We start from the raw sequence: 57,671 nt of genomic DNA on the forward strand, positions 1-57,671 counted from the left end.
GCTGGTGAACCCGTAAGCCTTCCTCAATAATTTGCAAAACGTTGAGTCGTGGGTTGAGTGAGGAGTTTGGATCCTGAAATACCACCTGAATGCGATGACGAATAGGTAACAGCTGGCGGCGATTTAAATTTTGCAGTGGCTGACCGTCAAAGACGATGCTGCCATGAGAATTAATCAGTCGCAGCAGCGCCAGTCCCGTCGTGCTTTTCCCGGAACCGGACTCGCCCACTAAACCCAGTGTTTCACCCGCCCGTAGCGTAAAACTGATGTTTTTCACCACCACATTATGATCCACAATGCGCTTCAAAATCCCTTTGCGGATGGGGAAGGCAACCTGAAGCTGTTCAACATCTAGCAACGTTGAGGCGGGTTCTGGCAATGGCACCGGGTCGCCAGATGGTTCACTGTTGAGTAGCTTTTGTGTGTAAGGATGAGTGGGTGAGGCAAATAGCGTAGCGGCGTTATTTTTCTCGACACAGCGACCGTTTTGCATTACCGCCACGCGGTGGGCCAGTTTTCTGACAATGCTGAGGTTATGAGTAATAAACAGCATACCCATATTCAGCTCGCCTTGCAGTTCGCGCAACAGCTGTAAAATCTGCGCCTGGACAGAGACGTCCAGCGCGGTGGTTGGTTCATCGGCAATTAATAATTCCGGTCGCGTTAACAGCGCCATCGCAATCATCACCCGCTGGCGTTCGCCGCCGGAGAGCTGATGCGGATAATCTGTCAGCCGTTTTGCCGCCTGGCGGATACCGACGCGATCAAGGCAGTTAAGAATTTCGCCACGAGCCGCTTCCCGACGCATCCCGCGGTGGAGTGAAAGTACTTCATAAAGCTGTTTTTCCAGGGTATGTAATGGATTTAACGACACCATCGGCTCCTGAAAAATCATGGCGATCTTATTACCGCGTACACCGCGCAACGTTTGATCGCTGGCATGAAGCAGCGATTCGCCATGAAAACGAATATCGCCGGAGAGATATTCAACCGGCGGGCAAGGGAGCAGGCGTAAAATTGACAGCGCGGTAACGCTCTTACCTGAACCAGACTCACCTACCAGCGCCAGCGTTTCGCCAGCCGCAATCTGTAGTGAAACATCATTGACTACTGTACGTACGGTTTGCTGATGGCGAAAACCCACCGACAAATTTTCAATCGCTAACAGAGTTTGCGTCATGCTACACCGCCTTATTAGGATCAAATGCGTCGCGGACGGCTTCACCAATAAAGATCAACAAAGACAACAATATCGCCACCGATAAGAAGGCGGTGATCCCAAGCCACGGGGCCTGAAGGTTATTTTTCCCTTGTAACAGCAGTTCACCGAGTGACGGTGAACCGAGCGGCAGACCGAAGCCGAGGAAATCGAGTGAGGTCAGGGTGGTTATCGAACTACATAAAATAAACGGTAAAAAAGTGAGGGTAGCGACCATGGCATTTGGCAACATATGACGCAGGATGATACTGCGATCGCTGACGCCAAGCGCCTGCGCCGCGCGGATGTAGTCGAAATTACGGGTACGTAAAAACTCCGCCCGCACCACACCGACCAGACTCATCCAGCCAAACAAGACGGTAATTGCCAACAGCCACCAGAAGTTAGGCTGTACGACGCTGGAAAGTAAAATAATCAAAAACAGCGTCGGCATCCCCGACCATACTTCAATAAAACGTTGCCCCCAGAGATCGACTTTACCACCGTAATAGCCTTGTAGCGCCCCCGCCAGCACGCCCATCACGCTGGAGCAGAGGGTCAGCATCAGGCCAAACAGAACTGAGATCCGCGTGCCATAGAGAATGCGTGCCAGCACATCGCCGCCATTGGCATCCGTTCCCAGCCAGTTTTGCCGGGAGGGTGGAGAAGGGAAGGGCTTATCGGTAGCAAAGTTGATACTGGTAGCACCAAAGCGAATCGGTGCCCACAGTACCCAGCCGTTATTTTCCAGCCGTTGTTTCAGCCACGGGTCCTGATAATCAGCCTGACTTGCCAGCGGGCCGCCAAAATCGCTTTCGCTGTAGTTTTTCAACAACGGGAAATACCAACTGCCGTCATAACGCACCAGCAACGGTTTATCGTTGGCGATAAGTTCAGAACACAAACTCAAACCAAACAAGACGAGGAAAATCCATAACGACCAGTAGCCGCGACGGTTATGGCGAAAACGCGCCCAACGGGCCTGATTGACGGGGCTGAGTCGCGACATTAACGTCCCTCAAAATCTATACGCGGATCGACCAGCGTATAGCTGATATCACTGACAATATTCAGCAGCAGGCCAATCAGGGTGAAAATATACAAGGTACCAAACATTACAGGATAATCGCGCGAGACGGTCGCTTCGTAGCCCAGTAAGCCAAGACCATTGAGTGAAAACATCACCTCAATCAGCAGCGAGCCGGTAAAAAACATGCTGATAAACGTCGCCGGAAAACCGGCAATCACCAGCAGCATGGCGTTGCGGAACACATGTTTCCAGAGAATATTTTTTTCACTTACCCCTTTCGCACGTGCCGTCACCACGTATTGCTTACGCACTTCATCAAGGAATGAGTTTTTTGTCAGCATGGTCAGAGCCGCAAAGCCGCCAATCACTGTCGCCAGCACCGGCAGCGTGATATGCCACAGATAATCGGTGATTTTCTGATACCACGGCAGCGAATCAAAGTTAGCGGAAACCAGGCCGCGCAGAGGGAACAGATCGAAATAGCTGCCGCCCGCGAAGAAGACAATCAGCAGGATGGCAAACAAAAAGGCCGGAATGGCGTAGCCGATGATGATAAATGCACTACTCCAGACGTCAAAACGGCTCCCATTATAAACAGCTTTGCGAATGCCTAACGGAATCGACACCAGATAGATAATCAGCGTGCTCCACAATCCGAGGGTGATGGAGACCGGCAGACTGTCTTTAATCAGCGTCAGCACCGAGGCGCTGCGAAAAAGGCTGTCGCCAAAATCAAAACGGATGTAGTCCCAGAGCATTTTGAAGTAACGTTCGTGGATCGGCTTATTGAAACCGTAGCGATGAGTGATCTCGGCGATCACTTCTGGATCTAATCCGCGTCCGCCACGGTAATTACTGTCGCTGATATTGCCGACGCCCGTTTGCGCATGGCTGGCGCGAACACCTTCACCGCCTGCGCCGGGTAATACTCCGGCATTACCAAACTCAATGGCGGCGATGGCCTGGTCGACCGGACCGCCAGGCGCAATTTGCACGATGAAAAAGTTGATAGTGATAATCGCCCATAACGTTGGGATCACCAGCAACAGACGGCGAATCAGATAAGCGCCCATCTACTCTCCCTGTTGTCTGGCTGACGGCAGTTTCGTCGCTTTATTAACGTCATACCACCAGGTATCAATACCCAGGCTGTAAACAGGGCGTACAGCGGGTTGGGAGAATTTATCCCACCAGGCGAGACGGTCTTCCGCCATGTACCACATTGGCAGCATGTAATAATTCCACGTTAATACGCGATCCAGTGCTCGTCCCAACGGCAGTAATTTTTCTTTATTTCCCTGCGCGGCAATAATTTGGTTGATCAGCGAGTCGATAACCGGGCTTTGCACGCCGGGGGCATTATAAGTGGAATTGATATATTCCGATGACCAGGAAATTTGTAAATCGGAACTGGGCCACGGCATCGCCCGCCATACGCGCGGCATCATGTCATAGTCGCGACTGCGCATGCGGTTGGTGATTTGCGAGTTATCCACCTTGCGAATGTCCATGTTGATACCCAGCCGTTGCAGGCTGTGCTGGAACGGCAATACCCACTGACTATTGCTGCTTGCGGGAAGCAATAATTCAAAGCTGAGTGGCTGACCCGTTGTGACATTAACGCGTTGCTGACCCTTCAGCACCCAGCCTGCTTCGTTGAGAAGTTTGTCGGCTTTTAACAGGTTGTCACGATCGTAGCCATCGCCTTTGGATACCGGCGGCTGGTAGATTTGCGTGAAGACTTCTGGCGGTAGATCTTTTTTCATTGGTGCCAGAAGCACCAGTTCCGCGGCGTCGGGGTAATTTCTGGCCGCATATTCGGTATTCTGAAAATAACTGTTCGTGCGACTCCAGGCATTGTAAAACAACGCCTTGTTCATCCATTCAAAGTCAAAGGCGAGAGTGATCGCTTCCCGGACCCGGCGATCGCTGAATATCGGACGTTGGATATTAAACGCCAGCCAGCGCGTATCCTGGGCTGATTCGTTCTTTTGCTCATCTTTGATGATGTATTTTTTATCGAAATTTTTACCGCTATAGCGCGTGGCCCAGTTTTTGGCGTCGTTTTCCATACGCAAATCAAAGGCACCGGCTTTAAACGCTTCAAAGGCGACATTATCATCGAGGTAATAATCGTAGCGAATGGTGTCGAAATTCCAGCGTCCACGGTTTACCGGTAAGTTTGCTGCCCAGTAATCTTTCACGCGGGAATAGACAATATTTTGCCCCATTTTCCAGGACGTAATGCGGTACGGACCACTGGCAAGCGGAGGCGTGGCGAGCGGGTCGCTAAGTTTGTGATCTTTCCAGTACTTTTCTGGAAATACCGGCAGCGAAAACAGACTCAGCATATCTTCTTTGCCGGGTTTAGCTAACTCAATGCGCACGGTTAACGGCGCAATGGCTTTGACGGTGGTGCCTTTGTAGACCAGACGAAATTGCGGCACGCCTTCGGTCATAAATTTTTGAAAAGTAAACTCTACATCGCGGGCAGTAATGGGCGAACCATCATGAAAACGGGCGCGCGGATTAATAGCGACCTCCACCCAGGAATAATCGTCAGCATAGCGTGCGCTTTCAGCAATCAGCGGGTAATAACTGCCTGGTTCGTCATCGGAAGTCGTAAATAGCGTGTCGTACAGCTGCTCGGTGCGTGCGCCCGGGTTGCCGCGTAGTGCATAGCGGTTGAAATTATCGAAGGTGCCGAGGGCAGACAACGTTATTTGCCCACCTTTTGGCGCGGCGGGGTTCACATAATCAAAATGGTTGAAATTAAATGCGTACCGGGGTTCGCCCAGTACGGCAAAGGCATAGCTTTCCTTGATAGCCTGCGCCTGCGCACCAAAGGTGAACAGAGCGATAAACAGCAGCAGTATGCGCACAATCATCTGCAACGGATTTCCTTTTACTCATCATTAGCCGCAATCCGGCATGCTTTCACTATGAATAATAAGGGACGTAAGCACACCTTACCACTGCGGCGTATACGGTTTCTTCAGCCAGCGAACAAAATCGTCCAGCGGTAACGGGCGACTAATCCAGTAGCCTTGCATGAAATTAACGCCGCGTTCGCTTAGCCATCGTGCCTGTTCTGGCGTTTCGACCCCTTCAGCAACTGTCAGCATATTGAGACGTTTCGCCAGCGTCAGCACCGCGTCAAGTACGGGTGAAGTGATCGTTTCCGTACCGATGGCGTTGATAAATCCACGATCAATTTTCAGATAATCGAGCGTAAAACGCTCAAGATAGATAAGCGCGCTGTGCCCGGTGCCGAAGTCATCAATAGCAATTTCTACGCCGACCGAATGCAGCCAGGCGAAGAGTTGTGTGGCTTCTCGCTCTTTCAGCATATCGCGCTCGGTAATTTCCAGCACAATCTGGAAATGGTGTGCGGGCAGGGAAGTGAGCAGTTTCTGGATATCCGCTTTAAAGCTTTCGCTGTGCAAGTGGGCTGGCGCAATGTTAATGCCAAATTTGACGCCTACCGGCAGTACTTTTTCTAATTCTGCGGCATCGCGGGCAATCAACTCAAACAGGTGCTGAGTCAGTGGCACAATCATCTTTTGCGCTTCGGCAAAGTTAATGAAGGCATCCGGGGGGATTTCACCTGCTACTGGATGTCGCCAGCGTAGCAGTACTTCCAGGCCCGTTACCCGCAAAGCTTGTGTATCAACCACCGGTTGATACACCACGTAAAATTGTTCGCGCTTGATGGCGGTCATGATTTCTCTGCCTGGGCGCATACGCACACTCATCAGGTAATAGCAGAGAAGTCCAACGAAAGTTCCACTCATGCCACCCAGTAAAAATGCGTACCACACATCGTTCCATGTCCAGTCATCTGCATAAAGCCGAACGGTCAAAGGAATGCCCGCAATTTTAGTTTCACGGACCGGCATGTCGGTTAATTCATTAACGTTCATCAAACGTGAAGAAAAGGTAGATAGCGCAGTATTACCAATAATGAGGGCTAGGCCATCGTAATCTTCCTGCCGTGAACTATAAAAGAGTGAAGGCGTCAGGTTGAGATTCAGAGCGGCAAACACGCCGCTATTTTTCAGCAAAGGGTTGCGATACCAGATGACGATTGCGGGTTTGTTCGGCACCATCGGCGTGCCGGGTAAGATCGCCATATCGACGTTTTTATTAATGTCGAGCGCCGGAATCAATTCATTGAGTGGAATGTCCATCTCACCGGTCGCAGATGAACAGAATGTTTTTTTATCTTTTACCAGCACAAACGTACGAACATTCATGCTAAACGCCGCGCGGGCGGTCAGTTCGGGGTTAGCCTGCTGGCAGGTATCTAAGGTCAGCGGCTGGAGCCGATCAGTAGTGGATTTAAGGTCGGCAAAATAGGTATCGAGATACTTTTGTACGTCGGTAATCAGTGTGTCGTATTTGGCTTCGTGCTTATGCCAGGCCACTAAAAACTGAAGGCAGCTCACCAGTATCGCAATCATCACGCCTGCAACAATGCAGGTAAGCAGGAGCTTACGTCCAGAATTGGGAGCGCGTATAAACATGATTCCGTTAATTTCCTGAAATTACGACAACATTTAAAAGATAACAATGACCGGACTATAGCCTGGATCAAGACGCGGAAACATCATTTTCTCTGATGAATGAAAACAAAAAAGCACTGCCTAAGCAGTGCTTTCAGTTAACTCGTCAGGATAGCCAAGGGATTGCATCCAAACGGTTTATTAGCTGCGGCTGAGAACCCGGCGTGCTTCGTTGTAACGCTTCTTCCAGTATGGTTCATTCATGCTGGAAATAATAACACCACTGCTGGTGGAAGCATGGACAAACTGGTTGTTGCCGATATAAATACCGACATGGCGTCCCGTTGAACCGGCACGGAACAGAACTAAATCACCCGTACGCAAATTACTGCGGGAAACAGATTTACCCATTTCCTGCTGTTCATAAGTCGAACGCGGAAGTTCTAAGCCAAATTGCTCACGGAATGTACGCTGTACGAAACCAGAACAATCGATACCTTTTTTAGTGCTGCCGCCCAGACGATAGCGTACGCCTTTCCAGTCAGCATACTGATCCATAATTCGCGATTTTACGTCGACATTACGAACCAGGTTTTCAAATTCATCCTGAGAAGCTTGCAGTGATGATGTTTCACTACCCACTGCACGTGTCTCAGGATGCATATTCTTTGCGGTGTTATTTGCACTACATGCAGAAAGCAGAACCGCTACTGCAATCGCGGGGATCCCGCGCAAGATATATCTCAAAATCGGTTGAGATTTGACCATGTTGTTTGTTTTCCCTTGAAGTCCTTAACGACAAATATCGTTATAAAAAAATGCCAAGCGACACGAGACTAATTACCTGGGCATGTTGAAACAATTCCTTAAGGCCAAATCTGTGGACTAACGCACAAAATTATATGCTGTGAGGATAATCTACCGCCGAGGCAAAACGAGTTCGAGATTACCCGATTGGTGCGGTCTTGGCGAGCGGTTTTACATGATTTTTTATAAGAAAAAGTGATACAGAAAGTTAATCAGCGGGATTGGTCAATTAAAGTACGATTGAGTGAAACGCATGCAATCCATTCATTTACTTAGAGAATGATTTTTGCGCTCGATGGATGAAAGCAGGAGGCGCATCATCAGGATTATCCTCACTATAAAAATAAACCTGATGATGTTAATTACTGTGAGTTATTTGTTTTGGAAATGTTTGTTTTTTCCAGGAAGTGATTTGTCAAAAAAGGTGATTAATCGATCACTTAATGGCGTCAGCAACACCCAGGGCAAACCGATCAATATCACGGTCATGGAACCGACGATGATGTCAGTAAACCAGTGTGCGCCAATCATTACTCTGGGAAACGCAAAAACCACAAAAATAATAAGGGCGATAAGGCCTGCAACTTTGCCGAAATAACGCCACATGAATGCCGAAAAAATAAGCAGCATCATACCGTGATCGCCGGGAAAGCTATCTCGTGAGGCATCTTTCGTGGGAACAGAGAGCAGTTCGCTGACGCGGTTAATATTGGTAAAAGTCAACGTTGGGCTGGCCCGTTTTACAGGAATTAATGCCTGACCCAGCTGGTTTAATACCACTGCAGTTAATAGCATGACCAGACCAATAATCACGATACGTCGTCTGCCTGGGGCGTTTTCTTTCAGCCAGAAACTCAGCATCAACATTCCCATCGCCAGCAGTGAACAACCGTCGAAAGCGCGATTGTTGGTCAATGCAACCAGCCACAAAAAGGCCTTACTTTCGACCAGTTTCTGATTAAAGAAATAAAAAATATCCGCATCAATCGGCAACCAGAATCCATGATTAATGGGAATATACCAGGAAAGAAACAGCGCGAGGCCGACAATATTCAACAACACTATTTGCGGCAAATTTTTAATCATATTTTCTCTAATTATCTTACTGAAAAACGCAGGCAACCTTACGCGGTAGTCGCTAAACGAAGCTTCAACAGCGCGCTCTGCAAGGCATTCCAGTCAGCTTCGCTGCTGGAAATCAGCTCAATACGACTGTCCGGTGGCGCAACGTTTTGCGTTTCAATGTGCAGGTCATCGCCCTGACGGTTGATTCGCACCAGCCCTTCGGGAATACGCAGCACGCCTTTGACGCGTTCCACCGGTGCAAGTCGCGCCCATTCCAGAATACCAATGGTGTCGAATACCGTATCAGCGTCGAATATCCAGCCACAGGCCTGATGCCCTTGTCCGCTGTTCAGACTGCGACGCCAGCGTTGATGCTCTGGCAGGCTTAACGCTGCTAACCCTTTTTTCACGCTATGCTGATGAGAATGCGCGGCGCTGGCGGGCAACTCGGCTAAATTGCGACGCGGCAAATCCAGAAGATGACCGTCAATTTTTCCATGCTCGCTGTGAATTAATTGCCGATCGCCACCATTTTGCTGCCACCAGCGCTCTAGCGCTTGCTCACTTTCGGGCGTCGCACGGTCGGATTTATTGGCGACAATAATGTCTGCGGCAGCCAGTTGGTCACGGAAGTTTTCATTGCTGGCGCTTTTTTCGTCCAGCAACAGGCGTGGATCGAGAATGCACAACGTGGCGCGCAGATCTATCCACGGTTCATAGACGGGTGCGGTTAAGAGATCGAGGAGCTGTTTCGGATGGCCCAGCCCGGTCGGCTCTATCAACAAGCGGTCTGGTTTTCCCTGACGCAGTAAGGTATTCAACCCTACCTGCATGGGTAAACCATTAACGCAGCACATGCAACCGCCGGGGATCTCTTTCAGCAGTGCGCCGCTATCGGCGAGCAAAGCACCATCAATTCCGACTTCCCCAAATTCATTAACCAGTACCGCCCATTTTTCGTTGGGATCTTTATGGGCTAACAGATGAAGAATCGACGTAGTTTTCCCGCTGCCGAGAAAACCGGTGATGAGGTTGGTTCTGGTCACAACGGCTCCGCAATACTCTGGTAAGTTAACTGAGCGTTAATCCTGGCTAAAAAAGGCAGAAAAGAGAAGGGGAGAGCGGACGAAGGCGAGCTTCATCCGCTTTAACCGCAGAAATCGTTAAATTTTGAGGGTGTTTAATAGCGCCTGATGCGCGCCGAATTGTGCGATTTGTTGCCAGGCTTGTTCGATGGCCTGCACAAAATGCGGGTTATCTGGCAGATCATCACCGAAAATTTCACGCAGGGAAAGCAGGGCGGTTACGCGTTGTTCACTGCTGCTGCCCGCAACAAGTTCACGAATTTTATCGCTAAGCGGATCGCGAACATCAATGGCATTTCCGGCATCATCAACGCCGCTGACGTAACGCATCCAGCCTGCAACGCCTAATGCCAGCAACGACCAGTCCGTTTCGCGCCCCAGATGTATGCGAATACCTGCCAGCATGCGTTGCGGTAATTTCTGGCTGCCATCCATCGCGATTTGCCAGGTCTTATGTTTCAGTGCCGGATTAGCAAAACGTGCAATTAACTTATCCGCATATTGTGTTAAATCGACATCTTTAATCCGCAGTGTCGGCGCTTGCTCATCCAGCATTAATGTTCTGGCGGCATGGCGAAATGCGCGATCCTGCATGCAATCACTGATGTGCGCGAATCCTGAGAGGTAACCCAGATAAGCGAGAAAAGAGTGGCTGCCATTAAGCATACGCAGTTTCATCTCTTCCCATGGCAGGACATCATTCACCATTTGTACACCAGCGACTTCCCAGGCAGGACGCCCAGCGACGAAGTTATCTTCCACCACCCACTGGATAAACGGTTCGCAGCTAATCGCGCAGGGATCATTCACCCCCAGATGCTGGCTGATTTCTGCCAGTGATTCGTCGGTTGCTGCCGGAACAATACGGTCGACCATGGTTCCCGGAAAACTGACGTGTTCTTTTATCCACCCGGCGAGTTCTGGTGAACGTTTTTCCGCCATCCCCAGCACCGCGTTTTTCACCACATGGCCATTGTCGGGAATATTGTCGCAGGAGAGTACGGTAAACGGTGCAAGGCCGCGTTCACGGCGTCGTTTCAGTGCTTCGACGAGAATACCCGGCGCGGAGTGAGGTTCTTCAGGATTTTGAAGATCGTGAATAATCCGCGGATTGCTGGTGTCGAGTGCACCGGTGGCCGGGTCAATACAATAGCCTTTTTCGGTAATCGTCAGGGAAACAATTGCCACCTGTGGCTCGCAAAATTTCTCAATAATTGCCGCTAAGGAATCCAGTTTTGCATTCAGGCAGTCGTGAACGGCACCGACAATTATCGCCTGATTGCCGTCCGCACCTTTCTCCAGCACGGTATATAAATGGTTCTGTGCGCGGAGCTGGCTCATCAGTTGATCGCCGCTGAACAAGCTGATCTCACAGATCCCCCAGTCGCCGCCCTGGGCATTCAGCACACGATCGGTCAGTAACGCCTGATGTGCGCGGTGAAAGGCTCCAAAGCCAAAATGAACGATACGTGATTGCAACTGCTGTCGATCGTAGCGTGGAGCGTGTACATGATGCGGGAGCGTAATGGAGGCGATTGTATTCATAGGAGTCACGTCTTAGTAACGATTAATTAACAATGACAGTGTAAAGTTATATGACAACAATTGAAATTGGTCTGGATTGTTAATGCGATGAAGTGTGAGGGCGATCAATCAACGAGTGAAAATTGCGGGCGTAAGGTGTTCAGGAAGCGCAAAATAGAAGATTGGTATAATAAATTAAAAAAGGGACAGCCTGAGCTATCCCTTTTCTGCATGCGGCTGAAGTTAGTCAGCACGACCCATATAACGGCGTTCTTCGATATGGATACGAATTTTTTCGCCCGGGCTTAAGTATTCTGGTACCTGAATCACCAGACCAGTGCTCAATGTCGCCGGTTTGTTACGGGCGCTGGCAGATGCCCCTTTGATGCCTGGTGCAGTTTCAACGATTTCCAGATCAACGGTCTGCGGCAGCTCAAGCGCCAGCAATTGACCGTCCCAGGTCAGCACCTGCATGTCCGGCATGCCGCCCTCAGGCATAAACAGCAACTCTTCTTCAATCTGATCTTTGGTGAAGGTATACGGGGTATAGTCTTCTTTATCCATAAAGACATATTCGTTGCCATCGACATAGGAGAAGTCAACGTAACGGCGGGTCAGCGTCACGGTGTCAACGATATCATCACCTTTGAAACGCTCTTCTACTTTCAGCCCGGTACGGACATCAGAAAAACGCATTTTGTACAGCGTAGCGGCACCGCGGGCAGTGGGCGACTGAATATCAATGTCCTTAACCAGCAGCAGTTTGCCGTTGTAATTCAGTACCATACCTTTTTTAATTTCGTTCGCTCTTGGCATCGAAAAATTCCTGTAGTCGAAAATGTCAAAAATATCGCGACAAAGTACTCGCGACGGGCCTTTCGGGCAAGTGGTATTCGCACTTTTGCTGGTGCAAAAAAGGTGGTACTGTGCGCGCTCATCAATCCGGTGGTTAACCTTAAGAGAACAACGTATGGAATGCCGTCCGGGTTGCGGGGCGTGTTGCACTGCCCCTTCAATTTCCAGCCCTATTCCCGGTATGCCAGATGGCAAGCCCGCCAATACGCCCTGCATTCAGCTTGATGAACAGCAACGCTGTAAAATTTTCACCTCGCCACTGCGACCGAAAGTCTGTGCAGGCTTACAAGCCAGCGCTGAAATGTGCGGCAACTCGCGTCAGCAGGCAATGACCTGGCTTATCGATCTGGAAATGCTGACCGCGCCTTAAACATCTTTAATTCGCAGTAAGCAAAACAGAGTAGCGATAATCATCACCATCGCAAACCAGAACACAGCGTGATAATTCCAGATCTCGGCGACGATGCCCGCCACTGATCCTGCGATGATCCAGCCCACGCGCGACGTGTTGGTATAGAGCGTGGTGGCTGAACCTGCCTGACCGGGCATCAAATCCTGAAAATAGAGCATCCCGATGCCGCCCAGAATGCCAATAAAAATAGCATTTAGCAGCTGCAAGCCCAACAGAATGACAGGTGAATGCGCCATCAGCATTCCTGCGTAAAAACAGACGCCACCCACGGCAGCAACGCGCATTAAGAAGCGCTTACCCAGACGTTTGGCAAAATATCCGGCGATCAACATGGTCGGGATTTCCAGCCCTGCGGCGGTCCCCATCATCACACCGGCCAGTTTCTCGGGAAGATGCAGTTCGTTGATAATAAATAGCGGCATGTTGATGATGTACAGGCTGTTCGAGCCCCACATCAATGTACAAATGACAAACAGCAGCAACGTATCGCGACGGTTACGGCGCGGCGCTTCAACCGTGCCGGTCGCCAGCGGAAGCTCTTTTTGCATCGACGGCAAAAACAGCCACACCATCACGCCGCAAACAATAAACGCTACCGCTGCGCTCAGATACATTACCGTAAAGCTGAAACCCATCGCTAAGGCATAAGCCAGCGGTGGGCCAATGACCCATGCCAGTGAAACCTGAGCGCGTAAAAAAGAGCTGAACATCACCGCCTCACGTCCGGTTTTGTCAGCATGTTCACGGGCAAGGGCAAACATTTGCGGGTTAGCGGTTGAGCCAAAGCTGCTAAGAAAGACGCCAACGAATAGCAAAACAAAGTAGTTGCGATTCCAGGCAAAAAGGGTGCAGGCCAGCACGCCTAACAGGCAGCAAAAGACAATCAGCGATTTGCGATCGCCGCGCTTATCAGAGCGCCCGGCGAGAAACTGACTCACCAGAATCCCAATGACAGCGCTGCCGGTAAAGAAGAATCCCACCATCGCCGGACGGGCATGTACTTCATCAGTAAGAAAAATACTGAGTGTCGGGGTTTGCAGAGCGCCCGCAATACCGGTGAGAAAGGCAACGATTAAAAACGCCGTCGAGGTCAGGTCAAACGATTTCGCGCTGGTGACTGCGGGGGAGTTATGCATGCTGGTCGATCACTGGAAGAGGAAGACGCGGAGTTTACGCTGCTTGTCAGAAAATAAACAGACAGCGAAATCAAAAGCGCCACGAATAATCAAAATGCCATTTCACTGTTGCTGATTGGCTGCTGACGCTGCTGAAATGAAATTGCTGATAACGGATTTTCCCATCAGCAATTAGGAAAAATGACAAAAAATTGTGCAGCACATCAAACTTTTGCTCATAACTTTACGGCTTTCCTTGCGTGCTGAAACAAAAGTATTATGCTTTCTTGAAACGTTTCAGCGCGATCTTGTCTTTAACCCTAAGCCAGGTTGGCGCTTTTTTCTCATAGAAGCTGAATCGTTTCAATTCAGCAAGAGAGGAGAACTATGTTCCAGTTATCCGTACAGGACATCCATCCGGGCGAAAAGGCCGGAGACAAAGAAGAGGCGATTCGCCAGGTCGCTGCGGCGCTGGTGCAGGCCGGTAATGTAGCTGAAGGCTACGTCAATGGCATGCTGGCGCGCGAACAGCAAACCTCAACGTTCCTCGGCAATGGTATTGCTATTCCACACGGCACTACCGACACCCGCGATCAGGTGCTGAAAACCGGCGTTCAGGTATTTCAGTTCCCGGAAGGCGTCACCTGGGGTGACGGCCAGGTAGCGTACGTGGCGATCGGTATTGCTGCCAGCTCGGATGAACATCTGGGCCTGCTACGCCAGCTGACCCACGTACTGAGCGATGATTCCGTTGCTGAACAACTGAAGTCAGCAACAACAGCAGAAGAACTTCGCGCATTGCTGATGGGCGAAAAGCAGAGTGAGCAGCTGAAGCTCGACAACGAAATGCTGACGCTGGATATCGTCGCCAGCGATCTGCTGACTCTTCAGGCGCTGAACGCTGCGCGTCTGAAAGAAGCGGGGGCAGTTGACGCCACTTTCGTCACCAAAGCCATCAATGAACAACCGCTGAACCTCGGGCAGGGTATCTGGCTGAGCGATAGCGCCGAAGGCAATCTGCGTAGCGCGATTGCGGTAAGCCGTGCGGCAAATGCTTTTGATGTGGACGGCGAAACGGCAGCCATGCTGGTGAGTGTGGCGATGAATGACGATCAGCCCATCGCGGTTCTTAAGCGTCTCGCTGATTTGTTGCTCGATAATAAAGCTGACCGCTTGCTGAAAGCGGATGCGGCAACGTTGCTGGCGCTGCTGACCAGCGATGATGCGCCGACCGACGACGTGTTAAGCGCGGAGTTTGTGGTGCGCAATGAACACGGCCTGCATGCTCGTCCAGGTACCATGCTGGTCAATACCATTAAACAATTTAACAGTGATATTACCGTGACAAACCTTGATGGCACCGGCAAACCGGCAAACGGACGTAGTCTGATGAAAGTTGTGGCACTTGGCGTTAAGAAAGGTCATCGCCTACGCTTTACCGCCCAGGGTACAGATGCTGAACAGGCGCTGAAAGCCATTGGCGACGCTATCGCTGCTGGTCTTGGGGAGGGCGCATAATGAGCAGACGTGTTGCTACGATCACCCTTAATCCGGCTTATGACCTTGTTGGTTTCTGCCCGGAAATTGAACGCGGCGAAGTGAACCTGGTGAAAACCACCGGTCTGCATGCGGCGGGTAAAGGCATCAACGTGGCCAAAGTATTAAAAGACCTGGGAATTGATGTCACCGTTGGCGGCTTCCTGGGTAAAGACAATCAGGATGGTTTTCAGCAACTGTTCAGCGAGCTGGGCATTGCCAACCGTTTCCAGGTTGTACAGGGGCGCACCCGAATTAACGTTAAGCTGACGGAAAAAGACGGCGAAGTGACCGACTTCAACTTCTCGGGTTTTGAAGTCACCCCCGCCGACTGGGAACGCTTTGTGACTGATTCTCTGAGCTGGCTCGGTCAGTTCGATATGGTCTGTGTCAGCGGAAGCTTACCGTCAGGCGTCAGCCCGGAAGCGTTCACCGACTGGATGACTCGCCTGCGTAGTCAGTGTCCTTGCATTATCTTTGATAGTAGCCGTGAAGCGTTAGTAGCAGGTTTGAAAGCGGCACCGTGGCTGGTGAAACCTAACCGCCGCGAGCTGGAAATCTGGGCAGGCCGTAAACTGCCTGAAATGAAAGATGTGATTGAAGCTGCGCATGCGCTGCGTGAACAAGGTATCGCGCATGTCGTTATTTCACTGGGTGCCGAAGGCGCGCTTTGGGTTAATGCCTCCGGCGAATGGATCGCCAAACCACCGTCAGTCGATGTCGTAAGCACCGTTGGCGCAGGGGATTCTATGGTTGGTGGCCTGATTTATGGCTTGCTGATGCGTGAATCCAGTGAACACACACTGCGTCTGGCGACAGCTGTTGCAGCCCTGGCGGTAAGTCAAAGCAATGTGGGTATTACCGATCGTCCGCAGTTGGCCGCAATGATGGCGCGCGTCGACTTACAACCTTTTAACTGACAGCAGGAGAGGCATAATGAAAACGCTGCTGATTATTGACGCTAATCTCGGTCAGGCACGCGCCTATATGGCGAAGACCCTGCTGGGCGCGGCGGCGCGAAAAGCAAAACTGGAAATCATCGACAATCCGAACGACGCTGAAATGGCGATTGTTCTCGGTGATTCCATCCCGAACGACAGCGCGCTGAACGGTAAAAATGTCTGGCTGGGCGATATTTCCCGGGCAGTTGCGCACCCTGAGCTGTTCCTGAGTGAAGCCAAAGGCCATGCGAAACCTTACACTGCGCCGGTCGCTGCGACAGCACCGGTTGCTGCCAGCGGTCCGAAACGCGTAGTTGCGGTGACTGCTTGCCCGACTGGCGTAGCACACACCTTTATGGCGGCTGAAGCCATTGAAACCGAAGCGAAAAAACGTGGCTGGTGGGTGAAAGTTGAAACCCGTGGTTCTGTTGGCGCGGGTAATGCAATCACCCCTGAAGAAGTCGCAGCAGCGGATCTGGTGATTGTGGCGGCAGATATCGAAGTAGATCTGGCGAAATTTGCTGGTAAACCGATGTATCGCACCTCTACCGGTCTGGCGCTGAAGAAAACTGCGCAGGAACTGGATAAAGCGGTTGCTGAAGCAACGCCGTATGAACCGGCGGGCAAAACTCAAACAGCGACCACTGAAGGTAAGAAAGAGAGTGCAGGCGCTTACCGTCACTTGCTGACGGGCGTCTCTTACATGCTGCCGATGGTTGTTGCAGGTGGTCTGTGTATCGCGCTTTCTTTTGCTTTTGGTATCGAAGCGTTTAAAGAGCCGGGTACGTTGGCAGCGGCGCTGATGCAGATTGGTGGTGGTTCAGCCTTTGCGCTGATGGTGCCGGTACTGGCAGGTTATATTGCCTTCTCCATTGCCGATCGTCCGGGTCTCACGCCGGGTCTGATTGGCGGTATGCTGGCGGTTAGCACCGGTTCTGGCTTCATTGGTGGTATTATTGCGGGCTTCTTGGCGGGTTACATTGCGAAGTTAATCAGTACGCAACTGAAACTGCCACAGAGTATGGAGGCACTGAAACCGATCCTGATCATTCCGCTAATTTCCAGTCTGGTGGTCGGTCTGGCGATGATCTACCTAATCGGTAAACCGGTTGCTGGCATTCTCGATGGGTTGACTCACTGGCTGCAGACCATGGGGACTGCGAATGCGGTTCTGCTGGGGGCGATCCTCGGTGGCATGATGTGTACTGACATGGGCGGTCCGGTAAACAAAGCAGCGTACGCATTCGGTGTGGGTCTGCTGAGTACTCAAACCTATGGCCCGATGGCGGCGATTATGGCGGCAGGTATGGTGCCACCGCTGGCAATGGGTCTGGCAACAATGGTGGCGCGTCGCAAATTCGACAAAGCGCAGCAGGAAGGTGGCAAAGCCGCTCTGGTACTTGGTCTGTGCTTTATTTCGGAAGGTGCAATTCCGTTTGCTGCTCGTGATCCGATGCGTGTGCTACCGTGCTGTATCGTTGGTGGGGCGCTGACTGGCGCAATCTCAATGGCGATTGGTGCAAAACTGATGGCACCACACGGTGGTCTGTTTGTTCTGCTGATCCCTGGCGCTATTACGCCGGTATTGGGTTACCTGGTAGCAATTATTGCCGGTACGCTGGTGGCGGGTTTGGCCTATGCCTTCCTCAAACGCCCGGAAACACAAATAGTAGAAAAAAACGCATAATTTCTCTTCATCATCGGGGCTGAGACATCTCTGCCCCGATGATGACAAACGCAAAATTGCCTGATGCGCTATGCTTATCAGACCTACATGAACCCTGCAATATATTGAATTTTTGCGCTTTTGTAGGTCGGATAAGGCGTTTACGCCACATCCAGCATGAACAAAGCGCGCATTGTCAACAATCTGAGGGCAGAAACATCTCTGCCCTTTTTCTTGCCTGCCATATTGTGTGTTACACATCACAACTTTCTCTTTTGTTGCTGCATAAATAGACAAATTTTGTGACCGCCTTCATATCTGGCCGATTTCGTTTTTTCTGATCGATTTACATTGCGTTAAACATGCTTATTATGAACATGTGTTTAAATCTGAACACGTGCTCTAATAGTCTTATTGACTGTAATGACTATTTTACCCAATTTCTTCGTTGGCAATTTATTGCCAGGGGGCGTGCTATGCGCGAAAAGGACTACATAGTAATTATTGGCTCGGCGAATATTGATGTGGCTGGGTATTCACATCATCCATTGAATTATGCGGATTCGAATCCCGGAAAAATTAAATTTACCCCAGGTGGCGTGGGAAGGAATATCGCTCATAATCTGGCGTTACTGGGGAAAAATGCCTGGCTTTTAAGTGCAGTAGGTGGTGATTTTTATGGGCAATCATTACTGGCGCAAACTAATCAATCCGGTGTTTATGTCGATAAATGCTTAATTGTTCCGGGTGAGAATACATCCAGCTATTTATCACTGCTCGATAATACAGGAGAAATGCTTGTCGCGATAAATGATATGAGTATTAGTGACTGTATTTCTGCAGAATTTCTTGCCCAGCATCAGGAGTTTATTCGCGGTGCAAAGGTTATTGTCGCGGATTGCAACCTTAGTGAAGAGGCGCTGGTCTGGGTTCTGGAAAATAGCGGGGAAACGCCTGTATTTATTGATCCGGTATCGGCATGGAAATGCGTCAAAATCCGCGATCATCTGAGCAAAATCCATACGTTAAAACCTAACCGTCTTGAAGCCGAAACGTTGAGCGGAATTGCACTTTCCGGACGTGAAGATGTCGCAAAGGTCGCCGCCTGGTTTCATCAACACGGCCTGAACCGCCTGGTGCTTAGCATGGGAGGGGATGGCGTTTACTACAGTGATATCAACGGTGAAAGTGGGTGGTCGGCCCCTATTAAAACGAATGTCATCAATGTTACTGGGGCAGGCGACGCCATGATGGCGGGGCTGGCCTCCTGTTGGGTAGACGGTATGCCGTTTATCGATTCTGTTCGATTTGCGCAGGGATGTTCGTCAATGGCACTTGCCTGTGAATATACCAACAACCCTGAATTATCAATTGCCAATGTTACATCGTTAGTGGAGAACACAGAATGTCTGAATTAACTCTGTCCCCTGAATTATTACAAATATCCGCTGAAGTACAGGATGCTTTAAAAAATAAAAAACCGGTTGTTGCGCTGGAATCGACCATAATTTCTCACGGAATGCCATTCCCACAAAATGCCCAAACCGCAATTGAAGTAGAAGAAACAATTCGTAAACAGGGCGCAGTACCAGCCACTATCGCCATTATTGGCGGTGTGATGAAAGTGGGCTTAAGTAAAGAAGAAATCGAATTGCTGGGCCGTGAAGGACATAACGTGACGAAAGTTAGTCGTCGTGATTTACCTTTTGTCGTTGCTGCAGGGAAAAATGGCGCGACTACCGTTGCATCAACCATGATTATTGCAGCACTGGCTGGGATTAAAGTTTTTGCAACCGGAGGTATTGGTGGTGTGCATCGCGGAGCGGAACATACCTTCGATATTTCTGCCGATTTACAGGAACTGGCAAATACCAATGTCACTGTTGTTTGTGCGGGGGCAAAATCTATTCTCGATTTAGGATTAACAACAGAATATTTAGAAACCTTCGGTGTACCGTTAATTGGTTATCAGACAAAAGCGCTGCCTGCGTTTTTCTGCCGAACCAGCCCATTTGAAGTCAGCATTCGTCTCGACAGTGCCCGCGAAATTGCTCGCGCGATGGCAGTGAAGTGGCAAACCGGTTTGAACGGCGGCCTGGTGGTAGCGAACCCGATCCCGGAACAGTTTGCGATGCCAGAAGAAACCATCAATGCAGCAATTGATCAAGCCGTTGCTGAAGCCGAAGAACAGGGTGTTATTGGGAAAGAGAGTACACCGTTCCTGCTGGCGCGTGTTGCGGAGCTAACCGGCGGTGATAGCCTGAAATCCAATATTCAACTGGTCTTTAATAACGCCATTCTGGCGAGCGAAATTGCCAAAGAATATCAGCGTCTCGTGGGTTAATTTCTGGTGGGCAGAAAGCCGTCGCCCGTACTCATCAAACATACCAAAACCTGGCGCTGACGCCGGGTTTACTGGCATGAAGGGAAAATCATTATGGATATAATGAGAAGTGTTGTGGGGATGGTGGTATTGCTGGCAATTGCCTTTGTGTTGTCGGTAAATAAAAAGAGCATCAGCTTGCGCACGGTTGGGGCTGCGCTGCTGCTGCAAATTGCCATTGGTGGCATCATGCTCTATTTTCCCCCGGGAAAATGGGCAGTAGAGCAGGCGGCATTAGGCGTCCATAAAGTGATGTCCTACAGTGACGCAGGAAGTGCCTTTATTTTTGGTTCGCTGGTCGGTCCCAAAATGGATGTTCTGTTTGACGGTGCGGGCTTTATCTTCGCCTTTCGCGTACTCCCGGCGATTATTTTCGTTACCGCGCTTATCAGCTTGCTGTACTACATTGGCGTAATGGGGCTGCTGATTCGTATTCTTGGCAGTATTTTTCAGAAAGCCCTCAACATCAGCAAAATCGAATCTTTTGTCGCAGTCACCACTATTTTCCTCGGGCAAAATGAGATCCCGGCGATCGTTAAACCTTTTATTGATCGCATGAATCGCAACGAGCTATTTACGGCTATTTGTAGCGGCATGGCGTCTATTGCGGGTTCGATGATGATTGGCTATGCCGGAATGGGCGTGCCGATTGACTATTTGTTAGCCGCTTCGCTGATGGCTATTCCTGGCGGTATCCTGTTTGCACGTATTCTTAGTCCGGCGACGGAACCTTCGCAAGTTACGTTTGAAAATCTGTCGTTTAGCGAAACACCGCCAAAAAGCATTATTGAAGCTGCGGCGAACGGTGCAATGACTGGGCTGAAAATCGCCGCCGGTGTGGCGACGGTGGTAATGGCGTTTGTCGCAATTATTGCGCTGATCAACGGCATTATTGGTGGAGTTGGCGGCTGGTTTGGTTTTGCCAATGTCTCTCTGGAAAGCATTTTCGGCTATGTGCTGGCCCCGTTGGCATGGATTATGGGGGTGGACTGGAGTGATGCAAATCTTGCCGGAAGTTTGATTGGGCAGAAACTGGCGATTAATGAGTTTGTTGCTTATCTCAATTTCTCGCCCTATCTGCAAACGAGCGGCACGCTGGATGTCAAGACCATTGCCATTATCTCGTTCGCCCTCTGTGGGTTTGCAAACTTTGGTTCTATCGGTGTTGTCGTTGGAGCGTTTTCGGCTATTTCGCCAAAACGCGCGCCGGAAATCGCCCAGCTTGGTTTACGGGCGCTGGCGGCGGCGACGCTTTCCAACCTGATGAGCGCGACCATTGCCGGGTTCTTTATTGGTTTAGCTTGAGTTTCATTGCCGGATGTACGCCTTATTAAGCGTTGCATCCGGCAATCGCACTATTGCCAATAATTTTTACTGCATCATCCCGGAGAATTTATTCTCCGGGTCCATCTCCAGCGCCAGTCCTGACAACTGCTTTCTGTTTTTAATGAGATACCCTTTCTTGCTTTTAATTAATAAACCGTCATTAATGAATTGCGCAAGAACATATAAAAGATGTCGATAAGAAACGCCTAAATACTCTGCCGCTTGCGTATGCTTTTCGTGATAAAGATCACCTTCCTGCGAGAGTAATATAAAAGCTGCCAGGCGATTCACTAACGGAAATGATTGATTCTGAGTTAAAGAAACAATATTACGATAATTTTTATGACTTAAGGTGACGCAGAGTTTTCGTAAAAATAGCGTGTCGTTTAATAACAACGGGCGGTAATGCTTCATAGGGAGCGCAAGGCACCAACACTCTTCAATAGCCTGCACTGCACGCGGTTCATGGTCTTTGTCGATTAACTCAATCTCGCCAATAAAACAGGGCGCGGCAAAGAAATCGATCAGCGACACGCGACCATTAGCAAGCGTGACGTAAAGCCTGGCGCGGCCTCGCGTCAGGTAAAACAGCCAGGACGGCTGTTGCCCTTCCTGCACAATGTAGTCACGCGCTAAAAAATGAAACAGCCGCGTATCGGCTGAAACATCCGTTGAAAAGCAATCCTTAAACGCAGATTCACTCATCAATTGCTGCTTAAGATCATTATTGTGGATTTCTTTCACGATGTTTATCCGCTATGAGATTTCTCATATTTAGCATACGTACGCTGTTGTTAAGATTCAATCATCGGCCAGGTCGAATTTTCTTTGCTGTAGAAACAATAACGCAACTGGAAACAGAGGAAATAAACAATGGAAAAGAGAAAAATTATTCTGGATTGTGATCCGGGTCATGATGATGCTATTGCTATAATGATGGCGGCGAAACATCCGGCGATTGATTTATTAGGTATCACCATTGTAGCGGGTAATCAAACCCTCGATAAAACATTAATTAATGGCCTGAATGTTTGCCAGAAACTGGAGATTAATGTTCCGGTTTATGCGGGGATGCCGCAGCCCATTATGCGTCAACAAATTGTTGCCGATAATATTCACGGTGAAACCGGACTGGATGGCCCGGTATTCGAGCCGCTGACCCGCCAGGCAGAAAACACTCATGCGGTGAAATATATCATCGATACCCTTATGGCAAGCGATGGCGATATCACTCTGGTGCCGGTTGGTCCGTTGTCAAACATCGCGGTGGCAATGCGTATGCAACCCGCGATCCTGCCGAAAATCCGTGAAATTGTTCTGATGGGCGGTGCTTATGGTACTGGCAACTTCACCCCATCTGCTGAGTTCAACATCTTTGCTGACCCGGAGGCCGCACGCGTGGTGTTCACCTCCGGCGTTCCATTAGTGATGATGGGCCTCGATCTTACCAACCAGACCGTTTGCACCCCGGACGTGATTGCTCGGATGGAAAGGGCTGGCGGCCCTGCCGGAGAGCTGTTCAGCGACATCATGAACTTCACTCTCAAAACGCAGTTCGAAAACTACGGCCTGGCTGGCGGCCCGGTGCACGACGCCACCTGCATCGGTTATTTGATTAACCCTGATGGCATTAAAACCCAGGAGATGTACGTCGAAGTGGACGTTAACAGTGGCCCTTGCTATGGGCGTACCGTCTGCGACGAGCTGGGTGTTCTTGGCAAGCCCGCCAATACCAAAGTCGGCATCACTATTGATACCGACTGGTTCTGGGGATTAGTCGAAGAGTGCGTACGCGGCTACATAAAAACCCATTAAGTGTTGATAACAAGCCGGGTCAGTATCGCAAGATGCAGGCCCGGCTATTTATGATGGGCAGAGAGCCGTCGCCCAAAATGACATGAAGAGATAATAACTATGGATGTCATGAGAAGTGTTCTGGGAATGGTGGTATTACTGGCTATTGCGTTTTTGCTGTCAGTAACCTGATGAGTGCTACTATTGCAGGATTCTTTATTGGTTTAGCGTAGTGCGCAATTTATGAGCCGGATAAGATGCGGTCAAGCGTCGAATCCGGCAACATTGTTACACCATTGGCACTAATGAAAGCGCGTTATCGGCAGACAGGGTAGGGTTGTTTAAGCTGCCGCTGGCGCGTGAAATTGCCGCGCAGGCTATCGCAAAACGGGCGCTGTCGCGGAAACTGTATCCTTCAAGAAAGCTATATACCAGGCCCGCCATAAAACCATCGTCAGCACCAAAACTGTCTACTGTCGTATGCGCTGGCGCGGTCAGCAAAAATTGTTCTCCATCCTTATCGCTGCAAAATACAGATTCATCTTTCAGATAAACAAAAATGCGTTTAACACCTTGTTGATGCAGCGAATTTACAGCTCTGATGCGATCGTTGTCGTCTTTAATCGGTTGCCCCCACAAAATTTCCAGTTCATTTTGTGTCGGTTTCAGAGTGTGGATCCGGCTGTACCAGTTTTTTACTTTGTTCGCTTTAAATTCGGAAACGGTATCGACAAACATCGGAATTTCATCAGCAATGGTAAAGACCCACTCCAGGGCTTCAGGTGTGAGATTACAATCAGCCAGCACCACACCAGCATGGCGAATCAAGTCCCGTGAAGTATTGAGCAGTTGAGGCGTTAGCTGTTGCAGAATATGTGTGTCATTGATTGCCAGGATAGTTTCTTCCTGCTTATTAGCGATAGCGAGATAAGTTGCAGTGCTGTGTCCATGCAGACGAATGCAGTTTGAAACGTTCACGCCCGCGCGGCGCGTTTCTTCCAGTAATGTCTCGCCGTAAAAATCGTTGCCAATAGCTGAAATTAAATGCACATCCCGACCAAGCAGAGCCAGGTTATGCGCGATATTACGTCCGACGCCGCCTGCGGAACAGTGAACAGAACCTGGATGAGAGGCTGCTTGCGGGTAACGGATATCCGCCATTCCGCGAATATCCATATTGATTGCACCCACAACCACACAGTAATCCTGCTCGGTAAGGATATATCCTTTGCCTTTAATCAAACCCTTGCGCATCAAATCCATAATATGAGCGGCAACACGTGAGCGGCTGATTTGCAGAATATCGGCGATTTCATTCTGTTGAATCAGCGGGTTACGCCGTAAAATTTTAAGAATCTGCTTTTCCCTGTCGTTCATCGATCAGGCCACCGCTTTTTCAGTTTGTTGCGCTTTCAGCCAGGCGATCTCTTCTGCCCAGATATCCGGGTTGATGGTTTCAAGGATCAGCGGAATGCCGTCGAAACGGTCGTCTTGCATGATCCAGCGGAACGCATCATGACCGATATTGCCTTCGCCGAGGCTATGATGACGGTCAACGCGGCTGCCAAAGGTGCTTTTCGCATCGTTGAGGTGCATCCCGCGCAGATACTTAAAGCCTACAATACGGGCAAAATCAGCGAACGTTTTCTCGCATTCGGCAGGAGTACGCAAATCATACCCGGCAGCGAAAGCATGGCAGGTATCAATGCAGACGCCGACGCGGGATTTATCTTCCACGCCGTCGATAATCGCTGCGAGATGTTCGAATTTAAACCCTAAGTTACTGCCCTGACCGGCGGTGTTTTCAATCACCGCGGTGACACCTTGAGTTTTATCCAGCGCAATGTTGATGGATTCGGCAATACGCGCAAGGCAATCCTCTTCTGAAATCTGCATCAGATGGCTGCCAGGGTGGAAGTTGAGCAAAGAAAGCCCCAGCTGTTCGCAACGCTGCATTTCATCTATAAAGGCATCGCGCGATTTTTCCAGAGCTTCAGCAACCGGATGTCCGAGGTTAATCAGATAACTGTCGTGGGGAAGAATTTGCGCCGATGTGTAGTGATATTTTTCACAGGCGGCTTTGAATTCATCGATGGTTTGCGTCGTGAGCGGTGCGGCACGCCACTGACGTTGGTTTTTGGTGAACAAGGCAAACGCGGTTGCGTCGATTTCGGCGGCGCGAATTGCGGCATTTGCCAGACCGCCAGCAGCACTAACGTGCGCTCCAATGTATTTCATGCGAGGACTCCTGTTAAACCCGCTGGAGGAAAACGGTAATGATAGCGGGTTAACAGGAGCAAGATGTAGTGGTTTATGCGATGACGCTTTGAATCACATAGTTAATCGCACCACCACCAACAATCAGCCAGGCAAACAGTACCAGTGCCATCAGCAGAGGTTTCGCCCCGGCTTTTTTCAGCGCGCTGACGTGAGTGGTCAGACCCAGCGCCGCCATCGCCATTGCCAGCAGGAAGGTATCCAGCGTTACCAGCATGTTCACCACGCTCTGCGGTAACAGGTGGAACGAGTTAAAGATGGCAACGACGATGAACAAGATGGCAAACCACGGAATAGTGATTTTGCTTTTCTCGCCGCTGTTCGTCCCAGACAGCTGTTTAACACGCGCCGCCAGCAGGATGAGGAACGGAGCCAGCATCATCACGCGCAGCATTTTGGAAATAACTGCTGCGTTTTCTGCATCCGGGCTGATGGCATGACCTGCCGCCACCACCTGCGCCACTTCGTGCACAGTAGAACCAATGTAGATACCGAAAGTTTCCGGACTAAACCATTGAGACATCAGCGGATATATCGCCGGGTAGAGGAAAATCGCGACGGTCCCGAAGATAACAACGGTTGCAACAGCCACGGTTACTTTACTGGCTTCTGCTTTCACTACCGGCTCAGTCGCCAGTACCGCGGCAGCACCACAGATACTGCTACCGGCACCGATCAACCAGCTGGTGTGCTTATCCAGACCAAACACTTTCTGCCCCAGGAAGCAAGCCAGCAGGAAGGTACTGGACAGCGTCAACACGTCAATGATGATCCCACTGATACCGACATCGGCAATTTGCGAGAACGTCAGACGGAAGCCATAAAGAATGATACCCAGACGTAATAAATATTGCTTGGCAAACAGCACACCACCGTCACAGCTTTTCCAGATGTGCGGGTAAATGGTGTTGCCTAAAACCATCCCCAACAAGATTGCGAGGGTGAGGGCACTAAACCCGGCACCCGCAACCGCGGGAATGGAACCACCCCACAGGGCGACCCCGGTGATAACTGCACTCAGGGCTAACCCCGGAATAAAATGCCACAGTGTACGATGTTGTTTCTGTAAGGTGATATTCGTCATAACCCTCTCCTTTAACCGGGCATAAGGTTACGACTAACTGGTTTAAAAATAAAATTGATTATATATTTATAATTAATCTTTATAAGTGGTAAGCGACTATGCACATCACCCTCCGGCAGTTGGAAGTTTTTGCAGAAGTATTGAAAAGTGGATCAACCACCCAGGCGTCGGTGATGCTGGCGTTGTCGCAATCAGCAGTGAGCGCAGCCTTGACCGACCTGGAAGGGCAGCTTGGCGTTCAACTGTTTGATCGCGTGGGGAAAAGACTGGTTGTTAATGAACACGGGCGGCTGCTCTATCCGCGAGCGTTGGCACTGCTTGAACAGGCGGTTGAAATCGAACAACTGTTTCGCGAAGACAACGGTGCGATTCGTATCTATGCCAGTAGTACCATCGGTAACTACATTCTGCCTGCAGTTATCGCCCGTTATCGCCATGATTATCCGCAGTTGCCGATTGAACTTAGCGTTGGGAATAGCCAGGACGTGATGCAAGCGGTGCTGGATTTCCGCGTTGATATTGGCTTTATTGAAGGACCGTGCCACAGCACTGAAATCATTTCTGAACCGTGGCTGGAAGACGAGCTGGTGGTTTTCGCCGCGCCGACTTCGCCGTTGGCTCGTGGTCCGGTCACCTTAGAACAGCTGGCCGCTGCGCCGTGGATCCTGCGTGAACGCGGTTCCGGCACGCGGGAGATTGTCGATTATCTGTTGCTGTCACATTTACCGAAGTTTGAGATGGCGATGGAATTAGGTAACTCCGAGGCAATCAAACATGCGGTGCGTCATGGGTTGGGAATTAGTTGCCTGTCGCGACGGGTGATTGAAGATCAATTGCAGGCAGGCACATTAAGTGAAGTTGCGGTCCCTCTGCCGCGCCTGATGCGTACGTTGTGGCGTATACATCATCGGCAAAAACACCTTTCCAACGCGCTACGGCGCTTTCTGGACTATTGCGATCCCGCGAATGTACCGCGTTAAGGTGCTGTACAAGAACATGCTGGTGCTGTGTCGATTTCGTGACGCAGCGCCCTCAGCATGCATTCGCCAGAAAAGAGATTGGCTGCTTTACTTATAATCCCTGGGCGATCATGAAGGTGTCTTATAACCGTGTATTTCTGCCGGAAGGATTGCCAATCGTCTGCTACAATCGCGCCTCATTTTTAAGATGGATAGCATTTTTGTATGGGTTCCGAAACTAAAACTACAGAAGCGCCGGGCTTACGCCGTGAATTAAAGGCGCGTCACCTGACGATGATTGCCATTGGCGGTTCCATCGGTACAGGTCTTTTTGTTGCCTCTGGCGCAACGATTTCTCAGGCAGGTCCGGGCGGGGCATTGCTCTCGTATATGCTGATTGGCCTGATGGTTTACTTCCTGATGACCAGTCTCGGTGAACTGGCTGCATATATGCCGGTTTCCGGTTCGTTTGCCACTTACGGTCAGAACTATGTTGAAGAAGGCTTTGGCTTCGCGCTGGGCTGGAACTACTGGTACAACTGGGCGGTGACTATTGCCGTTGACCTGGTTGCAGCACAGCTGGTCATGAGCTGGTGGTTCCCGGATACACCGGGCTGGATCTGGAGTGCGTTGTTCCTCGGCGTTATCTTCCTGTTGAACTACATCTCTGTTCGCGGCTTTGGTGAAGCGGAATACTGGTTCTCACTGATCAAAGTCACGACAGTTATTGTCTTTATCATCGTTGGCGTGCTGATGATTATCGGTATCTTCAAAGGCGCGCAGCCTGCAGGCTGGAGCAACTGGACAATCGGCGAAGCGCCGTTTGCTGGTGGTTTTGCGGCGATGATCGGCGTAGCTATGATTGTCGGCTTCTCTTTCCAGGGAACCGAGCTGATCGGTATTGCTGCAGGCGAGTCCGAAGATCCGGCGAAAAACATTCCACGCGCGGTACGTCAGGTATTCTGGCGAATCCTGTTGTTCTATGTGTTCGCGATCCTGATTATCAGCCTGATTATTCCGTATACCGATCCGAGCCTGCTGCGTAACGATGTTAAAGACATCAGCGTCAGTCCGTTCACCCTGGTGTTCCAGCACGCGGGTCTGCTCTCTGCGGCGGCGGTGATGAACGCAGTTATTCTGACGGCGGTGCTGTCAGCAGGTAACTCCGGTATGTATGCGTCTACTCGTATGCTGTATACCCTGGCGTGTGACGGTAAAGCGCCGCGCATTTTCGCTAAACTGTCGCGTGGTGGCGTGCCGCGTAATGCGCTGTATGCGACGACGGTGATTGCCGGTTTGTGCTTCCTGACCTCCATGTTTGGCAACCAGACGGTATACCTGTGGCTGCTGAACACCTCCGGGATGACGGGTTTTATCGCCTGGCTGGGGATTGCCATTAGCCACTATCGTTTCCGTCGCGGGTACGTATTGCAGGGACACGACATTAACGATCTGCCGTACCGTTCCGGTTTCTTCCCACTGGGGCCGATCTTCGCATTCATTCTGTGTCTGATTATCACTTTGGGCCAGAACTACGAAGCGTTCCTGAAAGATACCATTGACTGGGGCGGCGTAGCGGCAACGTATATTGGTATCCCGCTGTTCCTGATTATTTGGTTCGGCTACAAGCTGATTAAAGGAACTCACTTCGTACGCTACAGCGAAATGAAGTTCCCGCAGAACGATAAGAAATAAGTTTCCTCCCTTCCTTGCTAAGCCCTCTCAACCGAGAGGGCTTTTTCAATTCCATTTCCCTGACAAATCATGCGGATATAAAATTTAACATTTGGATTTATAATTGTTATCGTTTGCATTATCGTTACGCCGCAATCAAAAAAGGCTGACAAATCAGAGGCTGTTCCGGCTTTCTGGGATGATCACCTGCATACAAATAAGTCCACCGCGATGCTGCCGTACGCAAGGGGACGTAAAGAAGATGTGAGCGATACCCATTTTATTTTCGTAGTTACCTCATGGAGATATGGAATGTTTAGGTTGAACCCTTTCGTACGGGTCGGGCTGTGTTTGTCCGCTATTTCTTGTGCATGGCCTGTGTTAGCGGTCGATGATGATGGCGAAACGATGGTTGTCACTGCATCTTCCGTTGAACAAAACCTTAAAGATGCTCCCGCCAGTATCAGCGTCATTACCCAGGAAGACCTGCAGCGAAAACCGGTACAGAATCTGAAGGATGTCCTCAAAGAAGTGCCTGGCGTACAACTGACGAACGAAGGGGATAACCGTAAGGGCGTAAGTATTCGTGGTCTGGACAGCAGCTACACCCTGATTCTTGTCGACGGTAAACGCGTTAACTCCCGCAATGCCGTCTTCCGCCACAATGATTTCGATCTGAACTGGATCCCGGTCGATTCCATCGAACGTATTGAAGTGGTTCGTGGCCCGATGTCGTCGCTGTACGGTTCCGATGCGCTCGGCGGTGTAGTGAATATCATCACCAAAAAAATCGGTCAGAAATGGTCGGGCACCGTTACCGTCGATACCACCGTTCAGGAACATCGCGATCGCGGTGATACCTATAACGGTCAATTCTTTACCAGCGGACCATTAATTGACGGCGTGCTGGGAATGAAAGCTTACGGCAGCCTGGCAAAACGTGAAAAGGATGACCCGCAAAACTCAACGACCACCGATACCGGAGAAACGCCGCGTATTGAAGGATTCTCCAGCCGCGACGGCAATGTCGAATTTGCCTGGACACCGAATCAAAATCACGATTTTACTGCCGGATACGGTTTCGACCGTCAGGATCGTGATTCCGACTCGCTGGACAAAAACCGCCTGGAACGCCAGAACTACTCCGTCAGCCATAATGGGCGTTGGGATTACGGCACCAGCGAACTGAAATACTACGGTGAGAAAGTCGAGAACAAAAACCCTGGCAACAGCAGCCCGATAACTTCCGAAAGCAATACGGTCGACGGCAAATACACGTTGCCGCTGACGGCGATTAATCAGTTTCTCACGGTTGGCGGTGAATGGCGTCACGACAAACTTAGCGATGCGGTGAACCTGACCGGGGGAACCAGCTCCAAAACGTCTGCCAGCCAGTACGCGCTGTTTGTGGAAGATGAATGGCGGATCTTCGAGCCGCTGGCGCTGACGACCGGCGTGCGTATGGACGATCACGAAACCTACGGTGAACACTGGAGTCCGCGTGCCTACCTGGTTTATAACGCCACCGACACCGTAACGGTGAAAGGGGGCTGGGCGACGGCATTTAAAGCCCCTTCTCTGTTGCAACTTAGCCCTGACTGGACGAGCAATTCCTGCCGTGGCGCATGTAAGATTGTGGGTAGCCCGGATCTGAAACCAGAAACCAGCGAAAGTTGGGAGCTGGGGCTTTACTACATGGGTGAAGAAGGCTGGCTGGAAGGGGTTGAATCCAGCGTTACCGTTTTCCGTAACGATGTGAAAGATCGTATCAGCATTAGCCGTACGTCTGACGTCAATGCTGCACCGGGCTACCAAAACTTTGTCGGTTTTGAGACGGGCGCTAACGGACGGCGCATACCGGTATTTAGCTACTACAACGTTAACAAAGCTCGTATTCAGGGCGTGGAAACCGAACTGAAAATTCCGTTCAACGATGAATGGAAACTGTCGATCAACTACACCTACAACGATGGTCGTGATGTCAGCAACGGCGAAAACAAACCGCTATCCGATCTGCCGTTCCATACTGCTAACGGTACGCTGGACTGGAAACCGCTGGCGCTGGAAGACTGGTCATTCTATGTTTCTGGTCACTATACCGGGCAGAAACGCGCCGACAGCGCGACGGCTAAAACACCGGGCGGTTATACCATCTGGAATACCGGCGCGGCCTGGCAGGTGACTAAAGACGTCAAACTGCGCGCAGGCGTGCTGAACCTTGGCGACAAGGATCTCAGTCGTGACGACTACAGCTATAACGAAGACGGACGTCGTTACTTTATGGCAGTGGATTATCGCTTCTGATGAGAAGATGCCCGGCGAACCGGGCGGACTTTCACTTCAGTAAATACTGCGCATGGAAGCGCAGGTGATCCTCTATAAAAGAGGCGATGAAGTAGTAACTGTGATCATATCCCGGCTGAATACGCAGCGTCATCGGCCACGCTTTCTGGCGCGCGGCTTCTGCCAGTACTGCAGGTTGCAGTTGGTCAGCAAGAAACTGATCATTATCACCCTGATCAATAAGCGTCGGGATTGCATCCTGCGCGTTACTGGCATACATCAACGCGCAACTGTCCCATTCCAGCCATGCATTTTTGTCCTCACCTAAATAAGTGCTAAACGCTTTGATTCCCCACGGGACGCTGCACGGATTCACAATTGGCGCAAAGGCGGAAACGCTGGTGTATTTACCCGGATTTTTCAGCGCCATAATCAGCGCACCGTGACCACCCATGGAATGACCGCTAATAGCGCAGCGGTCGCTGACATTAAATTGCGACTGAACCAGCGCCGGTAATTCATCGCGCAGATAATCATACATCCGGTAATGCGTCGCCCACGGTGGTTGCGTGGCGTTAAGATAAAACCCCGCGCCCTGGCCTAAATCGTAGCCATCGTCGTTGGCAACCTGTTCGCCGCGCGGGCTGGTGTCTGGCATCACCAGTACAATCCCCAGTTCCGCCGCCACGCGCTGGGCACCCGCCTTGGTGGTGAAGTTCTCGTCATTGCAGGTTAATCCGGAAAGCCAGTACAGCACTGGTGGCGGGGTGTGATCACGAGGTGGTGGGAGAAAGATACTGAACGTCATCGGGCAGTTTAAGGTACTGGAGTCGTGTCGCCAGCGTTGCTGCCAGCCTTCAAAACAGCGGTGCTCTTCGAGCATTTCCATGCGTGGCTCCTTGTTGTGTTGTTTGCAATTTCTTCATCATACCGTTTATTCAATGTGCTGTGAGTAACTTTCACTTCCGTATTTGCATAACGATGTTTTAACATCTGCTGATGAAAGGCAGCGGCAATTACAATAATTATCGCTGTGAATACTGGATTATGTGCGCCGCCTCACGCACAATAATCAGGCTGTAAATCAGCTTAATAACTTTGCCCCCACGCAGGGCGGAGGCGTCACACCTGCAGGAGAAATCATAAATGCCATCACTCAGTAAAGAAGCGGCCCTGGTTCATGAAGCGTTAGTTGCGCGAGGACTGGAAACACCGCTGCGCCCGCCCGTGCATGAAATGGATAACGAAACGCGCAAAAGCCTTATTGCTGGTCATATGACCGAAATCATGCAGCTGCTGAATCTCGACCTGGCTGATGACAGTTTGATGGAAACGCCGCATCGCATCGCTAAAATGTATGTCGATGAAATTTTCTCCGGTCTGGATTACGCCAATTTCCCGAAAATCACCCTCATTGAAAACAAAATGAAGGTCGATGAAATGGTCACCGTGCGCGATATCACTCTGACCAGCACCTGTGAACACCATTTTGTTACCATCGATGGCAAAGCGACGGTGGCCTATATCCCGAAAGATTCGGTCATCGGTCTGTCAAAAATTAACCGTATTGTGCAGTTCTTTGCCCAGCGTCCGCAGGTACAAGAACGTCTGACGCAGCAAATTCTCATTGCGCTACAAACGCTGCTGGGCACCAATAACGTGGCTGTCTCTATCGACGCGGTGCATTACTGCGTGAAGGCGCGTGGCATCCGCGATGCAACCAGTGCCACGACAACGACCTCTCTTGGTGGATTGTTCAAATCCAGTCAGAATACGCGCCACGAGTTTCTGCGCGCTGTGCGTCATCACAACTGATTAAAAGGCAGGAACCATGGAGCGCAACGTCACGCTCGATTTTGTTCGCGGCGTCGCCATTCTGGGGATCCTGCTATTAAACATCAGCGCCTTTGGGCTACCAAAGGCGGCTTATCTCAATCCCGCCTGGTACGGCGCTATTACGTCGCAGGATGCATGGACCTGGGCATTTCTCGATCTCATCGGCCAGGTGAAATTCCTCACGCTTTTTGCTCTGCTGTTTGGTGCGGGCCTGCAAATGTTGCTGCCCCGTGGCAGACGATGGATCCAGTCGCGGTTAACGCTGTTAGTCTTGCTGGGCTTTATTCACGGTTTATTGTTCTGGGACGGCGATATTCTGCTGGCTTACGGGCTGGTGGGCTTAATCTGCTGGCGGCTGGTGCGCGATGCGCCATCGGTAAAAAGCCTGTTTAATACAGGCGTCATGCTTTATCTGGTGGGGCTTGGCGTTTTGCTGTTATTGGGGCTGATTTCCGACAGCCAGACCAGCCGCGCCTGGACACCTGATGCATCGGCTATTTTGTATGAAAAGCACTGGAAACTTCACAGTGGTGTTGACGCGATCAGTAATCGTGCCGATGGTGTTGGCAACAGTTTACTGGCACTGGGCGCACAGTATGGCTGGCAACTGGCAGGGATGATGCTCATTGGTGCCGCATTGATGCGCAGTGGCTGGCTGAAAGGGCAGTTCAGCTTTCGTCACTATCGTCGTACTGGTTTTGTGCTGGTGGCGATTGGGGTGATCATTAACCTTCCTGCCATCGCCCTGCAATGGCGACTGGACTGGGCGTATCGTTGGTGCGCCTTCTTACTTCAGATGCCGCGGGAACTGAGTGCGCCGTTTCAGGCGATTGGCTATGCGTCGCTGTTTTATGGCTTCTGGCCGCAATTAAGCCGCTTTAAGCTGGTGCTGGCAATCGCCTGTGTCGGACGGATGGCACTGACCAACTATCTATTGCAAACGCTGATTTGTACTACGCTTTTTTACCACCTCGGTTTGTTTATGCAGTTTGACCGTCTGGAGCTGCTGGCGTTTGTTATTCCGGTATGGCTGGCGAATATCTTCTTCTCTGTTATCTGGCTGCGTTACTTCCGCCAGGGGCCGGTGGAATGGCTCTGGCGTCAGTTAACTTTGCGTGCTGCCGGACCGACAATATCTAAAACATCAAGATAACGATCTGGATCACATTCGTTAACAAAACGGCTGTAACCGTTTCCATTGCTGTGACTCGATTCACGAAGTCCTGTATTCAGTGCTGACAAAATAGCCGCCAGCAAGCAGTCATTTACTGCAATCTCATAACAGGTAGTGAATATGATCACCATTCGTGATGTAGCGCGTCAGGCTGGCGTCTCTGTGGCAACGGTTTCCCGGGTGCTCAATAACAGCACGCTGGTCAGTGCCGATACGCGTGAAGCAGTAATGAAAGCCGTGAGTGAGCTGGATTATCGGCCAAACGCCAATGCCCAGGCGCTGGCAACTCAGGTTAGCGATACCATTGGCGTGGTGGTGATGGACGTTTCTGATGCGTTTTTCGGCGCGCTGGTAAAAGCGGTGGATCTGGTCGCCCAGCAGCATCAGAAATACGTGCTAATCGGCAATAGCTATCATGAAGCGGAAAAAGAGCGTCACGCCATTGAGGTGTTAATTCGCCAGCGTTGTAATGCGTTGATTGTTCACTCAAAAGCATTGAGTGACGATGAACTGGCACAATTTATGGATAACATTCCCGGTATGGTGTTAATCAACCGCGTTGTGCCGGGGTACGCCCATCGTTGCGTTTGCCTGGATAATCTCAGCGGTGCCCGAATGGCGACGCGCATGTTGCTGAATAACGGTCATCAACGTATTGGTTATCTTTCTTCCAGCCACGGCATTGAAGATGACGCCATGCGTAAAGCAGGCTGGATGAGTGCGTTGAAAGAGCAGGATATTATTCCGCCGGAAAGCTGGATTGGCACTGGCACGCCGGACATGCCGGGCGGTGAGGCGGCGATGGTTGAACTGCTGGGGCGCAATCTACAACTAACCGCTGTATTTGCTTATAACGACAATATGGCCGCTGGCGCACTGACAGCATTAAAAGATAATGGCATTGCGATTCCGTTACATCTCTCAATCATTGGTTTCGATGATATTCCCATCGCCCGTTACACCGACCCGCAATTAACGACTGTGCGTTATCCCATTGCTTCAATGGCTAAATTAGCTACCGAACTGGCCTTGCAGGGGGCAGCAGACAATATTGATCCTCGTGCCAGCCACTGTTTTATGCCGACGTTAGTGCGTCGCCATTCTGTCGCAACACGCCAGAATGCGGCGGCGATCACTAACTCAACAAATCAGGCGATGTAACCGCTTTCAATCTGTGAGTGATTTCACAGTATCTTAACAATGTGATGGCTATGATTGCACCGTTTTAACGTTGTAACCCGTATGTAACAGTGAATAATCACTTTCACCGAGGTAATAGCGTCATAACAACAATTAAAGCCGTTTTCTGGAGCGTTACCGGGCATGGAAGAACGAATTTTAAAAAGTGAGCTTCGGCGTTCAGTAACACTTCATTAACTCTACTGCCCCGCCGAGCATTTATCTCAAGCACTACCCTGCATAAGAAAAACCGGAGATACCATGAATAAGAAGGTGTTAACCCTGTCTGCTGTGATGGCCAGCATGTTATTCGGTGCCGCTGCACACGCTGCTGATACTCGCATTGGTGTAACAATCTATAAGTACGACGATAACTTTATGTCTGTAGTGCGCAAGGCTATTGAGCAAGATGCGAAAGCCGCGCCAGATGTTCAGCTGCTGATGAATGATTCTCAGAATGACCAGTCCAAGCAGAACGATCAGATCGACGTATTGCTGGCGAAAGGGGTGAAGGCACTGGCAATCAACCTGGTTGACCCGGCAGCTGCGGGTACGGTGATTGAGAAAGCGCGTGGGCAAAACGTGCCGGTGGTTTTCTTCAACAAAGAACCGTCTCGTAAGGCGCTGGATAGCTACGACAAAGCCTACTACGTTGGCACTGACTCCAAAGAGTCCGGCATTATTCAGGGTGATTTGATTGCTAAACACTGGGCGGCGAATCAGGGTTGGGATCTGAACAAAGACGGTCAGATTCAATTCGTACTGCTGAAAGGTGAGCCGGGGCATCCGGATGCAGAAGCACGTACCACTTACGTGATTAAAGAATTGAACGACAAAGGCATTAAAACTGAACAGTTACAGTTAGATACCGCTATGTGGGATACCGCTCAGGCGAAAGATAAGATGGACGCCTGGCTGTCTGGCCCGAACGCCAACAAAATCGAGGTGGTTATCGCCAACAACGACGCGATGGCAATGGGCGCGGTAGAAGCACTGAAAGCACACAACAAGTCCAGCATTCCGGTGTTTGGCGTCGATGCGCTGCCAGAAGCGCTGGCGCTGGTGAAATCCGGTGCACTGGCGGGCACCGTACTGAACGATGCTAACAACCAGGCGAAAGCGACCTTTGATCTGGCGAAAAACCTGGCCGATGGCAAAGGTGCGGCTGATGGCACCAACTGGAAAATCGACAACAAAGTAGTCCGCGTACCTTATGTTGGCGTAGATAAAGACAACCTGGCTGAATTCAGCAAGAAATAAGACTGATTGGGCGCAGTCGTTTACTGCGCCCTTATTGTATGGCCAACAAGGTAAAATTATATGGTCAGCTCAACGACTCCGTCTTCCGGGGAATACTTGTTGGAAATGAGCGGTATCAACAAGTCTTTTCCTGGTGTTAAGGCACTTGATAACGTTAACTTAAAAGTCCGACCACATTCTATCCATGCATTAATGGGGGAAAATGGTGCGGGAAAATCAACATTATTAAAATGCCTGTTTGGTATTTATCAAAAAGACTCTGGCACCATTTTATTCCAGGGTAAAGAGATCGATTTCCATTCCGCCAAAGAAGCACTGGAAAATGGTATTTCGATGGTACATCAGGAGTTAAACCTGGTATTACAACGTTCGGTGATGGACAACATGTGGCTGGGGCGATATCCCACCAAAGGCATGTTTGTCGATCAGGACAAAATGTACCGCGAAACCAAAGCGATTTTTGATGAACTGGATATTGATATCGATCCGCGTGCGCGCGTCGGTACATTATCTGTTTCGCAAATGCAGATGATCGAAATCGCCAAAGCGTTTTCCTATAACGCGAAAATTGTGATTATGGATGAACCGACTTCTTCGTTAACCGAAAAAGAGGTCAATCATCTGTTCACTATTATTCGTAAATTAAAAGAGCGCGGCTGCGGTATTGTTTATATCTCGCATAAAATGGAAGAAATCTTCCAGTTATGTGATGAAGTTACCGTATTGCGCGACGGTCAGTGGATCGCTACCGAACCGCTGGCAGGACTGACGATGGACAAGATCATCGCCATGATGGTTGGGCGTTCTCTTAACCAGCGTTTCCCTGACAAAGAAAACAAGCCGGGCGAAGTGATTCTGGAAGTGCGTAACCTGACGTCGCTGCGCCAGCCGTCGATACGCGATGTCTCGTTTGATCTGCATAAAGGGGAGATTCTCGGTATAGCCGGTCTGGTGGGAGCGAAACGTACCGATATTGTTGAGACGTTATTTGGTATTCGCGAGAAATCGGCTGGCACCATTACGTTGCACGGCAAAAAGATCAATAACCATAATGCCAACGAAGCCATAAACCACGGATTTGCACTGGTAACTGAAGAGCGCCGCTCAACGGGAATTTATGCCTATCTGGATATTGGCTTTAACTCGTTAATTTCCAATATCCGCAACTATAAAAATAAAGTTGGTTTACTGGATAACTCGCGGATGAAAAGCGATACCCAGTGGGTGATTGATTCGATGCGGGTAAAAACACCGGGGCATCGGACGCAAATTGGTTCGCTCTCCGGTGGTAATCAGCAAAAAGTGATTATTGGTCGCTGGCTGTTAACGCAACCAGAAATATTAATGCTCGATGAACCGACGCGCGGTATTGATGTTGGGGCTAAGTTTGAGATTTATCAGTTAATTGCCGAACTGGCGAAGAAAGGCAAGGGGATTATTATTATCTCCTCCGAAATGCCAGAGTTGTTAGGGATAACAGACCGTATTCTGGTTATGAGCAATGGTCTCGTTTCCGGAATTGTCGATACAAAAACAACAACGCAAAGCGAAATTCTGCGTCTTGCGTCTTTGCACCTTTAAGATTAGGGGCTTCCCATGAGTGCATTAAATAAGAAAAGTTTTCTTACTTACCTGAAAGAGGGCGGTATTTACGTCGTTCTTTTAGTTTTGCTGGCGATTATTATTTTCCAGGACCCAACATTTTTAAGTCTGTTGAACTTAAGTAATATTCTCACCCAGTCATCGGTGCGTATTATTATCGCGCTTGGTGTGGCAGGGTTAATTGTCACCCAGGGGACTGACCTTTCCGCAGGTCGCCAGGTGGGGCTGGCGGCAGTAGTAGCAGCGACGTTATTGCAGTCCATGGATAACGCCAACAAAGTGTTCCCGGAAATGGCGACGATGCCGATTGCGCTGGTTATTCTGATTGTCTGTGCCATTGGTGCGGTGATCGGTTTGATCAACGGCTTGATTATCGCCTATCTCAACGTGACGCCGTTCATTACCACGCTCGGTACGATGATTATCGTCTACGGCATTAACTCGCTCTATTACGACTTTGTCGGGGCATCGCCAATTTCCGGTTTTGACAGTGGTTTCTCCACTTTTGCCCAAGGCTTTATTGCGCTGGGGAGTTTCCGTCTCTCTTACATCACCTTCTATGCGTTGATTGCGGTGGTGTTTGTCTGGGTGTTATGGAACAAAACCCGCTTCGGTAAGAACATTTTTGCCATTGGCGGTAACCCGGAAGCGGCGAAAGTATCTGGTGTCAACGTCGGCCTGAACCTGCTGATGATTTACGCGTTGTCTGGTGTGTTCTATGCCTTCGGCGGGATGTTAGAAGCCGGACGTATCGGCTCAGCCACCAACAACCTCGGCTTTATGTATGAGCTGGATGCTATCGCGGCGTGCGTGGTAGGCGGCGTATCGTTCAGCGGCGGTGTGGGGACGGTAATTGGTGTGGTGACCGGGGTGATTATTTTTACCGTCATCAACTATGGTCTGACGTACATCGGCGTAAACCCGTACTGGCAGTACATCATCAAAGGGGCGATTATTATCTTCGCCGTGGCGCTGGATTCACTGAAATACGCGCGTAAGAAGTGATGTGATTGTGGTCCGCATTCGTTCATAAACGCACATAACATCATGATCTGTGTGGTTTTGTAGTCCGGATAAGGCGTTCACGCCGCATCCGGCGACAGGAACCAAATGCCGGATGCAACGCTGGCGCGTTTTATCCGGCCTACAATGAGCACAACATACTGATTTGTATGGTTTTGTAGGCCGGATAAGGCGTTCAAGCCGCATCCGGCGACAGGAACCAAATGCCGGAAGTGACTCGGGTTCTACAACGTTACCGGGTGTTCTTTCTCGCCTTTCTTAAACTTCACTTCCCCAAGATCAATACAACCTACCGGGCAGACATGACCACAAAGCAGACAACCCACGCATTTCTCGGTATTACAATGCGGTGTGCGGGTTTTCTCGCTCCATTCCATCGCCTGGTGACCGCCGTCGTAACAGGAAATATAACAGCGTCCACAGCCAACACATTTATCAAGATTGATATGGGGATAGACAATATAACTGCGGTCTAAATCTTCCGCCGGGACAATATTGTGATTCGCCAGACCTACCATCTCCTGCAACGAATCAAACCCTTGATCGGCGAGATAATGCGACAACCCGCTTGCCATATCTTCCACTATCCGATACCCGTACTGCATAATGCCGGTGGTCACCTGCAACGTCGCTGCGCCGAGCAATAAAAACTCCGCCGCATCTTCCCAGGTTTCAATGCCGCCGATACCGCTGATCGGGAAATCGCGCAGTTCTGGATGGGTGCGCATTTGCTGAATAAAGCGTAGGGCGATCGGTTTTACCGCTTTACCGGAATATCCGGAAATACTCGATTTACCGTTAACGATCGGCATACCAATTTTCTGATTAAGATCGATATTGGTGATGGATTTAACGGTGTTAATCGCCGCAATGCCATCTGCGCCGCCGCGCTTCGCCGCCAGCGCCACTTCGCACATATCACCAATATTCGGCGTCATCTTCGCCAGCATTGGCAGCGTGGAACCACGTTTTACTGCCCGACAATATTTTTCTACCAGCTCCGGGCTTTGCCCGACATCGCTACCCATCGCATGAGAAGTCATTTGCGGACAGGAGAAGTTACACTCGATCATATCCGCGCCAGCTTCTTGCACCAGACGCGCCAGCTCTTCCCATTGCTGCTCATTTTCGCCCATGATTGAAGCGATCAATACTTTGTCCGGATAATCTTCTTTCAGCCGACGCAGGGCGGCCAGATTCTCTTCCAACGGATGTTCAGCAATCTGCTCCATATTTTTGAAGCCGATAAAACCGGTATCTTCTTTCACCAGATGATCAAAACGCGGCGAGACTTCGTTGGCGATAAAAAAACCGATCGTTTTAAACACCACGCCGCCCCAACCTGTGTCGTAGGCTTTGGCGCACATCTCATAGCAGTTGCCTACCGGCGAAGAAGAAAGGCAGAACGGGTTGGGAAACTTCACGCCGCAAAAAGTAATCGAAAGATCTTTCGTTAACATGAGCAAGCTCCCTCTAAATAGTGATGAATCGCCCCGGCGGCTTCTTTCCCGGTTTTCACTGCATAGACCACGGTTTTGTCACCCTCAACAATATCGCCAGCAGCAAAGACTTGCGGGTCGCGGGTCTGGTAATGTTGCGTTTCGATGGTGTTACGCTGCGGTTCCAGTGCGGAAAAAACAGCAAGTTCGGCATGTTGACCTACAGCGAGAATAATTTTGTCCGCCGCTATCGTTAGTTCACCTGGTAAACGAACATGCTTAAAGGTGACTTTATTGCCTTCCACGGCTACTGGTGTAAATCCATCGATGATCGAAACGCCCAGCTCTCTGGCGCTGGTAAACTCTTTTTCGCTTGCCGGAAACTCATCTAACTCTTCACGCGCTACGCAGGTTACCGCCTGACAGCCGAGAACTTTCAGCGTGCTGGCTACGTCCATCGCGACATCACCGCCGCCGATAATTAATGCGCTTTGTGGAATGCTGATATCGCCTTGCGCCTGTCGTGCACGTTGCAGGAAGTCGACGGCAATCTCAACGTCGCTATGCTCAAACAGCGATAACCCGGAACCGCTCGATAACCCTACGGTGACCAGTACCGCGCGGTTTTCCGCTTTCAGCTGCTCCAGGGTAAGTGTTTTACCGATTTCGTTATTGCACTTAATGGTCACGCCCATTTTTTCTATACGGGCGATTTCTGCATCCAGCACCGATTGCGGTAACCGGAATTGCGGAATGCCGTTACGCAACCAGCCACCGGGTTGTGCTTCTTTCTCATGGATCGTGACGTCATAACCCTGGTTTGTCAGCGTCACACTGGCCTGCAATCCGGCAGGACCTGCGCCAATAATGGCGACTTTGCCGAGCGTTTTAGTACCGGGCTGATAAATTTCCATCCCAGTTTGTTGTTCAAAATCAGTAACAAAACGCTGTAAACGACCGATATCAATGGGAGCATCAACACCGGCACGTGTACAACCGCTTTGGCATAATTTCTCCGTCGGGCACACTCTGGCACAAACGGCACCGAGGGCATTATTTTCGCGAATTGTCTCGGCAGCGCCTTTAAAATTACGAAAGTAGATTGAGCGAATAAATTTCCCCGGATCGGTCTGTGCCGGGCAAGCCTGACTACAGGGAGCGTCATGACATAATAAACAGCGAGAGGCTTCTTTAATCGCCAGTAAAGGCGTAAAAGCCGGAGTGAGTTCATCCAGATAATTTTGTTGCGGCATGTGATCTTCCTTAATGCTATGAGTAATTAAGGCGAACGCTAAATAAATATTGCGTGCTGATATTAAGGCTATGCGCGTGGGGAAATTTAAACTGTGAAAGGATTCACAAATAGCTGCGGTTCAGAATGTGATATCCGCAGCTTATTGAGTGAAGTAATAATTATTCTCAATAATTAACAGAAAAGGGAAAATATTAACGATAGAAAATAAGATAAACAATCATGCCGATAGATAAAATTCCGAAGCCGATATATGCCACCATATAAGCGAAGAAGAGTCCGGGATTTTTCGCTCGCCAGACATACACCGGTTCCGGTGCATTTTTAACCCGTTTATCAATCGCGCCTGCGCGCCAGCCTTTCCATGCTTCGCGGAAACAAAATATCGGGATAAGGAAAAAAACGGCAACGACAAAAAACTGCTGTACATCCATAACTACTTTCCTTGTTTCTTTTGTAATTCAAGTAACTGTTCGGGTGTGACGGCGGGATACCCCTGCGCATCTTCCGGCACCTGGTGCATAGCCGGAATAGGGACCAGCGGCCCTAAAAAACGCGGTTCACGTTTAAAAATATAAAGGTCAGCCAGCGCACCGAAACGGGCGGCAAATTCGCGAATACGTACTGACAGCATATCTTTCGGTGACGGTACGGCATAACACTGAGCCTGAATCCCCATATGCAGCGCAATAAATAATGCCCGCTCACAGTGGAAACGTTGGGTGATAATAATGAAATCATTAGTATCGAAAACTTTGCGTGTACGTACGATGGAATCCAGCGTACGAAAGCCTGCGTAATCGAGAACAATATCTGATGGGTCGACACCGGCTGCGATTAAATCTTTGCGCATGGTCATCGGCTCATTATAACTTTGCAATGCGTTATCGCCGCTCAGTAATAGATAATTTACCTTACCGCTGTTATAGGCATTAATCGCTCCTTGAATGCGGTAGCGATAATACTGATTAATTACGCCAGTCCGATAATATTTTGCTGTGCCGAGCACCACACCGACCTGGCGGTAGGGGAGATCCTGCAATTCGTCGTAGATATAAGGCGCGGTTTTCCAGCTCATCCAGCGATCGAGGCCGAGCACAGTCAACAGCAGCAAGCCGATCAGGACTAACAGGCTGAGGAACACGCGCTTTAACATGCAGGAGACTCGATCTAAGGAAAATTTCCATCAGGCTACTTTACCCGCTGGTTTTGCGCAAGAAACGGCAAACTGTTTGCCGGGATTTTCGACACCAGGAAAGGGCTGGCAAGCCGGACAAGGCGTTCACGCCGCATCCGGCACCAGGCTTAAGCGAGAAGCACGCGGTCGATATTGTGACAGCCGAGAGCTTTCAGCGTTGCGGAGGTGGCATCCCACTGAATCAACGGCGCATCGGCTTTTTCTGCCAGAACCGCGCGCTGGATATCCGGGTAATCATAACCCTTGAGATTCAACAGAATTAACGCCCCCTGCAACGGCGGCAGAGTCGGGTTGAATGCGGCGTTTTCAGCGTAGCTGCCGCTGAAAATACGACCGTCTTTACATTCCAGCGCGACACCGCTTGGCGACTTACTGTAAGGCATGTGCGAACGGTTTGCCGCCGCAATCGCCGCCTGAGAAAGCGCATCACCAGTCAGCGCATAGCCGTGATCCTGCTCGTCCATCAGCAGCGTTTTAATCTCCAGATCTTTCGGCCCAAAGGCATCCGGTAGATAGTCACGCAGCGCGTGTGCCTCGCGTCCCGGAAGATGAATACGCAGATCCAGACCGCTGTTCAGTTCATTCATAAACTGACGGCAGTGACCACAAGGCGTGTAGTTAACGGTGATGGCTGCAAGCGCTTTTTCACCACTCAGCCAGGCGTGGCTGATCGCGCTTTGTTCGGCATGAACGGTTTGCTGCATTGTCGCACCAATAAATTCCATATTGGCACCGAAATACCAGGTTCCGCTCACACCGCGCGCAATTGCGCCAACATTAAAATTCGACAATGGCGTACGCGCACAGGCCGCCGCCAGCGGAAGTAGTGCGAATGCCAGCGCGTCTTCGTCCAGCCCCGTTGCGCTCTTCAGCGATGAGACTTGCTCCCCGGTCAACAAAGCGGGGAAGTACTTGTCTGCCAGAATAGGTTCCAGTGCAGATTGCAAGTTATCCGCAAGTTGGGCAAAAGCGGTTTGAAAACGTGGATGCATGGCGTTGCCTCATAATCATGTAATGGGATAACAGTTTACGAACCCGTTATGGCTTTATATGTGATCTAAATCTCATTAATTATGCAACGCGTGAAACTTACATCAAAAATGCGCGACGCATCGCAAATTTTAGCCCATTACTGCCAGAATAATCGGGAAAAGGAACGGTGCGATCAGCGAAGTAATAATCCCGCATAACACCAGCGCCAGCGAACTAAATGCACCTTCCTGATAATCCAGCTCGGCGCAGCGCGCCGTACCGAGGGCGTGCGAGGCTGTCCCCATTGCCAGACCGCGCGCAGCTTTGGTATGAATACGCATCGCATTAAGCAATGTATGGCCAAACACAGCGCCGAGGATGCCGACGAAAATCACGCAAACTGCGCTGATTGCCGGAATACCGCCAATACTGCCGCCAACTGCCATTGCAATAGGCGTGGTGACTGATTTCGGCAGGATTGACGCGGCGATTTCCGGTGAAGCGCCCATCAACAATGCCACAGAAGTCCCCGTCACCATCGCAACCACGCTGCCGATAAAACAGATGGTGATGATCGATTTCCAGCGCGCGCGGATCTGGTGTAGCTGCTCATATAAAGGATAGGCCAGTGCGACGACCGCCGGTTGCAGCAGATCGTTTAGCACTTCGCTACCTTTAAAGTAGCTGTCGTAAGAGATGCCAGTCAGCATTAAAAAAGGAATGATCACCACCATTGCTACCAGCAACGGGTTAAGCAGGGGAAACTTATACCGTGCCGCCAGTTTGCGGGCGGCAAAAAAGACAATCAACGTCAGCGGTAATGACCACCAGATATTCGCCATCATTCTTCTGATCCTTTCTGACCTACGACTTTACGTTCACCGTGCACCAGTTGTGAACTCCAGCTCACCACCAGAAAAACCACCAGCGTACTGACTGCACAGGAAACCACTACCGGACCAAACTGTGCGCGGAGCAAATCAAAATATTGCATGACGCCTACACCAATCGGCACAAACAATAGCGCCATATAGCGAATCAGTACGTAGCACCCCGGATTGACCCATTTCGCCGGAAGAATTTGCAAGGCCAGCAGGACAAACAGGATCAGCATCCCGATGATGCTGCCCGGAATGGTTACCGGTAGCAGGGAAGCAATGAAAATGCCTGCATACAGGCAGGCATAAATCAGGACGAAAGCGCGTAAATATTGCCAGATAATGTTCAGTGTCTTACTCATAATCAACACCCCAGATGAGATGGATTCATCATACAATTAATTCGTAAAACGTGCTACCGATCACATTAAGAAATCAGCGCTTATTTTTTCGCTCCCCGGTATTACGCAATGCGCAGCGAACTCAGGCATACATCAAGCATAGAGAGGGATTGCAGTTTGCAGCAATCCCTCTTTGCAGACCTTTAATCCGTTGACCGGAGGCGCTAACATAGCGCCTCATTTTTTTGCGGGTGATGATATGCGTGTGTTACTGGCTCCGATGGAGGGTGTACTTGACTCTTTGGTGCGGGAATTACTGACCGAAGTTAACGACTACGATCTGTGCATCACCGAGTTTGTCCGCGTGGTGGATCAACTGCTGCCAGTAAAAGTCTTTCATCGCATTTGCCCTGAGCTACAAAATGCCAGCCGGACACCATCCGGTACGCTGGTGCGCGTGCAGTTGTTAGGGCAGTTCCCACAGTGGCTGGCAGAGAACGCCGCCCGTGCGGTGGAGTTAGGCTCCTGGGGCGTGGATCTTAACTGCGGCTGCCCGTCGAAAACGGTTAACGGTAGCGGTGGTGGGGCAACGTTACTGAAAGATCCTGAACTCATCTACCAGGGTGCAAAAGCGATGCGCGAAGCTGTACCGGCGCATTTGCCTGTCAGCGTAAAAGTGCGTCTGGGCTGGGACAGCGGTGAGAAGAAATTTGAAATCGCCGATGCGGTGCAACAGGCTGGCGCTACGGAGCTGGTAGTACATGGGCGGACAAAAGAGCAGGGTTACCGCGCGGAACATATTGACTGGCAGGCGATTGGCGAGATTCGCCAGCGGCTTAATATTCCGGTGATTGCCAACGGTGAAATCTGGGACTGGCAGAGTGCGCAACAATGCATGGCGATCAGCGGCTGCGACGCAGTGATGATTGGTCGCGGGGCGCTCAATATTCCCAACCTGAGCCGTGTGGTGAAATATAACGAACCGCGAATGCCGTGGCCGGAGGTGGTTGCTTTGCTGCAAAAATATACCCGTCTGGAAAAGCAGGGCGATACCGGGTTATATCACGTTGCGCGGATTAAACAGTGGTTGAGTTATTTGCGTAAAGAATACGATGAAGCAACGGAATTATTTCAGCATGTTCGGGTGTTGAATAATTCCCCTGATATTGCAAGGGCTATTCAGGCCATTGATATCGATAAGCTGCGATAATAGTGGAATCGCAGCTTATCTGAGACAATGAATCGCTTATTCAGCTTCATCATCTTGTTGCGCTCCTTTCATGAGCTAAGCCACATATTGCCACTGGCGCAAGGAGCGCGCAGGGGGAGGACAATCGCCTCCTCCCCCTGCACCCCGGGCTCTGGCGAACAAAATCGCCGCTGCGCGGTACCTTCAGCTTATCCCCTTCGGCTACCGGGTCGGGCGCGAGGTAACGTCCTTGTAAGACGCGCCCTCAGCCCACATCCATGTGGGCTGCCCCGGCCTTCGGGGAACGCTTCAGCGATTTTGACGCCACCAACACCGGAGCTGTTTGCAAATCAAGTACACAAAATATCGAGTTACTGACCTGACAACTTATATGCCATATCTGATTTTTAAAATATCATCTTAAATACGCCAGTCACCACCAGTAGCCCAATCAGGAAAATAATCAATACAGCCCAGAGTATAATTTTCATTGGCGTTCCTTTATTTGTGAGTGCTGAATAAGTATAGGAAAAAACGAAGCCCTTTGCCGCTATTCATAAACGATTAAGATAAATCGGGAGATATCATTCGCTTAGTGTATATTTTTCTGGATATGTCGTTTTATTGCCACTGATGTATTGCCACGCGAAACTAAAAAATATATCGCAACACACGGTAATCTCCGCGCACCTTTTCTTACCTGATTATTCCCCCATGAATCGTGATTCTTTTTATCCAGCCATCGCCTGTTTTCCGCTGTTACTGATGCTGGCCGGGTGTGCGCCTATGCATGAAACCCGCCAGGCGTTAAGCCAGCAAACACCCGCGGCACAAGTTGACACCGCATTACCCACGGCGCTGAAAAATGGTTGGCCAGACAGCCAATGGTGGCTGGAGTATCACGATAATCAACTCACTTCCTTAATTAATAACGCACTACAGAGCGCACCGGATATGCAGGTGGCTGAACAGCGCATTCAGCTGGCTGAAGCCCAGGCGAAGGCAGTTGCCACTCAGGATGGTCCGCAGCTCGACTTTTCTGCGGATATGGAGCGGCAAAAAATGTCGGCAGAAGGGTTAATGGGGCCGTTTGCTTTGAACGATCCGGCCGCAGGTACGACCGGTCCGTGGTACACCAACGGTACTTTTGGCTTAACGGCGGGCTGGCATCTCGATATCTGGGGAAAGAATCGGGCGGAGATTACTGCTCGCCTGGGTACGGTTAAAGCACGGGCGGCGGAACGCGAGCAAACCCGCCAATTGCTGGCTGGCAGCGTAGCCCGCCTGTACTGGGAGTGGCAAACCCAGGCGGCGTTAAACACGGTCTTGCAGCAAATCGAAAAAGAGCAGAACACCATTATCGCGACCGATCGCCAGCTATATCAGAACGGGATTACTTCTTCAGTTGAAGGTGTGGAAACCGATATTAATGCCAGCAAAACCCGGCAGCAGCTCAACGATGTCGCGGGTAAAATGAAAATTATTGAGGCACGGTTAAATGCACTCACAAATCACCAGACAAAGTCACTGAAGCTTAAAACGGTCGCGTTGCCGAAAGTGGCAAGCCAGCTTCCTGATGAACTGGGGTACTCCTTACTGGCGCGGCGGGCAGATTTGCAGGCGGCGCACTGGTACGTTGAGTCATCGTTAAGCACTATTGATGCGGCAAAAGCGGCATTTTATCCTGACATCAACCTGATGGCCTTCCTGCAACAGGATGCGTTGCACTTAAGCGATCTGTTCCGTCATTCCGCGCAGCAAATGGGCGTTACGGCAGGCCTGACGCTACCCATTTTCGATAGTGGTCGTCTTAACGCCAACCTCGATAACGCAAAAGCCGAAAGCAACTTGTCTATCGCCAGCTACAACAAAGCGGTGGTTGAAGCGGTGAATGACGTGGCGCGGGCAGCCAGTCAGGTTCAGACACTGGCGGAGAAAAACCAGCATCAGGCGCAAATTGAGCGCGATGCCTTGCGTGTAGTAGGTCTTGCGCAGGCCCGCTTTAACGCGGGCCTCATTGCTGGTTCCCGGGTCAGCGAAGCCAGAATCCCGGCGCTGCGTGAGCGGGCCAATGGCCTGTTATTGCAAGGGCAGTGGCTGGATGCCTCCATTCAACTCACTGGTGCGCTGGGCGGGGGGTACAAACGCTGATGATATGCGCCTTCTATACTTAACGTTTGTTGAGCGTTAAGTGGAGAACTCGATGGCACAGGTCGCGATAATTACCGCCTCCGATTCGGGGATCGGCAAAGAGTGCGCGTTATTGCTGGCGCAGCAGGGGTTTGATATTGGCATTACCTGGCACTCAGATGAAGAAGGGGCAAAAGATACCGCGCGTGAGGTAGTTAGCCACGGCGTACGTGCGGAGATCGTGCAACTGGATCTCGGCAATCTACCAGAAGGTGCGCAGGCGCTGGAGAAACTTATTCAACGGCTGGGGCGTATTGATGTGCTGGTGAATAATGCGGGCGCAATGACCAAAGCGCCGTTTCTTGATATGGCTTTCGATTAGTGGCGCAAGATTTTTACCGTTGATGTCGATGGTGCATTTTTATGCTCGCAAATTGCTGCCCGCCAGATGGTGAAGCAAGGGCAGGGCGGTCGCATCATCAACATTACATCGGTACATGAACATACGCCGCTGCCGGATGCCAGCGCCTACACAGCCGCTAAACATGCGCTCGGCGGGTTAACCAAAGCAATGGCGCTGGAGTTGGTCAGGCATAAAATTTTGGTGAACGCAGTCGCACCTGGGGCGATCGCCACGCCAATGAACGGCATGGATGGCGGCGACGTGAAGCCTGACGCGGAGCCTTCGATTCCCTTGCGACGTTTTGGCACAACGCATGAGATTGCCAGCCTGGTGGTATGGCTTTGTTCGGAGGGCGCAAATTACACCACCGGGCAGTCGTTGATAGTGGATGGCGGCTTTATGTTGGCGAATCCGCAGTTCAACCCAGAATAGCGCAGTGAGGTGCGTGGTTATTTCATTGGGTTAGGCCAGAAAAGACACGCCAGCGTCGCATCAGGCATGGTGCACCGGATGTCGGATGCGGCGCGAACACCTTATCCAGGGCAATAGTTTTACGCCTGATGATCCGGCTTTTTCTTCCCGCTCCGTTTCAGCCACCAGCGCACGCCTACCACCAGAACCACGACCAGAATCAACCAGACCCAGTGCTTCAAATGCTGGTCGAGATTGTGCAACCACGGCGCAATCACCTGCCCACCAGCGTAACCGATAGTGGTAAAAATCAGCGCCCAGGCAAATGCGCCGAGAATATTCAGCGGCAGAAAGATTTTCGGCGGCAGCTGGCTGGCACCAATCAGCGTCGGGCCAATCACCCGAAAGCCATACATAAAACGCGTACCAATGACAAACAGATACGGATGGCGTTGGATAAGTTTCTGCGCCCGCTCAATTTTATCCTGATGTTTCGAGAAACGGCGTAACAGCTTGCCGCCAAAGCGCCGCCCGCACAGATAAAGCACCTGGTCGCCAATCATGCCGCCAAGCGCCACAGAAAGTACCACCAGCGGGAACTTTAATAGCCCCTGATGTGCCGCAACGCCTCCCAGCAAAGTCACGGTTTCACCTTCCGCCAGGCTACCGATCACCAGCGCGGCATAACCATATTGTGAGATGAGTGTATTGAGATCCATAGGACAGTCTGTCTCCCTTTGCTTGACTGTAAGCATACACCCTGTGAATCATTCACGCTGAAAAAGGACGTACATCAGACGGTGCAAATTACATGAGCGAACAAAAAATAATCACAAGCTGACTTATACTTGAACTGTCAGGTTCATGAACTCACAACAAGGGGGCGGTATGAGCCATGTCTGGGGACTGTTTTCCCATCCCGATCGTGAAATGCAGGTGATTAATCGCGAAAACGAAACGATTTCTCATCACTACACCCACCACGTTTTGCTGATGGCGGCGATTCCGGTGATTTGCGCCTTCATTGGCACTACACAGATTGGCTGGAATTTTGGCGATGGCACTATCCTGAAGTTATCCTGGTTTACCGGACTGGCGCTGGCTGTCTTGTTTTACGGCGTTATGCTGGCTGGGGTTGCGGTGATGGGGCGGGTCATCTGGTGGATGGCGCGTAATTATCCGCAGCGTCCGTCACTTGCGCACTGCATGGTCTTCGCGGGCTACGTTGCAACTCCGCTGTTTTTAAGCGGTCTGGTGGCGCTTTACCCGCTGGTCTGGTTGTGTGCGCTGGTCGGCACGGTGGCGCTGTTTTACACCGGCTACCTGCTGTATCTCGGTATTCCGAGCTTCCTGAATATCAACAAAGAGGAAGGACTTAGCTTCTCCAGTTCGACACTGGCGATAGGCGTGCTGGTGCTGGAAGTGCTGCTCGCCCTTACCGTTATACTATGGGGCTACGGTTATCGTTTGTTCTAGAAAGTTCTTTTGCGCTGCATTGCTGGCGTAAATGTCAGCAATGCAGCATTTCCTCACGATTCTTCTTTGACGATCGCACTTTTTGCTCGTTATGATGGCGTCGCTAGCCTCAGTAAATCCTTACTCCGGCGGTGCGCAACCCGTGCGCGTGAACCACTATCTGAATGCTCATCATGCCGAAATTTCGAGTTTCTTTATTTAGCCTGGCCCTGATGCTGGCTGTGCCTTTTGCACCGCAGGCCGTTGCGAAAACGGCAGCCGCTACCACCGCGTCACAACCGGAAATTGCCTCCGGTAGCGCGATGATTGTTGATCTGAATACCAACAAAGTGATCTATTCGAACCACCCGGATCTGGTGCGTCCGATTGCGTCTATCAGCAAATTAATGACCGCGATGGTTGTGCTGGATGCACGACTGCCGCTGGATGAAAAACTAAAAGTGGATATCAGCCAGACGCCGGAGATGAAAGGGGTCTATTCGCGCGTACGACTGAACAGCGAAATCAGCCGTAAAGATATGCTGTTGCTGGCGCTGATGTCTTCAGAAAACCGCGCGGCGGCAAGCCTTGCGCACCATTATCCCGGTGGTTACAAAGCCTTTATTAAGGCGATGAATGCGAAAGCGAAATCGCTCGGAATGAACAACACGCGCTTTGTTGAACCAACTGGATTGTCGGTGCATAACGTTTCAACCGCCCGTGACTTAACCAAACTACTCATTGCCAGCAAACAATATCCGTTGATCGGGCAGTTAAGTACTACCCGGGAAGATATGGCAACCTTCTCTAACCCGACGTATACGCTGCCGTTCCGCAATACTAACCATCTGGTGTATCGTGATAACTGGAATATTCAGTTAACCAAAACCGGTTTTACCAATGCGGCGGGCCATTGTCTGGCGATGCGCACGGTTATCAATAATAAACCGGTGGCGCTGGTAGTGATGGACGCGTTTGGCAAATATACCCATTTTGCCGATGCCAGCCGCCTGCGTACCTGGATTGAAACCGGTAAAGTGATGCCTGTTCCGGCAGCAGCGTTGAGCTATAAAAAACAAAAAGCCGCCCAAATGGCGGCGGCGGGGCAGACGGCACAGAACGATTAAATGAATGACGGATGGCGATACTCTGCCATCCGTAATTATTACTCCACTTCCTGCCAGTTTTTCCGCTTACTGGTTTTACCGATCCCCGGATTCATACTGTTGGTCGGATCGTTCTCGCGATAAAACTTCTGCAACGTTTCCGGTGCTTTATACAAATGACCGACGTTATGCTCGGCAGGGTATTGCGCGCCGCGCTGCTGTAGCAGTTCCAGCATCTGTTCTTTCAACACATGCACATCCACGCCTTTTTTCACGATGTAATCCTGATGGAAGACATAGCACATAAAATGGCCATAATAGAGCTTGTGCACCAGCTGGCTGTCGATCTCCGGCGGTAAATGCTCATACCATTCGGTGTCGTTACGCCGCAGAGCGATATCCAGCGCCAGAATGTCTTCGACTTCATCGGAATGCACAGCCTGATAACGAATTGCTGCGCCCGCAGCGGCGAAACGGTGTAAAAACGCTTTGCTGCCTTCCTCCGGCGTACAGACAAAGAAATCGCCCTCGGCCTGTTTGAAATAATCCACTAGCCACGATTTGGCTTCACCGACGCCATCGCCCGCCATTTTTAACAGCAGATGATGCTCGTATTTATCGCGCCAGTTTTTCATGCGCGGCGGTAAATGGCTGGGGAACAGGTGACCGAATTTTTGCATTGCACGGTCGGTAAAATGCGGACGGAAGAATTTCACTTTCTCCAGCATCGCATCGGTGCGTCCCTTGAGATTAAAGAAGAACGGCATCTTGTCGGTGCCTAACTTATCAATCATCAGGAAGGTGTCTTTGCCGTATTTTTCCGCAATATCGTAGATATCCCGGTGCATATATTCCCCGGCAACCGGCAGATTTTCGAAATTAGCCAGAATATGACGGCGGATTTCGGTCAGCACTTCCGGCTGGTTGGTGCCGATATAAAACACCTGCTGATTTTTTTCCGCTTCGAAGGTATCAAGACGTACCGCAAAGACGGCCAGCTTACCTGCGCAACCAGAAGATTCAAATAACCGATCCGGATCGGCGTTATAACGTGCGGGCGTGTCGGCTTCAATATCACGAACGCGGTGGACATAGTCATAATCGTGGGCGTGACGACCATCGTGACGCACATCGTCATCTTTGATGCGATCGTCATCCAGCTTGCTAAGGATCTGCTCCGGCGTTTCGCCCAGATCAATCCCCAGATGGTTCACCAGCGTCAGTTTGCCGTCTTCATTTATACGCGCGAATAATGACATTTCGGTATACGCCGGGCCACGTTGCACCAGCGAGCCGCCCGAGTTGTTACAAATACCGCCGATGACCGATGCGCCTATACACGATGATCCAATCACTGAGTGCGGTTCGCGTCCCAGCGGTTTGAGGGCTTTTTCCAGTGAATAGAGCGTGGTGCCCGGATAGGCCAGCACTTGTTCGCCCTTGCCGAGAACGTGCAGCTTGTCGAGACGCAGGGTGCTGATGATCACGATATCGCGATCATAATCGTTACCGTTTGGCGTCGATCCTTCGGTCAGGCCTGTATTGGCAGCCTGCATCAGAATAATTTTGTCAGCGGTGACGCAGGCTTTCAGCACCCGCCACAATTCTAGTAGTGAGCCAGGGAAAACGACAGCAAGCGCGTCGCCCTGACCAGAACGGAAGCCCTTGCGATAGCGGGCCGTTTTTGCGGGATCGGTGAGCAGGTGTGAATGACCGACCAGACGGGCAAGTTCATTCAAAAAGGCTTTATTATCAGTTGTTGTCATGGAAGACATTTTCCACTCCTTGTGGTGGCGAAAAAATATCACAAACTAGAATAGCGCCTTGTATGACAATTCAGCGAGTGAATATTTTGAAAATTCAGACAATAAACTGAGCATTCTTTTTCTCTCTCCATCATGCTTATGGCAAACTACGGTTTTTGCACCATTTTCGCTGCCTCGTCGGGCAACAGAGGAAGAAAAATCCATATGAAATGGCTATGTTCAGTAGGAATCGCGGTGAGTCTGGCCCTGCAGCCAGCACTGGCGGATGATTTATTCGGCAACCATCCATTAACGCCCGAAGCGCGGGATGCGTTCGTCACCGAACTGCTTAAGAAAATGACAGTTGATGAGAAAATTGGTCAGCTGCGTTTAATCAGCGTCGGCCCGGATAATCCGAAAGAGGCGATCCGCGAGATGATCAAAGACGGGCAGGTAGGGGCGATTTTCAACACCGTAACCCGTCAGGATATCCGCGCCATGCAGGATCAGGTGATGGAATTAAGCCGCCTGAAAATTCCTCTTTTCTTTGCTTACGACGTGCTGCACGGTCAGCGCACGGTGTTCCCGATTAGCCTCGGTCTGGCCTCGTCTTTTAACCTCGATGCAGTGAAAACAGTCGGGCGTGTCTCTGCTTATGAAGCGGCAGATGATGGCCTGAACATGACCTGGGCACCGATGGTCGATGTTTCGCGCGATCCGCGCTGGGGACGTGCTTCCGAAGGTTTTGGCGAAGATACGTATCTCACCTCAATAATGGGTAAAACCATGGTGCAAGCGATGCAGGGTAAAAGTCCGGCAGATCGCTACTCGGTGATGACCAGCGTCAAACACTTTGCCGCTTACGGCGCGGTAGAAGGCGGTAAAGAGTACAACACCGTCGATATGAGTCCGCAGCGCCTGTTTAATGATTATATGCCGCCGTACAAAGCGGGGCTGGACGCAGGCAGCGGCGCGGTGATGGTGGCGCTGAACTCGCTGAACGGCACGCCAGCCACCTCCGATTCCTGGCTGCTGAAAGATGTCCTGCGCGACCAGTGGGGCTTTAAAGGCATCACCGTTTCCGATCACGGTGCAATCAAAGAGCTGATTAAACATGGCACGGCGGCAGACCCGGAAGATGCGGTACGCGTGGCGCTGAAGTCCGGAATCAACATGAGCATGAGCGACGAGTATTACTCGAAGTATCTGCCTGGGTTGATCAAATCCGGCAAAGTGACGATGGAAGAGCTGGACGATGCTGCCCGCCATGTACTGAACGTTAAATATGATATGGGATTGTTTAACGATCCATACAGCCATTTGGGGCCGAAAGAGTCTGACCCGGTGGATACCAATGCCGAAAGCCGCCTGCACCGCAAAGAAGCGCGTGAAGTGGCGCGCGAAAGCCTGGTGTTGCTGAAAAATCGTCTCGAAACGCTGCCGCTGAAAAAATCTGCAACCATTGCGGTGGTTGGCCCGCTGGCAGACAGCAAGCGTGACGTGATGGGAAGCTGGTCGGCGGCAGGTGTCGCCGATCAATCTGTTACTGTGCTAACAGGGATTAAAAACGCCGTCGGTGAAAACGGTAAAGTGCTGTATGCCAAAGGGGCGAACGTTACCAGTGACAAAGGCATTATCGATTTCCTGAATCAGTATGAAGAGGCGGTCAAAGTTGATCCGCGTTCGCCGCAAGAGATGATTGATGAAGCGGTGCAAACCGCGAAACAATCTGATGTGGTGGTGGCTGTGGTCGGTGAAGCTCAGGGGATGGCGCACGAAGCTTCCAGTCGTACCGATATCACTATTCCGCAAAGCCAACGTGACTTGATTGCGGCGCTGAAAGCCACCGGTAAACCGCTGGTGCTGGTGCTGATGAATGGGCGTCCGCTGGCGCTGGTGAAAGAAGATCAGCAGGCTGATGCGATTCTGGAAACCTGGTTTGCGGGGACTGAAGGCGGTAATGCAATTGCCGATGTATTGTTTGGCGATTATAACCCGTCTGGCAAGCTGCCGATGTCCTTCCCGCGTTCTGTCGGGCAGATCCCGGTGTACTACAGCCATCTGAATACCGGGCGTCCGTATAATGCCGACAAGCCGAACAAATACACTTCGCGTTATTTTGATGAAGCTAACGGGGCGCTTTATCCGTTCGGCTATGGTCTGAGCTACACCACTTTCACCGTCTCTGATGTGAAACTTTCTGCGCCGACCATGAAGCGTGACGGCAAAGTGACGGCCAGCGTGCAGGTGACGAACACCGGTAAACGCGAAGGGGCCACGGTAGTACAGATGTACTTGCAGGATGTGACGGCTTCCATGAGTCGCCCGGTGAAGCAGCTTAAAGGCTTTGAGAAAATCACCCTGAAACCGGGCGAAACTCAGACCGTCAGCTTCCCAATCGATATTGAGGCGCTGAAGTTCTGGAATCAACAGATGAAATATGACGCCGAGCCTGGCAAGTTCAATGTCTTCATCGGCACTGATTCCGCACGCGTTAAGAAAGCCGAGTTTGAGTTGTTGTAATTTTCGATGTTTGTAGGCCGGATAAGGCGTTTACGCCGCATCCGGCAAGAAACGCCGGGCAAAATATGCCCTTTAAGTATTTATCTGATTCTGCAACTGAATCCGTCCAGACAGGCTAACCCTGTCATTATCAACTATGCTTTTCTCTTAATTCGCTGAAAACAACAGTAAAAGAATGAGGAAAGCATCATGCCACTCTCAAAGCTCTGGGCAGGTTCACTGGTTTTGTTGGCAGCCGTGAGCCTGCCGCTACAGGCGGCTTCCCCCGTTAAGGTTGGTTCAAAAATCGATACGGAAGGCGCGCTGCTCGGCAATATCATTTTGCAGGTGCTGGAAAGTCACGGCGTTCCTACGGTAAATAAAGTGCAGCTGGGAACGACTCCCGTAGTGCGCGGGGCGATCACTTCTGGCGAGCTGGATATCTATCCGGAATATACTGGCAATGGCGCGTTTTTCTTTAAAGATGAAAACGATACGGTATGGAAAAACGCGCAGCAAGGCTATGAGAAAGTCAAAAAACTCGATGCAGAGCAAAACAAGTTAATCTGGCTGACGCCCGCGCCTGCAAATAACACCTGGACCATCGCCGTGCGTCAGGATGTGGCAGAGAAAAACAAACTCACTTCGCTTGCCGAGCTGAGTCGTTATCTGAAAGAGGGTGGCAACTTCAAACTGGCAGCCTCGGCAGAGTTTATCGAACGCGCCGATGCCTTACCCGCGTTTGAAAAAGCCTATGGCTTTAAGCTCGGTCAGGATCAGTTGCTGTCACTGGCCGGTGGTGACACGGCGGTGACGATCAAAGCCGCTGCCCAGCAAACTTCTGGCGTTAATGCCGCAATGGCTTACGGCACCGATGGCCCGGTTGCGGCGCTGGGGCTGCAAACCTTAAGCGATCCGCAAGGCGTGCAACCTATCTACGCGCCTGCGCCAGTGGTGCGTGAGTCGGTGCTGAAAGAGTATCCGCAAATAGCACAGTGGCTACAGCCAGTCTTCGCCAGCCTCGATGAAAAAACATTGCAGCAGCTGAATGCCAGCA

At 50.7% G+C, this 57,671-nt stretch carries 49 protein-coding genes and 2 pseudogenes (2 of these 51 only partly in view); 25 read left to right on the forward strand and 26 right to left on the reverse strand.

Annotated features, from left to right (window positions below; translation table 11 throughout):
- The 10 genes from yejF to yeiP all read right to left on the reverse strand — a co-directional run.
- On the reverse strand, positions 1 to 1,180 hold the 5' portion of the coding sequence (gene yejF / locus HBM92_RS08175) for a microcin C ABC transporter ATP-binding protein YejF (RefSeq protein ID WP_000194892.1). The gene continues 410 nt to the left of window position 1, outside the view; only the first 1,180 of its 1,590 coding nucleotides appear in the window; its start codon is at positions 1,178 to 1,180; its stop codon lies off the left edge, out of view.
- 1 nt (position 1,181) lies between these two features.
- Positions 1,182 to 2,207, reverse strand: coding sequence for an ABC transporter permease (locus HBM92_RS08180; RefSeq protein WP_000088916.1), 1,026 nt, complete (start codon positions 2,205 to 2,207; stop codon positions 1,182 to 1,184).
- A complete protein-coding gene (locus tag HBM92_RS08185; RefSeq protein WP_000501612.1) occupies positions 2,207 to 3,301 on the reverse strand; it encodes a microcin C ABC transporter permease YejB in 1,095 nt (364 codons plus the stop codon). Before HBM92_RS08185 ends, HBM92_RS08180 begins: the two co-directional genes overlap by 1 nt.
- Entirely contained in the window at positions 3,302 to 5,116 is a 1,815-nt protein-coding gene (locus HBM92_RS08190) for an extracellular solute-binding protein (RefSeq protein ID WP_001305178.1), read from the reverse strand. It abuts the gene before it with no gap.
- A gap of 81 nt (positions 5,117 to 5,197) precedes the next feature.
- Positions 5,198 to 6,754: a cyclic di-GMP phosphodiesterase gene (locus tag HBM92_RS08195; RefSeq protein ID WP_000470565.1), complete on the reverse strand. Its 1,557-nt coding sequence runs from the start codon at positions 6,752 to 6,754 to the stop codon at positions 5,198 to 5,200.
- Between the two features lie 180 nt (positions 6,755 to 6,934).
- Positions 6,935 to 7,501, reverse strand: coding sequence for a bifunctional murein DD-endopeptidase/murein LD-carboxypeptidase (mepS, locus tag HBM92_RS08200; protein ID WP_000241011.1), 567 nt, complete (start codon positions 7,499 to 7,501; stop codon positions 6,935 to 6,937).
- Positions 7,502 to 7,912: 411 nt separating this feature from the next.
- Positions 7,913 to 8,626, reverse strand: a complete 714-nt coding sequence (lpxT, locus tag HBM92_RS08205; RefSeq protein ID WP_001296239.1) for a Kdo(2)-lipid A phosphotransferase — start codon at positions 8,624 to 8,626, stop codon at positions 7,913 to 7,915.
- Between the two features lie 38 nt (positions 8,627 to 8,664).
- The gene (yeiR, locus tag HBM92_RS08210; protein WP_000198833.1) at positions 8,665 to 9,651 is read right to left on the reverse strand and encodes a zinc-binding GTPase YeiR; all 987 of its coding nucleotides are present in this window, start codon (positions 9,649 to 9,651) and stop codon (positions 8,665 to 8,667) included.
- A 117-nt stretch (positions 9,652 to 9,768) separates the two neighbouring features.
- A complete protein-coding gene (locus HBM92_RS08215) occupies positions 9,769 to 11,235 on the reverse strand; it encodes a mannitol dehydrogenase family protein (RefSeq protein WP_001305177.1) in 1,467 nt (488 codons plus the stop codon).
- A 222-nt stretch (positions 11,236 to 11,457) separates the two neighbouring features.
- Positions 11,458 to 12,030, reverse strand: coding sequence for an elongation factor P-like protein YeiP (gene yeiP, locus HBM92_RS08220; protein ID WP_001136827.1), 573 nt, complete (start codon positions 12,028 to 12,030; stop codon positions 11,458 to 11,460).
- A 154-nt stretch (positions 12,031 to 12,184) separates the two neighbouring features.
- Here yeiP and HBM92_RS08225 point away from each other — a divergent pair, with 154 nt between their 5' ends.
- Entirely contained in the window at positions 12,185 to 12,439 is a 255-nt protein-coding gene (locus tag HBM92_RS08225) for a YkgJ family cysteine cluster protein (RefSeq protein ID WP_000389030.1), read from the forward strand.
- On the opposite strand, the gene setB is transcribed toward HBM92_RS08225, so the two are convergent.
- On the reverse strand, positions 12,436 to 13,617 hold the full coding sequence (gene setB, locus HBM92_RS08230; protein ID WP_000552001.1) for a sugar efflux transporter SetB: 1,182 nt from the start codon (positions 13,615 to 13,617) through the stop codon (positions 12,436 to 12,438). The two genes, HBM92_RS08225 and setB, sit on opposite strands and share 4 nt — an antisense overlap.
- Positions 13,618 to 13,983: 366 nt before the next feature.
- Between setB and fruB the strand changes: the two genes are divergently transcribed.
- From fruB to HBM92_RS08260, 6 genes are all read left to right on the forward strand, one after another.
- Positions 13,984 to 15,114 (forward strand): fused PTS fructose transporter subunit IIA/HPr protein, encoded by a 1,131-nt coding sequence (fruB, locus tag HBM92_RS08235; protein ID WP_000487248.1) that lies wholly within the window; start codon positions 13,984 to 13,986, stop codon positions 15,112 to 15,114.
- A complete protein-coding gene (fruK, locus tag HBM92_RS08240) occupies positions 15,114 to 16,052 on the forward strand; it encodes a 1-phosphofructokinase (protein WP_000091263.1) in 939 nt (312 codons plus the stop codon). The genes fruB and fruK overlap by 1 nt, the downstream gene beginning before the upstream one ends.
- Positions 16,053 to 16,068: 16 nt before the next feature.
- Positions 16,069 to 17,760 carry a PTS fructose transporter subunit IIBC gene (gene fruA / locus HBM92_RS08245; protein WP_000854450.1) on the forward strand — a complete coding sequence of 564 codons (1,692 nt, stop codon included), beginning with the start codon at positions 16,069 to 16,071 and terminating at the stop codon, positions 17,758 to 17,760.
- A gap of 455 nt (positions 17,761 to 18,215) precedes the next feature.
- A complete protein-coding gene (locus tag HBM92_RS08250; protein ID WP_001207098.1) occupies positions 18,216 to 19,157 on the forward strand; it encodes a pseudouridine kinase in 942 nt (313 codons plus the stop codon).
- Positions 19,145 to 20,083 (forward strand): pseudouridine-5'-phosphate glycosidase, encoded by a 939-nt coding sequence (psuG, locus tag HBM92_RS08255; protein WP_001293148.1) that lies wholly within the window; start codon positions 19,145 to 19,147, stop codon positions 20,081 to 20,083. The genes HBM92_RS08250 and psuG overlap by 13 nt, the downstream gene beginning before the upstream one ends.
- A gap of 93 nt (positions 20,084 to 20,176) precedes the next feature.
- A complete protein-coding gene (locus HBM92_RS08260) occupies positions 20,177 to 21,427 on the forward strand; it encodes a NupC/NupG family nucleoside CNT transporter (protein ID WP_000353897.1) in 1,251 nt (416 codons plus the stop codon).
- A gap of 66 nt (positions 21,428 to 21,493) precedes the next feature.
- Here the strand turns inward: HBM92_RS08260 and HBM92_RS08265 are convergent, their stop codons facing one another.
- The gene (locus HBM92_RS08265) at positions 21,494 to 22,192 is read right to left on the reverse strand and encodes a transcriptional regulator YeiL (protein WP_000658608.1); all 699 of its coding nucleotides are present in this window, start codon (positions 22,190 to 22,192) and stop codon (positions 21,494 to 21,496) included.
- Between the two features lie 129 nt (positions 22,193 to 22,321).
- Here HBM92_RS08265 and rihB point away from each other — a divergent pair, with 129 nt between their 5' ends.
- Positions 22,322 to 23,263 (forward strand): ribosylpyrimidine nucleosidase, encoded by a 942-nt coding sequence (gene rihB / locus HBM92_RS08270; RefSeq protein WP_000415422.1) that lies wholly within the window; start codon positions 22,322 to 22,324, stop codon positions 23,261 to 23,263.
- Positions 23,264 to 23,362: 99 nt separating this feature from the next.
- A pseudogene (locus tag HBM92_RS25790) lies at positions 23,363 to 23,428 on the forward strand (hypothetical protein); the annotation flags it as partial.
- A 102-nt stretch (positions 23,429 to 23,530) separates the two neighbouring features.
- Here HBM92_RS25790 and HBM92_RS08275 read toward each other — a convergent pair.
- The 3 genes from HBM92_RS08275 to HBM92_RS08285 form a co-directional block, all read right to left on the reverse strand.
- The gene (locus HBM92_RS08275; RefSeq protein ID WP_000999817.1) at positions 23,531 to 24,619 is read right to left on the reverse strand and encodes a sugar kinase; all 1,089 of its coding nucleotides are present in this window, start codon (positions 24,617 to 24,619) and stop codon (positions 23,531 to 23,533) included.
- A 3-nt stretch (positions 24,620 to 24,622) separates the two neighbouring features.
- On the reverse strand, positions 24,623 to 25,480 hold the full coding sequence (nfo, locus tag HBM92_RS08280; RefSeq protein WP_000873880.1) for a deoxyribonuclease IV: 858 nt from the start codon (positions 25,478 to 25,480) through the stop codon (positions 24,623 to 24,625).
- A 73-nt stretch (positions 25,481 to 25,553) separates the two neighbouring features.
- Entirely contained in the window at positions 25,554 to 26,603 is a 1,050-nt protein-coding gene (locus HBM92_RS08285) for a YeiH family protein (RefSeq protein WP_000182056.1), read from the reverse strand.
- A gap of 98 nt (positions 26,604 to 26,701) precedes the next feature.
- Here HBM92_RS08285 and yieE point away from each other — a divergent pair, with 98 nt between their 5' ends.
- From yieE to cirA, 3 genes are all read left to right on the forward strand, one after another.
- Positions 26,702 to 27,583 carry a DNA-binding transcriptional regulator YeiE gene (gene yieE / locus HBM92_RS08290; RefSeq protein ID WP_000548294.1) on the forward strand — a complete coding sequence of 294 codons (882 nt, stop codon included), beginning with the start codon at positions 26,702 to 26,704 and terminating at the stop codon, positions 27,581 to 27,583.
- A 204-nt stretch (positions 27,584 to 27,787) separates the two neighbouring features.
- Entirely contained in the window at positions 27,788 to 29,257 is a 1,470-nt protein-coding gene (gene lysP, locus HBM92_RS08295; RefSeq protein ID WP_000534384.1) for a lysine-specific permease, read from the forward strand.
- A gap of 291 nt (positions 29,258 to 29,548) precedes the next feature.
- A complete protein-coding gene (gene cirA, locus HBM92_RS08300; protein ID WP_000489277.1) occupies positions 29,549 to 31,540 on the forward strand; it encodes a catecholate siderophore receptor CirA in 1,992 nt (663 codons plus the stop codon).
- 31 nt (positions 31,541 to 31,571) lie between these two features.
- Here the strand turns inward: cirA and yeiG are convergent, their stop codons facing one another.
- A complete protein-coding gene (gene yeiG, locus HBM92_RS08305) occupies positions 31,572 to 32,408 on the reverse strand; it encodes an S-formylglutathione hydrolase (RefSeq protein ID WP_000425463.1) in 837 nt (278 codons plus the stop codon).
- A 257-nt stretch (positions 32,409 to 32,665) separates the two neighbouring features.
- Here yeiG and folE point away from each other — a divergent pair, with 257 nt between their 5' ends.
- From folE to mglC, 6 genes are all read left to right on the forward strand, one after another.
- Positions 32,666 to 33,334, forward strand: a complete 669-nt coding sequence (folE, locus tag HBM92_RS08310; RefSeq protein WP_001139613.1) for a GTP cyclohydrolase I FolE — start codon at positions 32,666 to 32,668, stop codon at positions 33,332 to 33,334.
- Between the two features lie 16 nt (positions 33,335 to 33,350).
- Positions 33,351 to 34,508 carry a DUF418 domain-containing protein YeiB gene (yeiB, locus tag HBM92_RS08315; protein ID WP_000440932.1) on the forward strand — a complete coding sequence of 386 codons (1,158 nt, stop codon included), beginning with the start codon at positions 33,351 to 33,353 and terminating at the stop codon, positions 34,506 to 34,508.
- A gap of 141 nt (positions 34,509 to 34,649) precedes the next feature.
- Positions 34,650 to 35,690, forward strand: coding sequence for an HTH-type transcriptional regulator GalS (galS, locus tag HBM92_RS08320; protein ID WP_000628655.1), 1,041 nt, complete (start codon positions 34,650 to 34,652; stop codon positions 35,688 to 35,690).
- A gap of 279 nt (positions 35,691 to 35,969) precedes the next feature.
- On the forward strand, positions 35,970 to 36,968 hold the full coding sequence (mglB, locus tag HBM92_RS08325; RefSeq protein WP_001036964.1) for a galactose/glucose ABC transporter substrate-binding protein MglB: 999 nt from the start codon (positions 35,970 to 35,972) through the stop codon (positions 36,966 to 36,968).
- 60 nt (positions 36,969 to 37,028) lie between these two features.
- Positions 37,029 to 38,549 carry a galactose/methyl galactoside ABC transporter ATP-binding protein MglA gene (gene mglA, locus HBM92_RS08330; protein WP_000255034.1) on the forward strand — a complete coding sequence of 507 codons (1,521 nt, stop codon included), beginning with the start codon at positions 37,029 to 37,031 and terminating at the stop codon, positions 38,547 to 38,549.
- A 15-nt stretch (positions 38,550 to 38,564) separates the two neighbouring features.
- The gene (mglC, locus tag HBM92_RS08335; protein ID WP_001275112.1) at positions 38,565 to 39,575 is read left to right on the forward strand and encodes a galactose/methyl galactoside ABC transporter permease MglC; all 1,011 of its coding nucleotides are present in this window, start codon (positions 38,565 to 38,567) and stop codon (positions 39,573 to 39,575) included.
- A 242-nt stretch (positions 39,576 to 39,817) separates the two neighbouring features.
- Here mglC and preA read toward each other — a convergent pair whose 3' ends face one another.
- The 7 genes from preA to HBM92_RS08370 all read right to left on the reverse strand — a co-directional run bounded on the left by preA (position 39,818) and on the right by HBM92_RS08370 (position 45,694).
- The gene (gene preA, locus HBM92_RS08340) at positions 39,818 to 41,053 is read right to left on the reverse strand and encodes an NAD-dependent dihydropyrimidine dehydrogenase subunit PreA (protein WP_000956067.1); all 1,236 of its coding nucleotides are present in this window, start codon (positions 41,051 to 41,053) and stop codon (positions 39,818 to 39,820) included.
- Positions 41,047 to 42,285, reverse strand: coding sequence for an NAD-dependent dihydropyrimidine dehydrogenase subunit PreT (gene preT, locus HBM92_RS08345; protein WP_001136315.1), 1,239 nt, complete (start codon positions 42,283 to 42,285; stop codon positions 41,047 to 41,049). The genes preA and preT overlap by 7 nt, the downstream gene beginning before the upstream one ends.
- A 193-nt stretch (positions 42,286 to 42,478) precedes the next feature.
- Positions 42,479 to 42,718 (reverse strand): DUF2542 family protein, encoded by a 240-nt coding sequence (locus tag HBM92_RS08350; RefSeq protein WP_000383096.1) that lies wholly within the window; start codon positions 42,716 to 42,718, stop codon positions 42,479 to 42,481.
- A gap of 2 nt (positions 42,719 to 42,720) precedes the next feature.
- Positions 42,721 to 43,440: an outer membrane permeability protein SanA gene (gene sanA, locus HBM92_RS08355; protein WP_000920064.1), complete on the reverse strand. Its 720-nt coding sequence runs from the start codon at positions 43,438 to 43,440 to the stop codon at positions 42,721 to 42,723.
- A gap of 149 nt (positions 43,441 to 43,589) precedes the next feature.
- Positions 43,590 to 44,474 carry a cytidine deaminase gene (cdd, locus tag HBM92_RS08360; protein WP_000553553.1) on the reverse strand — a complete coding sequence of 295 codons (885 nt, stop codon included), beginning with the start codon at positions 44,472 to 44,474 and terminating at the stop codon, positions 43,590 to 43,592.
- 129 nt (positions 44,475 to 44,603) lie between these two features.
- On the reverse strand, positions 44,604 to 45,299 hold the full coding sequence (locus HBM92_RS08365; protein ID WP_000968206.1) for a CidB/LrgB family autolysis modulator: 696 nt from the start codon (positions 45,297 to 45,299) through the stop codon (positions 44,604 to 44,606).
- Positions 45,296 to 45,694 carry a CidA/LrgA family protein gene (locus HBM92_RS08370; protein ID WP_001295452.1) on the reverse strand — a complete coding sequence of 133 codons (399 nt, stop codon included), beginning with the start codon at positions 45,692 to 45,694 and terminating at the stop codon, positions 45,296 to 45,298. The genes HBM92_RS08365 and HBM92_RS08370 overlap by 4 nt, the downstream gene beginning before the upstream one ends.
- A 238-nt stretch (positions 45,695 to 45,932) precedes the next feature.
- On the opposite strand from HBM92_RS08370, the gene dusC reads away from it, so the two are divergent.
- Positions 45,933 to 46,883: a tRNA dihydrouridine(16) synthase DusC gene (gene dusC, locus HBM92_RS08375; protein WP_001264872.1), complete on the forward strand. Its 951-nt coding sequence runs from the start codon at positions 45,933 to 45,935 to the stop codon at positions 46,881 to 46,883.
- A 386-nt stretch (positions 46,884 to 47,269) separates the two neighbouring features.
- Here dusC and yohP read toward each other — a convergent pair whose 3' ends face one another.
- Positions 47,270 to 47,353: a small membrane protein YohP gene (yohP, locus tag HBM92_RS25795; protein WP_000691708.1), complete on the reverse strand. Its 84-nt coding sequence runs from the start codon at positions 47,351 to 47,353 to the stop codon at positions 47,270 to 47,272.
- A gap of 223 nt (positions 47,354 to 47,576) precedes the next feature.
- Between yohP and mdtQ the strand changes: the two genes are divergently transcribed.
- On the forward strand, positions 47,577 to 49,013 hold the full coding sequence (mdtQ, locus tag HBM92_RS08385; RefSeq protein WP_001078152.1) for a multidrug resistance outer membrane protein MdtQ: 1,437 nt from the start codon (positions 47,577 to 47,579) through the stop codon (positions 49,011 to 49,013).
- Positions 49,014 to 49,065: 52 nt separating this feature from the next.
- Positions 49,066 to 49,827, forward strand: a pseudogene (locus HBM92_RS08390) (SDR family oxidoreductase).
- A 119-nt stretch (positions 49,828 to 49,946) separates the two neighbouring features.
- On the opposite strand, the gene HBM92_RS08395 reads toward HBM92_RS08390, so the two are convergent.
- Complete coding sequence (locus HBM92_RS08395; protein ID WP_001443080.1) at positions 49,947 to 50,525, reverse strand: DedA family protein; 579 nt, start codon at positions 50,523 to 50,525, stop codon at positions 49,947 to 49,949.
- A gap of 169 nt (positions 50,526 to 50,694) precedes the next feature.
- Between HBM92_RS08395 and HBM92_RS08400 the strand changes: the two genes are divergently transcribed.
- Both HBM92_RS08400 and pbpG read left to right on the forward strand, forming a co-directional pair.
- Positions 50,695 to 51,282 carry a Yip1 family protein gene (locus tag HBM92_RS08400; protein WP_001295454.1) on the forward strand — a complete coding sequence of 196 codons (588 nt, stop codon included), beginning with the start codon at positions 50,695 to 50,697 and terminating at the stop codon, positions 51,280 to 51,282.
- Between the two features lie 173 nt (positions 51,283 to 51,455).
- A complete protein-coding gene (pbpG, locus tag HBM92_RS08405) occupies positions 51,456 to 52,388 on the forward strand; it encodes a D-alanyl-D-alanine endopeptidase (RefSeq protein WP_001443079.1) in 933 nt (310 codons plus the stop codon).
- Positions 52,389 to 52,426: 38 nt separating this feature from the next.
- Here pbpG and dld read toward each other — a convergent pair whose 3' ends face one another.
- Positions 52,427 to 54,142 carry a D-lactate dehydrogenase gene (dld, locus tag HBM92_RS08410; protein WP_000097371.1) on the reverse strand — a complete coding sequence of 572 codons (1,716 nt, stop codon included), beginning with the start codon at positions 54,140 to 54,142 and terminating at the stop codon, positions 52,427 to 52,429.
- 195 nt (positions 54,143 to 54,337) lie between these two features.
- On the opposite strand from dld, the gene bglX reads away from it, so the two are divergent.
- Positions 54,338 to 56,635, forward strand: a complete 2,298-nt coding sequence (gene bglX, locus HBM92_RS08415; RefSeq protein ID WP_000871498.1) for a beta-glucosidase BglX — start codon at positions 54,338 to 54,340, stop codon at positions 56,633 to 56,635.
- 189 nt (positions 56,636 to 56,824) lie between these two features.
- On the forward strand, positions 56,825 to 57,671 hold the 5' portion of the coding sequence (osmF, locus tag HBM92_RS08420; RefSeq protein WP_001131236.1) for a glycine betaine ABC transporter substrate-binding protein OsmF. It continues 71 nt past the right edge of the window; 847 of the gene's 918 nt are visible here — the first part of the coding sequence; its start codon is at positions 56,825 to 56,827; its stop codon lies beyond the right edge, outside the window.

It is taken from the genome of Escherichia sp. E.sYA108 (genome assembly GCF_011754335.1).
Taxonomy (GTDB): Bacteria; Pseudomonadota; Gammaproteobacteria; order Enterobacterales; family Enterobacteriaceae; genus Escherichia; species Escherichia coli.

Bases quoted from the DNA above. Each gene is read 5' to 3' on its own strand.
- mglA (WP_000255034.1), top strand. From the start codon at position 37,029: ATGGTCAGCTCAACGACTCCGTCTTCCGGGGAATACTTGTTGGAAATG.
- preA (WP_000956067.1), bottom strand. From the start codon at position 41,053: ATGTTAACGAAAGATCTTTCGATTACTTTTTGCGGCGTGAAGTTTCCC.
- mglC (WP_001275112.1), top strand. From the start codon at position 38,565: ATGAGTGCATTAAATAAGAAAAGTTTTCTTACTTACCTGAAAGAGGGC.
- galS (WP_000628655.1), top strand. From the start codon at position 34,650: ATGATCACCATTCGTGATGTAGCGCGTCAGGCTGGCGTCTCTGTGGCA.
- HBM92_RS08365 (WP_000968206.1), bottom strand. From the start codon at position 45,299: ATGATGGCGAATATCTGGTGGTCATTACCGCTGACGTTGATTGTCTTT.
- HBM92_RS08215 (WP_001305177.1), bottom strand. From the start codon at position 11,235: ATGAATACAATCGCCTCCATTACGCTCCCGCATCATGTACACGCTCCA.
- yeiG (WP_000425463.1), bottom strand. From the start codon at position 32,408: ATGGAAATGCTCGAAGAGCACCGCTGTTTTGAAGGCTGGCAGCAACGC.
- psuG (WP_001293148.1), top strand. From the start codon at position 19,145: ATGTCTGAATTAACTCTGTCCCCTGAATTATTACAAATATCCGCTGAA.
- HBM92_RS08350 (WP_000383096.1), bottom strand. From the start codon at position 42,718: ATGGATGTACAGCAGTTTTTTGTCGTTGCCGTTTTTTTCCTTATCCCG.
- mepS (WP_000241011.1), bottom strand. From the start codon at position 7,501: ATGGTCAAATCTCAACCGATTTTGAGATATATCTTGCGCGGGATCCCC.
- yohP (WP_000691708.1), bottom strand. From the start codon at position 47,353: ATGAAAATTATACTCTGGGCTGTATTGATTATTTTCCTGATTGGGCTA.
- nfo (WP_000873880.1), bottom strand. From the start codon at position 25,480: ATGAAATACATTGGAGCGCACGTTAGTGCTGCTGGCGGTCTGGCAAAT.
- pbpG (WP_001443079.1), top strand. From the start codon at position 51,456: ATGCCGAAATTTCGAGTTTCTTTATTTAGCCTGGCCCTGATGCTGGCT.
- HBM92_RS08180 (WP_000088916.1), bottom strand. From the start codon at position 2,207: ATGTCGCGACTCAGCCCCGTCAATCAGGCCCGTTGGGCGCGTTTTCGC.
- bglX (WP_000871498.1), top strand. From the start codon at position 54,338: ATGAAATGGCTATGTTCAGTAGGAATCGCGGTGAGTCTGGCCCTGCAG.
- HBM92_RS08400 (WP_001295454.1), top strand. From the start codon at position 50,695: ATGAGCCATGTCTGGGGACTGTTTTCCCATCCCGATCGTGAAATGCAG.
- cirA (WP_000489277.1), top strand. From the start codon at position 29,549: ATGTTTAGGTTGAACCCTTTCGTACGGGTCGGGCTGTGTTTGTCCGCT.
- HBM92_RS08370 (WP_001295452.1), bottom strand. From the start codon at position 45,694: ATGAGTAAGACACTGAACATTATCTGGCAATATTTACGCGCTTTCGTC.
- folE (WP_001139613.1), top strand. From the start codon at position 32,666: ATGCCATCACTCAGTAAAGAAGCGGCCCTGGTTCATGAAGCGTTAGTT.
- cdd (WP_000553553.1), bottom strand. From the start codon at position 44,474: ATGCATCCACGTTTTCAAACCGCTTTTGCCCAACTTGCGGATAACTTG.
- HBM92_RS08185 (WP_000501612.1), bottom strand. From the start codon at position 3,301: ATGGGCGCTTATCTGATTCGCCGTCTGTTGCTGGTGATCCCAACGTTA.
- yeiP (WP_001136827.1), bottom strand. From the start codon at position 12,030: ATGCCAAGAGCGAACGAAATTAAAAAAGGTATGGTACTGAATTACAAC.
- HBM92_RS08190 (WP_001305178.1), bottom strand. From the start codon at position 5,116: ATGATTGTGCGCATACTGCTGCTGTTTATCGCTCTGTTCACCTTTGGT.
- sanA (WP_000920064.1), bottom strand. From the start codon at position 43,440: ATGTTAAAGCGCGTGTTCCTCAGCCTGTTAGTCCTGATCGGCTTGCTG.
- preT (WP_001136315.1), bottom strand. From the start codon at position 42,285: ATGCCGCAACAAAATTATCTGGATGAACTCACTCCGGCTTTTACGCCT.
- fruA (WP_000854450.1), top strand. From the start codon at position 16,069: ATGAAAACGCTGCTGATTATTGACGCTAATCTCGGTCAGGCACGCGCC.
- HBM92_RS08275 (WP_000999817.1), bottom strand. From the start codon at position 24,619: ATGAACGACAGGGAAAAGCAGATTCTTAAAATTTTACGGCGTAACCCG.
- HBM92_RS08225 (WP_000389030.1), top strand. From the start codon at position 12,185: ATGGAATGCCGTCCGGGTTGCGGGGCGTGTTGCACTGCCCCTTCAATT.
- HBM92_RS08195 (WP_000470565.1), bottom strand. From the start codon at position 6,754: ATGTTTATACGCGCTCCCAATTCTGGACGTAAGCTCCTGCTTACCTGC.
- mglB (WP_001036964.1), top strand. From the start codon at position 35,970: ATGAATAAGAAGGTGTTAACCCTGTCTGCTGTGATGGCCAGCATGTTA.
- mdtQ (WP_001078152.1), top strand. From the start codon at position 47,577: ATGAATCGTGATTCTTTTTATCCAGCCATCGCCTGTTTTCCGCTGTTA.
- dld (WP_000097371.1), bottom strand. From the start codon at position 54,142: ATGTCTTCCATGACAACAACTGATAATAAAGCCTTTTTGAATGAACTT.
- lpxT (WP_001296239.1), bottom strand. From the start codon at position 8,626: ATGATTAAAAATTTGCCGCAAATAGTGTTGTTGAATATTGTCGGCCTC.
- rihB (WP_000415422.1), top strand. From the start codon at position 22,322: ATGGAAAAGAGAAAAATTATTCTGGATTGTGATCCGGGTCATGATGAT.
- fruK (WP_000091263.1), top strand. From the start codon at position 15,114: ATGAGCAGACGTGTTGCTACGATCACCCTTAATCCGGCTTATGACCTT.
- dusC (WP_001264872.1), top strand. From the start codon at position 45,933: ATGCGTGTGTTACTGGCTCCGATGGAGGGTGTACTTGACTCTTTGGTG.
- fruB (WP_000487248.1), top strand. From the start codon at position 13,984: ATGTTCCAGTTATCCGTACAGGACATCCATCCGGGCGAAAAGGCCGGA.
- setB (WP_000552001.1), bottom strand. From the start codon at position 13,617: ATGCATAACTCCCCCGCAGTCACCAGCGCGAAATCGTTTGACCTGACC.
- lysP (WP_000534384.1), top strand. From the start codon at position 27,788: ATGGGTTCCGAAACTAAAACTACAGAAGCGCCGGGCTTACGCCGTGAA.
- HBM92_RS08285 (WP_000182056.1), bottom strand. From the start codon at position 26,603: ATGACGAATATCACCTTACAGAAACAACATCGTACACTGTGGCATTTT.
- HBM92_RS08250 (WP_001207098.1), top strand. From the start codon at position 18,216: ATGCGCGAAAAGGACTACATAGTAATTATTGGCTCGGCGAATATTGAT.
- HBM92_RS08395 (WP_001443080.1), bottom strand. From the start codon at position 50,525: ATGGATCTCAATACACTCATCTCACAATATGGTTATGCCGCGCTGGTG.
- HBM92_RS08260 (WP_000353897.1), top strand. From the start codon at position 20,177: ATGGATATAATGAGAAGTGTTGTGGGGATGGTGGTATTGCTGGCAATT.
- yieE (WP_000548294.1), top strand. From the start codon at position 26,702: ATGCACATCACCCTCCGGCAGTTGGAAGTTTTTGCAGAAGTATTGAAA.
- yeiB (WP_000440932.1), top strand. From the start codon at position 33,351: ATGGAGCGCAACGTCACGCTCGATTTTGTTCGCGGCGTCGCCATTCTG.